Annotated in this window: 58 protein-coding genes and 1 pseudogene (2 of these 59 only partly in view); 26 read left to right on the forward strand and 33 right to left on the reverse strand. The window is 38.2% G+C overall.

Annotated features, from left to right (window positions below):
* The 4 genes from IPH66_10890 to IPH66_10905 all read right to left on the reverse strand — a co-directional run.
* Nucleotides 1-46 carry the 5' portion of a hypothetical protein gene (locus tag IPH66_10890; protein MBK7129855.1) on the reverse strand. 380 nt of this gene lie to the left of the window's left edge, so the window shows 46 of its 426 coding nt (coding positions 1-46); the start codon lies at nt 44-46; its stop codon lies beyond the left edge, outside the window.
* Nucleotides 47-343: 297 nt separating this feature from the next.
* Nucleotides 344-604 carry a hypothetical protein gene (locus tag IPH66_10895; protein ID MBK7129856.1) on the reverse strand — a complete coding sequence of 87 codons (261 nt, stop codon included), beginning with the start codon at nt 602-604 and terminating at the stop codon, nt 344-346.
* On the reverse strand, nt 604-1,116 hold the full coding sequence (locus tag IPH66_10900) for a sigma-70 family RNA polymerase sigma factor (protein MBK7129857.1): 513 nt from the start codon (nt 1,114-1,116) through the stop codon (nt 604-606). The genes IPH66_10895 and IPH66_10900 overlap by 1 nt, the downstream gene beginning before the upstream one ends.
* Before the next feature lie 543 nt (nt 1,117-1,659).
* Nucleotides 1,660-2,145, reverse strand: a complete 486-nt coding sequence (locus tag IPH66_10905) for an NUDIX domain-containing protein (protein MBK7129858.1) — start codon at nt 2,143-2,145, stop codon at nt 1,660-1,662.
* A gap of 9 nt (nt 2,146-2,154) precedes the next feature.
* Here IPH66_10905 and IPH66_10910 point away from each other — a divergent pair, with 9 nt between their 5' ends.
* Both IPH66_10910 and IPH66_10915 read left to right on the forward strand, forming a co-directional pair.
* Nucleotides 2,155-2,796 carry an orotate phosphoribosyltransferase gene (locus IPH66_10910; GenBank protein MBK7129859.1) on the forward strand — a complete coding sequence of 214 codons (642 nt, stop codon included), beginning with the start codon at nt 2,155-2,157 and terminating at the stop codon, nt 2,794-2,796.
* The gene (locus IPH66_10915; protein MBK7129860.1) at nt 2,796-3,200 is read left to right on the forward strand and encodes a hypothetical protein; all 405 of its coding nucleotides are present in this window, start codon (nt 2,796-2,798) and stop codon (nt 3,198-3,200) included. The genes IPH66_10910 and IPH66_10915 overlap by 1 nt, the downstream gene beginning before the upstream one ends.
* Here IPH66_10915 and IPH66_10920 read toward each other — a convergent pair.
* A complete protein-coding gene (locus IPH66_10920) occupies nt 3,197-3,985 on the reverse strand; it encodes a biotin--[acetyl-CoA-carboxylase] ligase (GenBank protein ID MBK7129861.1) in 789 nt (262 codons plus the stop codon). The genes IPH66_10915 and IPH66_10920 overlap by 4 nt on opposite strands.
* Nucleotides 3,986-4,101: 116 nt before the next feature.
* Between IPH66_10920 and rsfS the strand changes: the two genes are divergently transcribed.
* The 9 genes from rsfS to IPH66_10965 all read left to right on the forward strand — a co-directional run bounded on the left by rsfS (nt 4,102) and on the right by IPH66_10965 (nt 19,413).
* Nucleotides 4,102-4,485: a ribosome silencing factor gene (rsfS, locus tag IPH66_10925; GenBank protein MBK7129862.1), complete on the forward strand. Its 384-nt coding sequence runs from the start codon at nt 4,102-4,104 to the stop codon at nt 4,483-4,485.
* A 9-nt stretch (nt 4,486-4,494) separates the two neighbouring features.
* Nucleotides 4,495-6,537, forward strand: coding sequence for an ATP-dependent zinc metalloprotease FtsH (gene ftsH / locus IPH66_10930; GenBank protein MBK7129863.1), 2,043 nt, complete (start codon nt 4,495-4,497; stop codon nt 6,535-6,537).
* Between the two features lie 5 nt (nt 6,538-6,542).
* Nucleotides 6,543-6,755 (forward strand): hypothetical protein, encoded by a 213-nt coding sequence (locus tag IPH66_10935; GenBank protein ID MBK7129864.1) that lies wholly within the window; start codon nt 6,543-6,545, stop codon nt 6,753-6,755.
* Nucleotides 6,748-7,578, forward strand: coding sequence for a phosphatidate cytidylyltransferase (locus IPH66_10940; GenBank protein ID MBK7129865.1), 831 nt, complete (start codon nt 6,748-6,750; stop codon nt 7,576-7,578). Before IPH66_10935 ends, IPH66_10940 begins: the two co-directional genes overlap by 8 nt.
* A 10-nt stretch (nt 7,579-7,588) precedes the next feature.
* The gene (locus IPH66_10945; GenBank protein MBK7129866.1) at nt 7,589-8,248 is read left to right on the forward strand and encodes a phosphatidylserine decarboxylase family protein; all 660 of its coding nucleotides are present in this window, start codon (nt 7,589-7,591) and stop codon (nt 8,246-8,248) included.
* A gap of 86 nt (nt 8,249-8,334) precedes the next feature.
* Nucleotides 8,335-8,523: a hypothetical protein gene (locus IPH66_10950; protein ID MBK7129867.1), complete on the forward strand. Its 189-nt coding sequence runs from the start codon at nt 8,335-8,337 to the stop codon at nt 8,521-8,523.
* Nucleotides 8,524-8,917: 394 nt separating this feature from the next.
* The gene (locus IPH66_10955) at nt 8,918-9,418 is read left to right on the forward strand and encodes a hypothetical protein (protein ID MBK7129868.1); all 501 of its coding nucleotides are present in this window, start codon (nt 8,918-8,920) and stop codon (nt 9,416-9,418) included.
* Nucleotides 9,419-9,436: 18 nt separating this feature from the next.
* The gene (locus tag IPH66_10960) at nt 9,437-14,821 is read left to right on the forward strand and encodes a gliding motility-associated C-terminal domain-containing protein (protein ID MBK7129869.1); all 5,385 of its coding nucleotides are present in this window, start codon (nt 9,437-9,439) and stop codon (nt 14,819-14,821) included.
* A 326-nt stretch (nt 14,822-15,147) separates the two neighbouring features.
* Nucleotides 15,148-19,413: a gliding motility-associated C-terminal domain-containing protein gene (locus IPH66_10965; GenBank protein ID MBK7129870.1), complete on the forward strand. Its 4,266-nt coding sequence runs from the start codon at nt 15,148-15,150 to the stop codon at nt 19,411-19,413.
* A 17-nt stretch (nt 19,414-19,430) separates the two neighbouring features.
* Here the strand turns inward: IPH66_10965 and IPH66_10970 are convergent, their stop codons facing one another.
* Together IPH66_10970 and IPH66_10975 are read right to left on the reverse strand one after the other, a co-directional pair.
* A complete protein-coding gene (locus IPH66_10970) occupies nt 19,431-20,501 on the reverse strand; it encodes an Omp28-related outer membrane protein (protein MBK7129871.1) in 1,071 nt (356 codons plus the stop codon).
* 153 nt (nt 20,502-20,654) lie between these two features.
* Nucleotides 20,655-21,035, reverse strand: coding sequence for a hypothetical protein (locus IPH66_10975; GenBank protein ID MBK7129872.1), 381 nt, complete (start codon nt 21,033-21,035; stop codon nt 20,655-20,657).
* Between the two features lie 233 nt (nt 21,036-21,268).
* Here IPH66_10975 and IPH66_10980 point away from each other — a divergent pair, with 233 nt between their 5' ends.
* The 4 genes from IPH66_10980 to IPH66_10995 are packed head-to-tail and all read left to right on the forward strand — an operon-like array spanning nt 21,269 to nt 24,366.
* Nucleotides 21,269-22,294 (forward strand): dehydrogenase, encoded by a 1,026-nt coding sequence (locus tag IPH66_10980; GenBank protein ID MBK7129873.1) that lies wholly within the window; start codon nt 21,269-21,271, stop codon nt 22,292-22,294.
* Entirely contained in the window at nt 22,279-22,992 is a 714-nt protein-coding gene (locus tag IPH66_10985) for a nucleotidyltransferase family protein (GenBank protein ID MBK7129874.1), read from the forward strand. The genes IPH66_10980 and IPH66_10985 overlap by 16 nt, the downstream gene beginning before the upstream one ends.
* Nucleotides 22,993-23,029: 37 nt before the next feature.
* Complete coding sequence (locus tag IPH66_10990; GenBank protein MBK7129875.1) at nt 23,030-23,584, forward strand: HAD-IIIA family hydrolase; 555 nt, start codon at nt 23,030-23,032, stop codon at nt 23,582-23,584.
* Nucleotides 23,581-24,366: a toxin-antitoxin system YwqK family antitoxin gene (locus IPH66_10995; protein ID MBK7129876.1), complete on the forward strand. Its 786-nt coding sequence runs from the start codon at nt 23,581-23,583 to the stop codon at nt 24,364-24,366. The genes IPH66_10990 and IPH66_10995 overlap by 4 nt, the downstream gene beginning before the upstream one ends.
* A 71-nt stretch (nt 24,367-24,437) precedes the next feature.
* On the opposite strand, the gene IPH66_11000 is transcribed toward IPH66_10995, so the two are convergent.
* The 6 genes from IPH66_11000 to IPH66_11025 are packed head-to-tail and all read right to left on the reverse strand — an operon-like array spanning nt 24,438 to nt 30,972.
* A complete protein-coding gene (locus IPH66_11000) occupies nt 24,438-26,777 on the reverse strand; it encodes a CAP domain-containing protein (protein ID MBK7129877.1) in 2,340 nt (779 codons plus the stop codon).
* Nucleotides 26,774-27,259, reverse strand: a complete 486-nt coding sequence (locus tag IPH66_11005; protein MBK7129878.1) for a hypothetical protein — start codon at nt 27,257-27,259, stop codon at nt 26,774-26,776. Before IPH66_11005 ends, IPH66_11000 begins: the two co-directional genes overlap by 4 nt.
* 2 nt (nt 27,260-27,261) lie before the next feature.
* On the reverse strand, nt 27,262-27,792 hold the full coding sequence (locus tag IPH66_11010) for an energy transducer TonB (GenBank protein ID MBK7129879.1): 531 nt from the start codon (nt 27,790-27,792) through the stop codon (nt 27,262-27,264).
* Between the two features lie 11 nt (nt 27,793-27,803).
* A complete protein-coding gene (locus IPH66_11015) occupies nt 27,804-28,700 on the reverse strand; it encodes a hypothetical protein (GenBank protein MBK7129880.1) in 897 nt (298 codons plus the stop codon).
* Nucleotides 28,701-28,712: 12 nt separating this feature from the next.
* Entirely contained in the window at nt 28,713-30,095 is a 1,383-nt protein-coding gene (locus tag IPH66_11020; protein ID MBK7129881.1) for an ABC transporter permease, read from the reverse strand.
* Nucleotides 30,043-30,972 (reverse strand): ATP-binding cassette domain-containing protein, encoded by a 930-nt coding sequence (locus IPH66_11025; GenBank protein MBK7129882.1) that lies wholly within the window; start codon nt 30,970-30,972, stop codon nt 30,043-30,045. Before IPH66_11025 ends, IPH66_11020 begins: the two co-directional genes overlap by 53 nt.
* A 339-nt stretch (nt 30,973-31,311) precedes the next feature.
* Here IPH66_11025 and IPH66_11030 point away from each other — a divergent pair, with 339 nt between their 5' ends.
* On the forward strand, nt 31,312-31,920 hold the full coding sequence (locus tag IPH66_11030; GenBank protein ID MBK7129883.1) for a hypothetical protein: 609 nt from the start codon (nt 31,312-31,314) through the stop codon (nt 31,918-31,920).
* A 1-nt stretch (nt 31,921) separates the two neighbouring features.
* On the opposite strand, the gene IPH66_11035 is transcribed toward IPH66_11030, so the two are convergent.
* The 3 genes from IPH66_11035 to IPH66_11045 all read right to left on the reverse strand — a co-directional run bounded on the left by IPH66_11035 (nt 31,922) and on the right by IPH66_11045 (nt 32,972).
* A complete protein-coding gene (locus IPH66_11035) occupies nt 31,922-32,179 on the reverse strand; it encodes a transposase (protein MBK7129884.1) in 258 nt (85 codons plus the stop codon).
* Nucleotides 32,100-32,402, reverse strand: a complete 303-nt coding sequence (locus IPH66_11040) for a transposase (protein MBK7129885.1) — start codon at nt 32,400-32,402, stop codon at nt 32,100-32,102. Before IPH66_11040 ends, IPH66_11035 begins: the two co-directional genes overlap by 80 nt.
* 66 nt (nt 32,403-32,468) lie before the next feature.
* Nucleotides 32,469-32,972 carry a helix-turn-helix domain-containing protein gene (locus tag IPH66_11045; protein MBK7129886.1) on the reverse strand — a complete coding sequence of 168 codons (504 nt, stop codon included), beginning with the start codon at nt 32,970-32,972 and terminating at the stop codon, nt 32,469-32,471.
* A 65-nt stretch (nt 32,973-33,037) separates the two neighbouring features.
* Here IPH66_11045 and IPH66_11050 point away from each other — a divergent pair, with 65 nt between their 5' ends.
* Nucleotides 33,038-33,322, forward strand: a complete 285-nt coding sequence (locus tag IPH66_11050) for a hypothetical protein (GenBank protein MBK7129887.1) — start codon at nt 33,038-33,040, stop codon at nt 33,320-33,322.
* A 577-nt stretch (nt 33,323-33,899) separates the two neighbouring features.
* On the opposite strand, the gene IPH66_11055 is transcribed toward IPH66_11050, so the two are convergent.
* The 4 genes from IPH66_11055 to alaS all read right to left on the reverse strand — a co-directional run bounded on the left by IPH66_11055 (nt 33,900) and on the right by alaS (nt 37,647).
* Nucleotides 33,900-34,289, reverse strand: a complete 390-nt coding sequence (locus IPH66_11055) for a helix-turn-helix transcriptional regulator (protein ID MBK7129888.1) — start codon at nt 34,287-34,289, stop codon at nt 33,900-33,902.
* A gap of 4 nt (nt 34,290-34,293) precedes the next feature.
* Nucleotides 34,294-34,530 carry a type II toxin-antitoxin system HicA family toxin gene (locus IPH66_11060; GenBank protein MBK7129889.1) on the reverse strand — a complete coding sequence of 79 codons (237 nt, stop codon included), beginning with the start codon at nt 34,528-34,530 and terminating at the stop codon, nt 34,294-34,296.
* Nucleotides 34,531-34,573: 43 nt separating this feature from the next.
* The gene (locus tag IPH66_11065; GenBank protein MBK7129890.1) at nt 34,574-34,741 is read right to left on the reverse strand and encodes a hypothetical protein; all 168 of its coding nucleotides are present in this window, start codon (nt 34,739-34,741) and stop codon (nt 34,574-34,576) included.
* Nucleotides 34,742-35,031: 290 nt separating this feature from the next.
* Nucleotides 35,032-37,647 (reverse strand): alanine--tRNA ligase, encoded by a 2,616-nt coding sequence (alaS, locus tag IPH66_11070; GenBank protein MBK7129891.1) that lies wholly within the window; start codon nt 37,645-37,647, stop codon nt 35,032-35,034.
* 270 nt (nt 37,648-37,917) lie between these two features.
* Here alaS and IPH66_11075 point away from each other — a divergent pair, with 270 nt between their 5' ends.
* The gene (locus tag IPH66_11075; GenBank protein MBK7129892.1) at nt 37,918-38,889 is read left to right on the forward strand and encodes a M23 family metallopeptidase; all 972 of its coding nucleotides are present in this window, start codon (nt 37,918-37,920) and stop codon (nt 38,887-38,889) included.
* A gap of 81 nt (nt 38,890-38,970) precedes the next feature.
* Here IPH66_11075 and corA read toward each other — a convergent pair whose 3' ends face one another.
* Both corA and IPH66_11085 read right to left on the reverse strand, forming a co-directional pair.
* Nucleotides 38,971-40,032, reverse strand: coding sequence for a magnesium/cobalt transporter CorA (gene corA / locus IPH66_11080; protein ID MBK7129893.1), 1,062 nt, complete (start codon nt 40,030-40,032; stop codon nt 38,971-38,973).
* 12 nt (nt 40,033-40,044) lie between these two features.
* Nucleotides 40,045-40,935: a 3-hydroxybutyryl-CoA dehydrogenase gene (locus tag IPH66_11085; GenBank protein ID MBK7129894.1), complete on the reverse strand. Its 891-nt coding sequence runs from the start codon at nt 40,933-40,935 to the stop codon at nt 40,045-40,047.
* 1,172 nt (nt 40,936-42,107) lie between these two features.
* Between IPH66_11085 and xseB the strand changes: the two genes are divergently transcribed.
* The 4 genes from xseB (at nt 42,108) to IPH66_11105 (ending at nt 44,597) form a co-directional block, all read left to right on the forward strand.
* On the forward strand, nt 42,108-42,335 hold the full coding sequence (xseB, locus tag IPH66_11090; protein MBK7129895.1) for an exodeoxyribonuclease VII small subunit: 228 nt from the start codon (nt 42,108-42,110) through the stop codon (nt 42,333-42,335).
* Nucleotides 42,336-42,346: 11 nt separating this feature from the next.
* Complete coding sequence (locus tag IPH66_11095) at nt 42,347-42,742, forward strand: hypothetical protein (GenBank protein ID MBK7129896.1); 396 nt, start codon at nt 42,347-42,349, stop codon at nt 42,740-42,742.
* 57 nt (nt 42,743-42,799) lie between these two features.
* Complete coding sequence (gene tatC, locus IPH66_11100) at nt 42,800-43,573, forward strand: twin-arginine translocase subunit TatC (protein MBK7129897.1); 774 nt, start codon at nt 42,800-42,802, stop codon at nt 43,571-43,573.
* A 565-nt stretch (nt 43,574-44,138) separates the two neighbouring features.
* On the forward strand, nt 44,139-44,597 hold the full coding sequence (locus IPH66_11105; protein MBK7129898.1) for a tryptophan-rich sensory protein: 459 nt from the start codon (nt 44,139-44,141) through the stop codon (nt 44,595-44,597).
* A 110-nt stretch (nt 44,598-44,707) separates the two neighbouring features.
* On the opposite strand, the gene IPH66_11110 is transcribed toward IPH66_11105, so the two are convergent.
* The 3 genes from IPH66_11110 to ffh all read right to left on the reverse strand — a co-directional run bounded on the left by IPH66_11110 (nt 44,708) and on the right by ffh (nt 49,286).
* Nucleotides 44,708-46,417, reverse strand: coding sequence for a histidine kinase (locus tag IPH66_11110; GenBank protein ID MBK7129899.1), 1,710 nt, complete (start codon nt 46,415-46,417; stop codon nt 44,708-44,710).
* 211 nt (nt 46,418-46,628) lie between these two features.
* Nucleotides 46,629-47,894, reverse strand: coding sequence for a glycosyltransferase family 2 protein (locus tag IPH66_11115; protein ID MBK7129900.1), 1,266 nt, complete (start codon nt 47,892-47,894; stop codon nt 46,629-46,631).
* A 36-nt stretch (nt 47,895-47,930) separates the two neighbouring features.
* Nucleotides 47,931-49,286: a signal recognition particle protein gene (gene ffh, locus IPH66_11120; protein ID MBK7129901.1), complete on the reverse strand. Its 1,356-nt coding sequence runs from the start codon at nt 49,284-49,286 to the stop codon at nt 47,931-47,933.
* A gap of 340 nt (nt 49,287-49,626) precedes the next feature.
* On the opposite strand from ffh, the gene IPH66_11125 reads away from it, so the two are divergent.
* The 3 genes from IPH66_11125 to IPH66_11135 are packed head-to-tail and all read left to right on the forward strand — an operon-like array spanning nt 49,627 to nt 51,070.
* Complete coding sequence (locus IPH66_11125; protein MBK7129902.1) at nt 49,627-50,217, forward strand: hypothetical protein; 591 nt, start codon at nt 49,627-49,629, stop codon at nt 50,215-50,217.
* A complete protein-coding gene (locus IPH66_11130) occupies nt 50,217-50,435 on the forward strand; it encodes a DUF5071 domain-containing protein (GenBank protein ID MBK7129903.1) in 219 nt (72 codons plus the stop codon). Before IPH66_11125 ends, IPH66_11130 begins: the two co-directional genes overlap by 1 nt.
* 5 nt (nt 50,436-50,440) lie before the next feature.
* Nucleotides 50,441-51,070 (forward strand): hypothetical protein, encoded by a 630-nt coding sequence (locus IPH66_11135; GenBank protein ID MBK7129904.1) that lies wholly within the window; start codon nt 50,441-50,443, stop codon nt 51,068-51,070.
* Between the two features lie 49 nt (nt 51,071-51,119).
* Here the strand turns inward: IPH66_11135 and IPH66_11140 are convergent, their stop codons facing one another.
* Genes IPH66_11140 through IPH66_11155 form a run of 4 tightly spaced genes read right to left on the reverse strand, consistent with a single transcriptional unit; the run spans nt 51,120 to nt 52,601 of the window.
* Nucleotides 51,120-51,464, reverse strand: a complete 345-nt coding sequence (locus tag IPH66_11140) for a hypothetical protein (protein ID MBK7129905.1) — start codon at nt 51,462-51,464, stop codon at nt 51,120-51,122.
* Nucleotides 51,465-51,478: 14 nt separating this feature from the next.
* Entirely contained in the window at nt 51,479-52,039 is a 561-nt protein-coding gene (locus IPH66_11145; protein ID MBK7129906.1) for an IS3 family transposase, read from the reverse strand.
* Entirely contained in the window at nt 51,996-52,319 is a 324-nt protein-coding gene (locus IPH66_11150; protein ID MBK7129907.1) for a transposase, read from the reverse strand. Before IPH66_11150 ends, IPH66_11145 begins: the two co-directional genes overlap by 44 nt.
* Before the next feature lie 18 nt (nt 52,320-52,337).
* Nucleotides 52,338-52,601: a transposase gene (locus tag IPH66_11155; GenBank protein MBK7129908.1), complete on the reverse strand. Its 264-nt coding sequence runs from the start codon at nt 52,599-52,601 to the stop codon at nt 52,338-52,340.
* A 209-nt stretch (nt 52,602-52,810) separates the two neighbouring features.
* Here IPH66_11155 and IPH66_11160 point away from each other — a divergent pair, with 209 nt between their 5' ends.
* Nucleotides 52,811-53,539 (forward strand): hypothetical protein, encoded by a 729-nt coding sequence (locus tag IPH66_11160; GenBank protein MBK7129909.1) that lies wholly within the window; start codon nt 52,811-52,813, stop codon nt 53,537-53,539.
* Between the two features lie 65 nt (nt 53,540-53,604).
* Here the strand turns inward: IPH66_11160 and IPH66_11165 are convergent, their stop codons facing one another.
* The 4 genes and pseudogenes from IPH66_11165 to IPH66_11180 form a co-directional block, all read right to left on the reverse strand.
* The gene (locus tag IPH66_11165; protein MBK7129910.1) at nt 53,605-53,895 is read right to left on the reverse strand and encodes a hypothetical protein; all 291 of its coding nucleotides are present in this window, start codon (nt 53,893-53,895) and stop codon (nt 53,605-53,607) included.
* 14 nt (nt 53,896-53,909) lie between these two features.
* Nucleotides 53,910-55,418: pseudogene (locus IPH66_11170) on the reverse strand (IS1634 family transposase).
* A gap of 177 nt (nt 55,419-55,595) precedes the next feature.
* The gene (locus tag IPH66_11175) at nt 55,596-56,498 is read right to left on the reverse strand and encodes a geranylgeranylglycerol-phosphate geranylgeranyltransferase (protein MBK7129911.1); all 903 of its coding nucleotides are present in this window, start codon (nt 56,496-56,498) and stop codon (nt 55,596-55,598) included.
* A gap of 41 nt (nt 56,499-56,539) precedes the next feature.
* Nucleotides 56,540-57,671, reverse strand: the 3' portion of a protein-coding gene (locus IPH66_11180; GenBank protein MBK7129912.1) for a PD40 domain-containing protein. The gene runs 905 nt beyond the window's last position; the window shows 1,132 of its 2,037 coding nt (coding positions 906-2,037); its start codon lies beyond the right edge, outside the window; the stop codon is at nt 56,540-56,542.

The raw sequence follows: 57,671 nt of genomic DNA on the forward strand, positions 1-57,671 counted from the left end.
CTAACATAGCGCCAACAATTAGCGCCAAAGAGAAAAGGTATTTCATAATTAAAAGGTTTAAATTAGCACGTAACGAATGTACTAAAATCGTGCCTGAATTTTCAAAAAAATTTTAACTGACTTTCATCAAGCCAAACTCAACCCTTCGTTAATCTGTTTAAAATTGGAAATATTATGCGTATTTTTTTTTTTTGATATACAAGTCAACCAAAGTTTCCCATGTCAATGATTTAGAAAAAGTATGATCTCCATTTTATTCCAGCACCTTATTATTTCATTAAGATACCCGCACGTTTAGACGCAGGTCGCGACCTGCGCCTAAACGTGCGGGGAAAATTTTGCGTTAAATATTTTTTGGTTGCTCGGTATTTTGTTCTTGCTTATCCTTTTCTTCCTTATCAAAAACCTCGGTCAGCAAATAAGCCATAAGGGCAATCAACAAAATAAACAAAAACATGCGTTTGTCTTTGTACAGTGGTTTTTTAGGTCGTTTGGTGTAATGGTCATAGGCATGAGTCAGCCGTGAAAAGTCTTTATACTTCTCAATGGTTTCTTTGGTTGGCACCTTTTGATCCCCTTTTCTATTTATTTTATACTGTCTCATTACTTCCAGTCCTCCTTCATTTTTTCAAGGATTCTGTACAGTCTCATTTTCGCATTAGCCTCTGTGATACCGTAAAAATCGGCAATTTCTTTGAATGAATACTGCATAAAAAAACGCAGCTCAATAATTTCAGCATGTTCAGGTTTTAGCTTAGCCAACATGCGTATTAATTTTTCCTGATCCTCTTCACTTTCAATTTTTCCCAACTCACCTTCTTGCATCACATCTTTCACGTGTCGTTCTGAAATTTCAACCGTGGTATTTTTTTTCTTTGACCTGAACCACAAATTCACTTCGTTTGATGCAATGCGATACAACCAGGCTGAAAACGGAACGCCCCTATCTTCATATTTACCAATATTAAACATCACTTTCAGCATCGTTTCCTGACAAATATCGCCTGCTAAATCTTCATCCCCCACCCGTTTGAATATAAACAAATAAATGCGTTCAAAATATTTATCATAAATGGCGGCAAAGGCATTTTTATTTTGCTTCGCAGCCTCTACCAAAATTCGGTCGTCGGTTTGATATGTCTCTTTCTTAGCCTTCAGAGGTATTGGTTTTGTATCATTAATGCAATTGTTTTATAAAAGTAACAAAGTATTTTACCCAATAATCAAAATAAATAATTGCGTTGTCGTTCCCGTAGGGATGCCGATTCATCGCATCCCTACGGGAATATCCTATCCGAAACAAAACCTAATTCATCGTACCCCCCCCAATAACAATCATGAACCAATACCTTCGGGGCGCGGTAAATCGGTGCGGTGCGATAAATCGCGGTGCCGTAAATCGGGGCGCGATAAATCGGGGCGCGATAAATTGCGTCCCTACGGGAATATCCTATCCGAAACAAAACCTAATTCATCATACCCCCCCCAATAACAATCATGAACCAATACCTTCGGGGCGCGGTAAATCGGGGCGCGATAAATCGCGTCCCTACGTTTTTTATTCGTGAATTACGTATCGGAGAATGAAATCTCCATGATATTATTTCACCTTTAACATTCACGTTAGGGCGAATGCGATTCGCCCCTAAATTTATTCAATCATTCTTGTTCCATCAACTCAATTACCAGTTTGATAGATTCGAATGTTTCGTTCTTTATTCTTTGGAAATCTTCTTTTTTAAAAAATTTCACTTCGGTTATTCCTTCGTCCGTTTGCGGAACGGGATCAGTGTTCAAAATTTCTAGTTTCAGCAAATACCACCAAGTTTTTTTTAGCACGTGTTTACCCTTGTGTTCGTATGTATGCCAGGTGTTGGTAATGTGTTTTACAATAACGGGTTTTGGTATCCCACATTCTTCTACAATTTCTCTAACAGCACCTGCCTCAGGCGTTTCGCCTTTGTCAAGCTTACCTTTTGGAATGTCCCAAACGCCGTTTCGTTTAATAAATAAATAGGTATCTTTTAATCTTACCAAACCTCCGGCTGCCTGAATAAATTTATGGTTTGAAAAGTTTTGCATCAGTTCTGCTTCACTGTTTGCTTTGAATGTCACCGGTTTATTATCAACAAATACTTTGTACATTTGTGGTCTATGATTTTAGATAAAGATAAGGCATTAAAAATAGCTGATTTTTTATTACAGATAAAAGCAGTTCGTCTGCAACCAACAGAACCTTTCACCTGGGCAAGCGGATGGAAGTCTCCCATTTATTGTGATAACCGCAAAACGCTTTCATATCCTCGTATACGCACAGCAATTAGACAAACATTCAGTGAACAAATTGCTGAGGCTTTTGGTCCGGTTGAAGTGATTGCCGGCGTAGCCACAGGCGGTATTGCCATTGGCGCACTGGTAGCTGAAGAAATGGGATTACCTTTTGTCTATGTGCGGTCAGAATCAAAAGGGCATGGATTGGAGAATCAAATTGAAGGAGAAGTTCAACCCGGCCAACGCGTAGTGGTGGTTGAAGATTTAATCTCTACCGGAGGCAGCAGTCTCAAAGCTGTTGAAGCATTGCGCAAAGCAGGTTGTCAGGTAGTAGGTCTGGCAGCCATCTTCTCTTATGGATTTGAGAAAGCTCACCGCAGTTTCACTGAAGCAGAATGTCCTTTTTTCACCTTGTCAGATTATCATCATCTCATAGAGCAGGCCTTGACAACCAATTATATTTCTGATAAAGAAGTAGACTCGCTGCAAGCTTGGCGAGCAAACCCTGAAACCTGGAACCGCTGATGGCAACTACCATAGAAAGTGAGAAAGTAAAAATCAATAAAAATCCACAAGTGGTTTTTGACTATTTGTGTGATTTTAATAACGTGATTCATCTTTTGCCACAAGACAAAATTTCAGATTGGAAATCAACCACTGAAGAATGTTCATTTAAAATTCAGAACGCGGCCGTGATCCCGCTGGTAAAAAAAGATACGCATCCAATAACAAAAATTAATATTGTATCCGGTGACAAAGCCCCATTCCCTTTTACCTTGGTGGTACATATTAAACAGCAGGAAAGTGGCTGCGAATGTCATTTACATTTTTCCGGTGAAATCAATGCCTTTTTGAAAATGATGGTAATGAAACCACTCACCAATTTATTCAACTACATGGCACAACGCTTGCAAGAAATTCACACCTAATCTTCAGCGTGCATTAGGGCAATTTCTTTTAAGTCATAATGCACAATTTTTTCTTCAACGCGCACTTTTAATTTGCCGTATGGGTCAACACCGGTAATCACTCCCTTAAAAACACCGGCTTCATCACGGAATAATTTTTCCTCATTCAAACCGTACAATTGCTCATGATATTTTTTACTGATCAGTGCATAATTATGCGCCAATAGTAAATCAATCATAAAATCAAGAGCATCATAAATGCGTTCAAAAACTTCGTTTAGATCAATCTCTTTTCCTGTTTGCAATAAAACAGATGTTGGCGTTGGCTGCAATTGTTTGAATTCTGATTGATTGCAGTTGATGCCAATTCCTGCCACAGATGCTTGAATGATATTATTGCGCACTTGATTTTCAATGAGAATTCCGCCAATTTTTCTATTGGAACAAAAAATATCATTGGGCCATTTTATTTTTACGTCAGTTAAAAAAATTTGCAATGCATCACGCACGGCCAGAGATGTTGCCATGTTGAGAAAAAACATTTTTTCAGCAGCAATTCTCGGATAAATAATAATTGAAAAAGTTAAATTTTTACCTGCTTCGCTTATCCAGGTATTTCCACGTTGCCCCTTCCCTGCTGTTTGATTATCTGCAATGATCACCGTTCCCTGCGCAGGTTTTTGGCTATCCAGCAATTGCATAGCGGTTGCATTGGTACTTTGCAAACTTGGGTAGCGGTTAACTATGTGAGATAGCTGCTTGTAGTGCATATTTACCGGTTCAATTTCTTCAACACTGAAGCGCAAAGATAATTTTATTGGTGCTGATTAAATAACTTCCAATGGCTGCAAGCAGAACAAATGTGACACAGGATACTGCCAACTTAAACAAAAACCGTAGTTTTGCTCATATTTTTTTCATAATGCCAAAAGCACTTAAAATAAAAGACAAGGCTAATCGTCAACTAATAGAAACCATCATTGACGGATTGCAGGATGTAAAAGCAAAGGATGTTGTTGTATTAGACCTCACTTCACTGAAACACGCGGTAACAGATTATTTCATTATTGCAAGCGGTGATTCAAGCACACAGGTAGAAGGTATGGCAAGTTCTGTTGTTCGCAAGACAAGGAAAGAACTCAAAGAAAAACCCTGGCATGAAGAGGGGGTTGGCAATTCTGAGTGGATACTGCTGGATTACGTCAATGTTGTGGTACATATCTTTTTCAGAGAAACCAGAGAGTTTTATAATCTGGAAGATTTATGGGCAGATGCCAAACGAACAGAAATTGAAAACGTGCAATAGTACAAGCTTATGTCAGACGATTCGAATGCTAAAAAAAATGCGCCCCGCGGAGGCTTCAATGCTTACTGGATTTATGTAATCATCGCCGTATTACTAATCAGTTTTAATCTATTCCATTTTAACAGCCGTGATATTGAAATTCAAGAAAGTGATTTCTATACCCTGGCTGAGCGCGGATACATTGAAAAAATGACCGTGGTAAAAAATCAGGAAATTGCAGAGATTTATCTGAAACAAGAAAAGATTGATTCAGTAAAACTTTTGGATGAAAAATACAAAACACTAACAAAAAAAGATGGTTTGGGTGGGCGTTCAGCCGACTTGAAATTTGAAACAAAAGACTTAGAATCACTGAACCGTGATTTAGATGAATTAGAGAAACATTTGGCTGCCAAAGGACCCAATTACATGTTCAGTACCAAATATGAAAAACGCACTGATTGGTTTGGTGATATATTAAGCTGGTTGCTCTTTCCGGTTATCCTGATTATTTTCTGGATATTTTTGATGCGCCGCATGACCGGTGGTGGAGGACAAGGCGGGGCAGGTAATATTTTCTCTATTGGAAAATCACGTGCAAAGGTTTTTGAAAAAGGGAAAGGCACTAATACCACCTTCAAAGATGTTGCAGGCTTGCAAGGTGCAAAAGAAGAAATTGAGGAGATTGTAGATTTTTTAAAGAATCCGAAAAAGTATACCGAATTAGGGGCAAAAATTCCAAAGGGAGCATTGCTTGTAGGGCCTCCGGGCACGGGTAAAACCTTGCTGGCAAAGGCAGTTGCAGGTGAAGCTAAAGTACCGTTCTTTTCTCTTTCAGGATCTGATTTTGTTGAAATGTTTGTGGGTGTAGGTGCTTCACGGGTGCGTGATTTATTTAGACAAGCAAAAGAAAAAGCACCTTCCATTATTTTTATTGATGAGATTGACGCCATTGGTCGGGCACGTGGAAAAAACCTCAACATGGGGTCCAATGATGAGCGTGAAAACACCTTGAATCAATTGCTCACTGAAATGGATGGATTTGGCACCAACAGTGGAGTTATTATTCTTGCAGCAACTAACCGAGCTGATGTATTGGATTCTGCCTTGATGCGTGCAGGTCGTTTTGACCGACAGATTTATGTTGATATGCCTGACATGAACGAGCGCAAAGAAATTTTTATGGTCCACTTAAAACCACTCAAGTTAGAGAATGATTTGGACATTGATTTTCTTGCAAAACAAACTCCGGGGTTCTCAGGTGCTGATATAGCAAATATTTGTAATGAAGCCGCCTTGATTGCTGCGCGTAAAAAGAAAAAAGCAGTTTCAAAACAAGATTTTCTTGATGCAGTTGATCGCATTGTAGGTGGACTTGAAAAGAAAAATAAAATCATTACACCCGAAGAGAAAAAAACCATAGCATATCATGAAGCCGGTCATGCTACTACTTCATGGTTACTTGAACATGCCTCTCCACTTGTGAAGGTTACAATAGTTCCACGCGGGCGCTCGTTAGGTGCTGCATGGTACTTACCTGAAGAACGGCAAATCACTACAACAGAGCAGTTACTTGATGAAATGTGTTATGCACTGGGCGGACGAGCTGCTGAAGAAATTATTTTTGGCAAAATTTCAACGGGCGCATTAAGTGATCTTGAAAAAGTCACCAAGCAAGCATACGCAATGGTATCCATTTACGGCTTGAGTGATAAACTTGGTAATATCAGTTATTATGATCCGCAGGGACAATCTGCTTTCATGCGGCCATACTCTGAAGAGCGCGCCCAATTGATTGATAAAGAAGTGTCGCAAATGATTGAAGAGCAATATCAACGCGCTAAAAAGATTCTGCTTGAGAACAAAGACAAACTATCTGCCTTGGCTGAAAAATTACTTGAACAAGAAGTTATTTTTAAAGATGATTTGATTGCAATTTTCGGTAAAAGGATGTGGGAAAAAGAAGAGGCCAGACCGGCTGATACTATTCACCCGTCTGATGAACAAAAGGACAATGCTGCAGGTGAAAATGCTGCAGATACTAGTACTGAAACAAAACCTCTTCCGCATTAATTCGCATGAGTTTTGCAAAAGGTCAGACATGCATTTATTCAACCAATTCAGAGCATGATGCACTGATCAAACAGCATCGGCTCATTGAAGCGGGACTTGACGTTGTTCTATTGAATAAAAAAGATTCAAGCTACGGAACATTTGGTCAAATTGAATTGTATGTTCCGGTTTTACAAGTTGAAAAAGCAAAATTAATTCTGAGCAAACTGAATGAGTAATTTTTTGCAACGAGCTATAACAGGTACCCTGTTTGTTATTGTTCTCATTGGAGCAATATTACTTGGCGGTTGGTATATGCATGGGCTCTTCGGCTTGATTGTTGTGCTTGGCTTGTGGGAATTTTTTTCTCTCTTCAAAGCAACAGACATTAAACCGCAAAAAATATTAGGTACATTCATTGGTACAGCAATTTATTTTTTGGTATTGCTCTCATGGTATTTTGGTGAAATCATGATGGTTCCGCTAATCGGTTTATTGTTCTTATTTTTTATGGTTACAGCCATCTCAGAATTGTTCAGAAAAACTACCCGACCATTTGAAAACGTAAGCATCACATTAGTGGCTACACTTTACATCGTGCTTCCTTTTGTGTTGCTTAATGTATACAGTTTTGAACATGTTTTGGAAGTAGAAACACTCATTTGGCCACCATTGAGCATTTTTATTTTAATCTGGTGCAATGATACGTTCGCTTATCTCACAGGAAGATTGCTAGGCAAACACAAATTATTTGAACGTATCTCACCTAAAAAAACCTGGGAAGGATTTATTGGTGGCGTCGCATTTGCCGTGCTGGCAGGTATTCTTCTGGCTTATTTTCTTGAATGGTCATATAGCAAAATGATCACCTACGGAATTGTGGTTGGCGTAATTGGCACCGCAGGAGATTTGGTTGAGTCCATGTTGAAAAGAAATGTTGGAGTAAAAGATTCAGGAACCATTTTACCCGGTCACGGGGGTATTTTAGACAGGTTTGATGCGGTGCTTTTTGTTGTGCCTGTTATCTTTTTTTTAGAGAAGTTTATTTTTGTAATTCATTGATTAATCTACCATGAAAATTCACAAAGAGGGTTATGTTATAATACTTGTTACTACACTGATTTGTGGCGGTATTTTTATTGTCAATCATTTTTTGCTGCGCGATATTCAAATTCTGTACTGGCTGATTAATCTTTTTTTATTGGTGATGTACTATCTGGTAGTTCAGTTTTTCAGAGTGCCGCACCGAAATGCACCTCAAGGAGAAAATATTATCATTTGCCCTGCTGATGGAAAAGTTGTTGTCATTGAAGAAACTGAAGAGACAGAATATTTTAAAGATAAACGTATACAAATTTCCATATTCATGTCGCCTATGAATGTGCATGCAAACTGGAATCCAATTCACGGGATTACACAATATGTAAAATATCATCCCGGAAAATATCTTGTGGCATGGCATCCAAAATCATCTATTGAAAATGAACGTACAACCGTGGTGGTAAAACACGCTAATGGATCAGAAGTTTTATTCAGACAAATTGCCGGTGCGGTTGCGCGTCGCATTGTCTGTTATGCAAAAGAAAATGAAAAAGTAACCGCCGGAACAGAATTTGGTTTTATCAAATTTGGATCTCGCATCGATGTTTTTGTTCCGCTTGGAACTCCACTCAATATTAAAATTGGAGATGTGGTGCAAGGCAAAACAACCATAATTGGTCAATTGCCATAAATCGTTTAATTTAATTTTTAGCAAAATTTTAACAGCAAGCTTCACATGAAGTCAGTATTTTTACATCACATTAAAACGATGTTATTATGAAAAAAATCTTTTTAGCCGCTGCATTATTGGCTTTCACAGGAGTTTCAATGAACTCATTTGCACAAGATGGTAAAAAAACAAATACCACTACAACTAAAAAAACTGACAAAAAGAAATCATCTTCTTGTTGCTCAGGTCACGGAACTACCACTTCATGTGACAAAAAGAAAACTGAAACAAAATAATTGAATTTCTTTCCGTTGAAAAACTACCTTCAGATTTGGAGGTAGTTTTTTTTTCTCTGAATCGTCCAAATGGGTTTCTTGAACTCTCTTTTCAAGAGAACCAAATTGTAAAAAATCAAACACCACCTCAATTCACCTCCTTTCATCACACTATTCATCCATTCATAAGGATATTAACCGATTGTGAAAGGAATTGATGAAAATCATTGATGCTTAAGCAATTCCGCTTGGCAACTTTTCCTATTTTTGATCGTCTTAAAAACCATTCTGGTCTTTTTTTTTGACAGATTGATCGATCAGAATTCAATAATTAATAATGAGTTACTTGAGCAACATGGCTGTCATTAATTTACTAGACAAGCGATGCGCCAATGAAGCTGTTTAATGTATTACTATGAAAAAATTATTTCTCATTCTGCCTTTTATTGTGTTTGCCAATATGATGCATGCACAAGAACAAGCTAATCCTGCACCGGTTTTATCAAAAGCATTTGAAAAACCAGATCCCTATGCAGAAATAACTCGGTTAGATGGGAAACGCAACAATCTTGTCATTCGTTTACAAGAACTAAAAGCAGATCCAAATTCAGATCCTGCTGAAATTGCGCGAGTTGAAGGACTCATCAAATACATTGACGGTAAACTAGAGACCTTGCATAATTATGTTGAATCAGTTGAATATGCTGATGAGCAAGGCAAACCTGAACAAGGTAATTTGACTGATGAGGAGTATAAAGTGAAGCTGGAAGAGTGGAAAAAAGAGCAAGTAGAAAAACAAGAAACTGGAGCAGATCCGGTGAAGACAACCCTTACAAGAGAAGAGTTCAATCGTCTGCCTAAAGAGCGGCAAGATATTATTCTTTCCATGCCAGAACGATATACCATTGTAGACTAATTTAATCTGAACAGAACCATGAAAAAAACAGCAATCATACTACTGGCCGGATTAACCAATCTTGTAAGCTGGTCACAATGCGCATTCAACAACTCATTCTATATTGACGCTACACCACCAGCTTGTCCCGGCACTATGAACATAGGCTGCATGATGCCCGGTGATTATGTAACCGTAAGCGTAGTTGCAGGAAATGACTACACATTCACCACCTGTGGAGGAACATTATTTACAGATACTGAATTAACACTATACAATGCAGCCGGTACAACCGTACTTGGATATAACGATGATGATTGTGGAACACAGTCTACCATTACATGGAATGCAACCTATACTGGTGTTGTGAATTTACTTCTTGACGAATATCCATGCTCATCCTCCGGTTCTTGCGTTGATGTAGAAATTACTTGTACACCACCCATTCAATCAGGCAATGGATGTAATACGGATATTACCATTTGCACCCCCGGTATTGCAGGGCCATTTGGATTCAACACGCCGGGTGCTCCGGTAAGTTCATGTCTTGACTTTTTTGGTCCTGATTACGCATATATTGTTTTATACATTACACAGAGTGGTCCGCTTGAATTATTGATTGATGGTGATGCTGCTACCGGCTTTCTTGATGTTGCCATTTTTGATGTACCACCTTCAACTGACCCTTGCGTTGCCATTGATAACGTTGGTAATGAAATTGGTTGTAACTATGCTGATTTTTCTAATGGTTGTAATCAGTTTGGTACCGCATTTCCTTGTACATCATCAGTACCTTCGCCTAACGTAGTTGCAGGTGATGTTTTAATGATTGTAGTAGAAAACTGGAGCGGCGCTTCAACATCATTCACTATGGATCTAGCAAACCCACCTGCTGCGCAAACAGGGCCTCCTGATCCTACCATAAACCCAGTCGGCGTTATGTGTACAACTGATCCTGCTTTTCAGGTTACTGCTGTGAATATGGGTGGCGATTGGACCGGCCCGGGAATTTCCATTGATGGAATTTTTAATCCGGCTGCCGCGGGAGTTGGAACACATACTATCAATTACTCTATTGGACAACCTCCGTGTCAAGCAGTATCTTCAACAACTATTCAAGTAATTGACTGCAGTGCTCCATGCAGCATAGACAACTTCACTGCCAACGTGGGTGCATGCGTTGTTGGCCCAAACACTTACACAACAACCGGTCAAGTATTCTTCACTAATCCTCCGGCAGGTGGACAATTGATTGTTGAAGATTGCAATGGAGTGCAACATGTTTTTAATGCACCTTTTTTATCACCTGCCAATTACACGCTCTCTAATCAAACAGCAAATGGCGCAGCGTGTGATGTCACCGTCTATTTCACGGCAGACCCTGCATGTACACAAACCATCAACTACACAGCACCTGTTTGTTTGTGCAATATTGACAACTTTACTGCTAACATTGGAGCTTGCTTATCTAACAATACTTTTGAAATTACTGGAACAGTAACCTATTCGTCTCCACCAGCCGGTGGTACTTTGGTTGTTGAAGTTGACAATGGAACTTCAACTTACACTACTACTATTCCTGCCCCTTTCACAAGTCCTGATAACTACACTATCGCCGGTATTCCGGCAGATGGATCAGCATTTACGATCACAACTTTTTTCAGTAATGATCCATCATGCAGCAGCTCCATCAATTCAACTGCTCCCCCATCATGTGCATGCGGAGTAGATATAGGAACATTCACTACAACCATTACCGGATCAAGTACCAATAATTATGTTCTGTGTTATGGTGATGAAATTGATATCACATCCAATAATGATTATACTCCACCGGCAGAACAATTTGCACCTCCCGGACCACCTTATGATCCAGGTGTTTCTTGGTTAATTTATTCTTGCCCGCCAACCGTTGCGCTGGTACCTGACCCAATTGACAATGTACCGGACGATCCTTGCTTTTTAGGATTAGTAAGTGATTTTGATTTGTACGATTTGAATGATATGGGAATGATTAATGCATTTCCTCCCGGAACATTCACTGACAATATTATTTATTATGTTCCTATCACCATGTATTCCATATCTAGTGGAACATACAGTTACGTAAATACCACCATGCCATGTTATGAATTAGGAGCACCGTATGCAGTTCAATACTTACCTGAATTCAATTTCAACATCACAGAAGATTGTAATACCGGCAATGCGACAATCACAGTTTCCGGCGGACTTCCTGAAGTGGATGGATCCAATTTTACGGCAAGCAATTTATTGCCGGGCACCGCAAGTTTTGCTAATACCACAACTCCAAATAACGGAACATTTGTGATCAACAACCTCAATGGAGGAGATAATTGGTCGTTCACAGTTACAGATGGAAATGGATGTCCATATACCATTTCAGGTGGACCATTTCCTCCACTTCAAGATCCGTCATTCACTTATCCATCTGCATCATATTGTACTGCGGAAGGTCCATCAAACCCACTAATTACAGGAGTGCCAGGCGGAACCTTTTCATCATCACCGGCGGGATTAACCATTAACGCAGGAACAGGACAAATTACACCAGCAACTTCAACACCGGGTACCTATACAATCACTTATACTACACCTGGACCTTGTGCAGACAATACCACTTTTGTTGTGAATATAGCTTCAACTCCAAGTGTGAATCCTGTTTCCAATCAAACCGTTTGTCAAAATGATGCATTCACGGCTATTACATTTACTGGCAGCGCAGGTTCAGTATTCAATTGGGCAAACTCAAATACCAGCATTGGTCTTGGCGCTTCAGGTATCGGCAATATTGCTGCATTTAATAGTACAGGTACAACAGTTGGTGGTGCAGCCATTTCAGGAACCATCACAGTAACACCAACAGCAGGTTCATGTGTTGGAACGCCTATCAATTTTACTTTAACGGTGAACCCACTACCAAATATCAATGCCGGACCTGATCAAACAATTTGTGACGGAGATCCGGTTACACTTTCAGGTTCAGGTGCAGGTGTAGGTGGAAATTATGCATGGGATAACGGGGTGACCAATGGCGTAGCCTTCAATCCATCTTCCACATTAACTTATACAGTGATAGGAACGGATGTAAATTTATGTGAAAATACGGATCAAGTCGTTGTCACGGTAAATCCACTTCCAATAATTAATGCGGGCGTTGATATGAATATTTGCGCCGGTGAATTAGTAACACTTACCGGTACAGGTGGAACATCATACAGCTGGGATAATGGAGTAACTAACGGAGTTCCTTTTACTCCTGCGGGAACAACAACTTATACTGTAACCGGTACAGATGCTAACCTTTGTCAAAATACAGATCAGGTTACGGTAACTGTGAACCCAATTCCACTAGTGAACGCAGGTCCTGATCAAACCATTTGTCTTGGTGATCCAGTCACGTTGAGCGGGTCAGGAGCAGGTGTTGGTGGAGTATATGCATGGGATAATGGAGTTGTTGACGGGGTATCTTTTAACCCTGCTGCAACAACAACATATACTGTGACGGGCACTGACGCAAATTTGTGCACAGCTACTGATCAGGTTACGGTTACAGTAAATCCATTAGATGATCCTGCTTTTGTCTATCCAAGTGGTTTAACATATTGTCAGACTTCAACTGATCCAACTCCAAACGTTACCGGATTAGCGGGAGGTACCTTTTCATACTCGGTAGTTTCCGGTGGTCCATTCCTTGATATTAACACCACAACCGGTTTTATTGATTTGAGCACGAGTGATCTTGGAACTTTTGCTATTACCTATAATACTACAGGTGCACCCGGTTCTTTGTGTCCTCAGACTTCAACATTGAATCTTACCATCACTGATGCGCCAGTTGCAGATTTTACATTAGATGTTTATTGTGCCAACGATATAGATCCTTCACCAACATTTATTAACGGAGGCAGTGGTGGAATATTCTCAGCATCTCCGGGAGGATTATCAATCAACCCCGCAACCGGTCTTGTTGATTTGAGTGCAACTACACCTGGTACGTATACCGTGACAAACACAATTAATATTGCAGGCTGTGCACTTGCAACGTATGATGACGATATCACCGTAAACGGATTACCAAACGCAAATATCACAGGTAACGCCACAATATGTCCCGGCGCTGCATTGCCTGATGTTACAATCAATCTAACAGCAGGTGTTGCTAACTGGGATCTAACTTATAATTTTAATGGCGCTCCGGTAAACGTTACCGCTACTTCAAGTCCATACACCATTTCAAGTGCTGCTGTTGGAACCTATTCATTAGTATCAGTCACTGATGGAAACGGATGCACCAATACCGCATCGGGAAGTGTAACTATTGGTACCTATCCGGTTCCCGTAATGAATTCACTGAATGATCAGGAAATTTGTGAAGGATTAAATCTTGCTGTACAAAGCTTTGGTGCTGACATTGCAGGGTCAACATTTGATTGGGTAAATGTTACTGGAACAGACGTTGGATTTGGATTGAGCGGAACAGGAAATATTCCAAACTTCTTGGCAACAAACGGAACCGGTTCAGACATTTCTGTCACCATTTCTGTTACACCAACATCACCAAATGGATGCGTTGGATTACCTGAAACTTTTGTGATTACCATTCACGCAAATCCTATCGTATCATTCATGGCAGATACGTTGACCGGCTGCTCACCATTTGCAGTTAATTTCACGAATACATCTAGTATACTTGGTCAAAACTGCACCTGGGATTTAGGTAATGGAATTACTGCTGCCGGTTGCGGCGGAGCATCTGTTGTATATAATTCCGGCACTTATTCTGTCACGTTAAATGTTACTACTGCAGATGGATGTTTTGGATCATTCACCGAAACAAATTACATCACCGTGTATGACACGCCGGAAGCGGCTTTCACGTTCTCTCCTCAAATTTTAGATATTGGTGATACTGAGGTAGAATTCACAAATTTATCAAGTAATGCAGATTTGTATGAATGGGATTTTGGTGATACAACACCGGCGGTTTTTATATTAAATCCAACACACATTTATCCTGAAGTTCCAAACTCATATCTTGCAACATTGATTGCATCTAATAATAATGGATTGTGCGCAGATACAGCTCAACAGCTTATCATCATACAAGATGTAATTATTTTCTACGTACCCAATGTGTTCACGCCAGATCATGATGAATTCAATGAAGTTTTCAAACCTATTTTCACATCAGGTTATGATCCGTTTGATTATCACTTAACCATTTTCAACCGTTGGGGAGAAATTGTGTTTGAATCATACGATGCACAGTATGGTTGGGACGGCACATATTCTGACCAGGGTTTAGTACAAGACGGAGTTTATGTTTGGCAGATTGAGTTCAAAGAAACCATGTCAGACAGGCGGCATACTCACCGAGGACACGTTACTGTTTTGAAATAAATTAAGCATTTAGTTTTTTCAAAAACGCACGATCAAAAAATGGTCGTGCGTTTTTTTTTAACATGATATGTTCAAACTGTTGGAAGCCTCATGAATACTGTAAGTACAACGTGATGTCATAAGTAAAAAAACACAGCTATTCAGATTCAGTTAATCACCTAAAGCAACCCGAACCACAAAATTTCGTTAACTTGGTGAAGTTCAGACAGGGTATCTAAACGTATCAGGCGAACAATAAATTCCTTTTTAAAAGAATAACAAGAACGAAATTTGAAATAAAATTCTGTGAGTTATCATGAGAAGGAGAAATGAAAAAAACCGATCCAATGAAAAAATTAGTCTTTAGCTTACTTGGAATTTTGGTGCTAAGTGCATCATACGGACAAACTTCACCAAACGACTGCGGCAATTATACAACAACCGGTAGTGTATTGATTTCAGGGTATACAGATCCTGATCCAGGTTGTGGAGCCAATGTTCCGGGAACACTTGGTGCAGGACCTGCATACTGGGATGGAGCATCCTGCGGTGGACAATTGATTTCAACAGTTGTTGGAGCACCCGTAACATGTCTATCACTTGCCTATACAGCAGTTAACACCGATGACTATGCAACCATCACAACTAATACCGGAGGAGTACTTACCATTACCGGTGTTAATTGCGGTGTAAGCGGAACAGTTATTGGACCGTACAATTGCGGTACAGGTTGGTATGGTACATGTGGAATTACGGTTTGTTCTACTATTCCATTCACACAAGTAATTCTTACAAACACCGGATGTAGTTCAGGTTGGGTTATAGACTGCGGTTCACCAACAACGTGTTCTATCACCAACCTTACCGCTACTGTTGGAGCATGCGTTGCGGGTTTAAACACTTATACAACTACCGGTCAGGTTACTTTTTCTGGTGCACCCGTATCAGGACAACTTATCGTTGAAGATTGTAATGGAGTTCAACAAGTATTTAATGCACCATTCACCTCACCCATCAACTATACCTTAACCGGACAAAATGCAAACGGTGCAGCCTGTGATATCACGGCCTATTTTACTGCTGATCCTTCATGCACTCAAACAATAAATTATACCGCACCCATTTGCGTGTGCAACATTGATAACTTCACCGCAAATCTTGGTGCATGTGAACCGGACAATACGTTTGATGTTACCGGAACAGTGACATACACATCGCCTCCGGCAGGTGGAAATTTAGTAGTGCAAGTAGATAACGGTGGAACACTTTACACAACGGTGATTCCTCCTCCATTCACAAGTCCTGACAACTATACCATCAATGGAATTCCTTCCAACGGAAATCCAATTACAATTACCACCTTCTTTTCATCAAATCCGGCGTGTACCAGTACAATTAATTCAACTGCTCCACCTTCATGTGCTTGCAACGTTGACATAGGAACTTTTACGGCAAATATTACCGGTTCAAGTACGAACAATTATGTTTTGTGTTATGGAGATCAGATTGACATCAACTCAAACAATGATTATGATGCACCGGATGAAATGTTTGCCCCCCCGGGACCACCTTATGACCCTGGCGTTTCATGGTTAATTTATTCTTGTCCACCAACCGTTGCACTTGTACCTGATCTTGTAAATAATGTACCTGATGATCCATGTTTTTTAGGATTGGTGAGTGATTTTAATTTATCAGATTTGAATGATATGGGCATGATTAATTCATTCCCTGCCGGAACATTTACAAACAATACAATTTATTACGTACCTATCACCATGTACAGCATGAGCAACGGTACATACAGTTATGTAAATACCAGCATGCCATGTTATGAATTAGGTGCGCCGTATGCAGTACAATATCTTCCAGAATTCACTTATACAATAACTGAAGATTGCGCAACAACATCAGCTACTGTAACCTTAAACGGAGGCTTACCTGCGGTGAATGGTTCAAATTTTACGGTAAGTAATTTACTTCCATTAACTGCATCCTTTTCAAACACCACTGCACCGGATGGGGGTACTATCACAATCACAGGATTAAATTTCAATGATAATTATTCATTCACCGTGAATGACGGAAACGGATGTCCTTACACTGTAACAGGCGGACCATTTTTTGCAGCACCACCAATCAACGCAGGCGCTGATCAAACTGTTTGCGCAGGCACCAGTGTAACATTGAACGCAACCGGTGCAGGAGTTGGAGGAACTTATGTTTGGGACAACGGAGTAACAAATGGAGTTGCATTTACGCCAGCTTCAACACTCACCTATACCGTTACCGGAACAGATATAAACGGCTGCAGTGGAACTGACCAAGTTGTAGTTACAGTAAACCCTTTACCAAACGTTGGCGCAGGACCTGACCAAGCAGTTTGCGCCGGAGATCCTGTGACATTGAACGGAACAGGTGCTGTAACTTATAACTGGGATAACGGCGCAGTAAACGGAGTATCTTTTGTACCTGCGGCTACAACCACTTATACCGTAACAGGTATTGATGCCAACAACTGTCAGAATACTGATCAGGCAGTTGTAACTGTGTTCCCTTTACCGACTGTCAATGCAGGAGCAGATCAAACCATTTGCACCGGTGACCCTGTCACGCTGAATGGAAGCGGTGCCGGAGTTGGCGGAGTTTACAGTTGGGACAATGGAGTAACAGATGGCGTACCTTTCAATCCAACCTCCACAACTACCTATACAGTTACCGGGACAGATGCAAACCTTTGCGTAAATAGTGATCAAGTAATTGTTACAGTTAATCCATTAGATGATCCATCTTATGTTTACCCAATGGGACTTACGTATTGTCAAACAGGTACTGATCCAACCGCCAGCGTTACAGGTATGGCGGGCGGAACTTTTTCTTACACCGTTATCAGCGGAGGACCTACGTTAAATTTGAATACAAGCACAGGAGGAATTACCTTGCTAACAAGTGATTTAGGAACCTATGCGATCACATATAATACGGCAGGTGCACCCGGTTCATTGTGTCCACAAACAAGCACCTTGAATTTAACTATCACAGATAACCCCATCGCAGATTTCACTTTTGCAACCTATTGTGCAAACGCCATTGATCCATCACCAACATTTGTTGGCGGAGGTACGGGCGGAGTATTTACATCAGCCCCGGTTGGGTTAAGTATCAATGCGGGAACAGGCGTAGTTGATGTGAGTGCAAGTACTCCGGGCACATATACCGTAACCAACACCGTGAATGTTACAGGATGTGCATTGGCAACATACAATGATGACATCACGATTTTTGAATTGCCAACAGCGAGTATTTCAGGAACAACTTCGATTTGTCCGGGAGCTGCATTGCCAGATATCACGATGAATTTAAATTCAGGAATTGCCAACTGGGATATCACGTATAATTACAATGGTAATCCAACTACAGTTACAGCAACAACTACACCGTACATTATATCAGGTGCTGCAGTTGGATCTTATGATTTGGTTAGCGTTACTGATGGAAACGGATGTACAAATCTGGTAACAGGTAATGCTACAATTTCTAATTATCCGGTGCCGGTGATGAACACATTAGTAGATCAAGAAATTTGTGATGGAGTTAATTTGAGTGTACAAGGATTTGGTGCAGACATTGCTGGTTCAACATTCAACTGGACAAACGTAACAGGCATTGATGTTGGATTTGGATTAAGCGGAAGTGGAAATATTCCAATTTTCCTTGCACAAAATTCTTCCGGCGCTGATATTGATGTGACCGTTTCAGTTACACCAACATCTCCAAACGGATGCGTGGGTAATCCGGCAACATTTGTCATTAGCATTCATCCAAATCCTATCGTTTCATTTTATGCAGATTCACTTTCAGGATGTTCACCTTTCACCACTAATTTCATCAACACTACCAATATACCCGGACAAAACTGTGTATGGGATTTTGGTAACGGACTTGGTGCTTATGGCTGCGGAACGGTTACATCCATTTTCCCGGCAGGAGTATTTGATGTAACGCTAGAGGTTACCACTGCAGACGGATGCTATGGCACAGCAACTATCAGTGATTATATCACCGTTTATGAACAAGCAGAAGCAGCATTTACCTTTGCGCCGCAAATCATAGATATTGATGATACAGATGTAGAATTCATCAACATGTCAGACAACGCAGATGGGTATATGTGGGATTTTGGTGATACCACACCGGCGGTTTATTTAATTAATCCTACTCATATTTATCCGGTTGCACCTAATCAATATTTGGTAACATTAGTTGCTTACAATGGTGGTATGTGTCCTGATACTGCACAACAATTAGTCATCATTCAGGATGTAATTATTTTCTACGTACCAAACGTATTCACGCCTGATCATGATGATTTCAATGAAGTGTTTAAACCCGTATTCACATCAGGTTATGATCCGTTTGATTATCACTTAACCATCTTCAATCGTTGGGGTGAAATTGTTTTTGAATCATACAATGCTGAGTATGGATGGGATGGAACTTATTCTGACCAAGGATTAGTACAAGACGGAGTATATATTTGGCAAATTGAATTCAAAGAAAATATGTCAGACAAACGACACACACACAGAGGACATGTCACGGTATTGAAATAATAATCTGGTCACTGACTTTATTTGTGTACTTTGATAAAGTGGCGGAACGCCGAGCCGCATCTGATGATGTAGGAGCCGGGTTCAAGATCATGAATCGAAAAGGTGAATTCTAAATTTGAATCCGGTTCAATACTGATTGACAGGACTAACTTTCCGTCTGCAGAAAAAATGGTCATTTCTTGTACAGTGGTTAGTTCATTCAAACGAACGGTGAGAAAGGTATTACACGGATTCGGAAAAAGAATAAAATCTACTACTTTTTCATTTTCAATACTGAGATCATTAATAACTGCATTGTCAATATCAAAAGTTTCCGCGTTGATAATGTAACGTGAAGTGACACTGCTACCATCAAATTTTGAAACAATACCGACAAGCGAAATCTGGTTTTCATCAAATTCCGCAGGGATGATGTACGTGTAGTGATATTGGTACGAATTACCTGCGCTGACTGAAGTTGGTATGATGCCGGGTGTTCCCCAAGCACCGCCCAAATAGGCACGGGCTACAAATCTGTGCGTATAGTTGATAATTGGGTTACCTGCCGCGTAGTAAGGGTGACCAACCGTACCGTTATCATAATTTACCTGATTATATCCAAATCCACTACCATTGACACTGTCTTCAACAACGATGCAATTCAATCGCATGGCACCCGATTCGTTTCCTGTGAAATCCACTTTGACAATTACATCCAATTGTCTGGTTGATGGCTGATACCACACTGAATCAAAACTAACTGTTGCCGAACTGACACCAGACAAAACAGCATCAACTTCAGTTTCCCAATTTTCTCTGGTAATTGCGGCGTCAAGCCTATTCATGGTTGCTCTTGGATAGCCACTCGTGTAGAAATTCTGCAAAATCACACCATCAGTTATCTGTAAATCATCATCATAGTGAACAGCTACCGGAATTGCGTTTGGATAAGTCTGCAAAATATCTTCCAGGATGACTGAAGCATCAGGTTCCCAGCCAACCCACGCACCCGTGAATCTTTCTATCACGCATTTCTGATCTGAAGTTTGGGCATACGACTGAACATAGCAGATGCTAAATGCCACCAAGAGATAAAGTTTATTTTTCATTATAACCACTTAAAATTATTGCTTCGTCATTACGTTATTCAAACCATGATTGAATAAAAATTTTGATCATTTAGAAAGCACCCTCTATAGCCATTTCACGAGCATTATAGTATGCAGTAAGCTGACTAAAAAGTATTTGCAAATTACTAAACTTCATACGCCAAAGTGTTTTTTCACAAAAGCTACTTGTTGTTTGTCTGTCAATTTATCTGAATTTTTTGTTTCAAATTTGATACCGTTAAAATTTTTCTTTTCTCTTATAGTATGAAGAAATTCAATTTTAGCATCTGTGGGACCAAAGAGCAAAACATCACTAAACTCTTTGAGTTCAGATGCAATCATTTCAAAATATTTTTTTTGGTGAGCTTGCTCTTTTTTCATGAGTTGATCAGCCGGTTTAATTGTGCTGCGATTGGGAGATTCATCCATCACTTCTCTATGGATAACAAAATCTTTCAATTCACTTTTTTCAAAGCTGATGAAATGGGCATGGGAATGATCCATATAAATCCCTATTTTTTTTTCAGTTTTCATACCGTTCAATATTATAATTGCCTTGGTAAGATTCGTAAAATATTATCATGATAACTATGCTAAATCGCATTCATAGGCTTGACAGAAGTCATGCTCAATCCATATAAGTTGGCAGCTATAACCTGCTTAATGGATTGAGACCAGGCCAAGAGGAAATCGTTATAAACAGGCATCGTTAATTAAACCCCATGCAAAATCAGCAACAACTTGCTCAATATTTTTACCTTTACCTTATGATAATCCGAAGTAAAGCACCCTTCAGACTCGGTCTTGCAGGAGGAGGTACAGATGTCAGCCCATACTCTGACTTGTACGGCGGCGCCATTTTGAATATCACGGTCAATCTATATGCCCGCACTACAATTATTCCGCGCAATGATGGAAAAATTATTATTCACTCTGTTGATAAAGGAAAAACTTTTGAATTTGATGCTGCACAAGTCTTACCGCTAAATGGTGAAGTTGATTTACAATTAGGTGTGTACAACAGGGTGATACGTGATTTTGTTCAAAAGCCTTTATCATTTGACATGACCACTTCCATGGATGTTCCATCAGGAAGCGGGCTAGGAACCTCATCAACACTCGCAGTGTCAATTCTGGGTGCTTTTGTTGAATGGTTGGAATTGCCACTTGGTGAATATGACATTGCACATCTTGCTTACGAAATAGAGCGGAATGATTTGAAAATGGCCGGTGGAAAACAAGATCAATATGCTGCAACGTTTGGCGGAGTAAATTTCATGGAATTTCTGAAAGAAGATAAGGTCATTGTAAATCCGCTGCGCACGAAAAAAAGCTTTCTGAACGAAATCAATTTTAATCTCATTTTATATTATACCAATACAAACCGAGAATCAGCCAAAATTATTGAGAAACAGATTGAAAATGTAAAGGCATCTACGTCAAAACCCATATCTGCTATGCATCAACTCAAAGAGCAGGCCTTTGGAATGAAAGAAGCATTTTTAAGAAGTGATGTCAATGCAATTGGAAAGTTGTTGCATGAAAGTTGGTTGAATAAAAAAGAGATGGCTGACGGAATATCCAATTCAAGCATTGATGAAATTTATCAAACGGCATTAAATGCCGGTGCAACCGGAGGAAAAATTTCTGGCGCAGGCGGTGGCGGTTTCATGATGTTTTTTGCTGAAAGTACAAATCGTTATCAGGTAACAAAAGCATTGGAGCAACTTGGAGGAAAAGTGGTGAATTATGAATTTACACAAAAAGGACTAGATTCATGGACAATCCGGTAAAAGAAGCAATTGTTTTAGCCGGAGGTCTTGGAACCAGGCTGCGTGACGCCATTGGCGAATTTCCAAAATGTATGGCACCAGTGAATGGAAAACCATTTTTAGATTACGTGCTTGACTACTTGCAAAAACAAAAAATTCAGCGCGTCATTCTTTCTGTTGGATACAAACACGAATTGATTTGTGAAAAATACGGCAATCAATTTGGATCACTTGAATTGGTTTACGCCATTGAAAAAGAACCCATGGGCACCGGTGGAGCAATAAAACTGGCGCTTGAAAAAGCTCAATCTGAAATTTTATTTGTACTCAACGGAGATACTTATTTTGATATTGACTTGCAGGATTTACAAAAGTTTCATTTTGAAAAAAATGCGAATTGCACTATTGCTCTTAAAAAATTATTTAAGGTTGACCGTTATGGCATGGTTGATTTGAATGACGAAGGAAAAATAACCGCATTCAGAGAAAAAGAATACCGTGAAGAAACAATTATTAACGGAGGAATCTATTGTATCAATAAAGGAATACTGATACACTACCCTGTTAACACGCCTTTTTCATTTGAAAAAAATTATCTTGAAAATAATCCCAAGGCAAAAAAAATATCGGGTAAATTATTTGACAATTATTTTATAGACATTGGAATACCTGAAGATTACAGGCAGTTTGAAGCAGACATGTCAAATAGAAATGTATGACGCGGCTCAACTTGCATTCCGAAAAAATAAATGCTCAATGAAAATAAGCGAACTTGGCATAGACAAAACCTGGACACTTTTCCTTGACCGCGATGGTGTTATTAATCATCAACTACCCAACAATTACGTAAAAACACTCGAAGAATTTAAACTAGTAGAAGGCGTGCCTGAAGCTGTTGCCCATTTCAGTTCAATGTTTGGCAAAATATTTATAGTAACCAATCAACAAGGAATTAACCGTGGCATTATGACGGTTGAGCAACTGCAAATTTTACATGATTATCTGACAGATATAATTAAAATGAATGGGGGGCGAATTGATAAAATCTATTTTGCACCCCAATTGGCAACAGAGAGTGGATATTATCGTAAACCGGGCATTGGCATGGGTTTACATGCCAAAAGAGATTACCCTGAAATTGAATTTGAAAAATCACTCATGATTGGCGATTCAGAGACCGATATAGAATTTGGCACAAAACTGGGAATGAAAACCGTAATGTTGACAAAGGGGCGTAACATTTCGTCAAAAGCTGATTATATTTTTGAAAATTTGCGAGACGTCTCCAATGCATTTAATGAGAATTTATGAAGCTACTTTTTAATTATCCGAAATCAGGCAGAAGTATAAGACACATACTTTTCATGTTTACTATGCTCATTGTTGCACCGGTATTTTCACAAGTGAATCAAGTAGATGCCAATGGGCTGAAACAAGGTGAATGGCGCAAGATGACAGACGATGGTACTGCACTGAAATATATCGGCCAATTTAAAGATGATAAACCTTACGGAAAATTTGTTTACTACTACCCTACCGGTGAAGTGCAAGCAGTGATTGAATTTTCTTCAGATGGTTCAGTCGGATATAGTAAAATGTATCACGAGTCAGGTTACATGATGGCACGTGGAAAATACCTTGACAACCTCAAAGACAGCACCTGGATTTATTTTGACGACCGCGGAATTGTGAGTTATCAGGAAGACTATAATAACGGAAAACTGGATGGTACCAAAATCATTTATTACGAACCGGTAAATGGACAATATCTGGTTGCACGATATTACACTTACCGTGAAGGATTATTACATGGTGAATTCAAAACATATCACCCTAATACCAATCTTGAAAGTGAGGGATCATACGACAATGACCATCTTAACGGTACGGTAAAGCGTTATCACAACAACGGAAAACTCATGCAAATTGAGCGATATAACTATGGAGTTAAACAAGGATATTGGATATTTTATGATGAAGAAGGAAAACAAGTAGGTTACAAGTTATATTGGGAAGGCGTTGAACTGAAAGGTGCAGCATTGGCTAAAAAAGAAGAAGAATTGAGACAGCAGAAAGAGAATTCCGGGAATTAGAGGTTGAGATATTTTTGCTTTTGCTGCAGATATTACATTGGTTTACTTGACGAAATTGCAGTGAAACTCTCTCACTGATTCTCTCTACAAGTTTCACAAAAAAGGGCCGCAATTTCTTTGTATTCCAGTGCACGGATACCCATTTGATTCCATTTAAATAAATCACAAAATTCAGCCGGATGTGCTTTGGACAAATTCGTCATAACAAGCAAGAGTTTTTTCCATTCTTTTTTATTGTCAAACATACCTAAGTAATACCCCAGTTTGATATACTGTTTATACAACTTAGGAATCTGCCCCGGCATTTTAGCGTATTTAGACAAAAGAATATACGGCTCAGTTGTATATCCCCAGGCAATGAGATATTGACAAACAAAATACGTTTGCTTCACATTAAATTTCATTTTGAGGACAGAATTCAACAACAAGGGCACCGCCATTTTATCAGAATATCGCCCGTTTTGAACACCGCTTATTAAATCAAGACATTCAATCCACGCTTTTTGTTTTTTTGATTTTGTATCGGCAATGATTACACCAAAATCACTTACATCAATATCTTCATTGCCATTGAAAATATTGAATAAAATGCGATACTCTAAAAAGTCTGCCGTAGTTGGTATAGCATGAATATCATGTAGGTAATTTAATTTTTCTGCCGTCACGGGTTCATGCGTGATGTTGAGTTCAAGAATAAATTTATACCAATGTAAAATAGCAAATGATGATGATTCAGGAAAGTTAATGTTTAGCAGTGAGTCAGCCAATACATCATCTCCGTTAATGGCACGATTAGCCAGCACTTCATAGAGCGGTACCAATTCACGAAAATTCTTTTCATCAGATAAATCCATCAATCTTTTTACTGAAAACCCATACGCCTCATTATTGATTTCAACTCGGTCACTGTATATAATCTGTACAAATGAATAGCGTGTTTCATCCAATAAATTTTCCACCGCGGGTTCATTGCTGTGTTGGTTTGCCCACATTCTCAAAGAGTCGTCTGAATAGTTGACAATATCAGTATGGCCAAGCGTTACAAGACCTGATCTAAAGTCATCAAAATTTTCATAGAAATCACTTTTCATAGGCAAAGCCGGATAATATTTTTTCAGATAATTTGAGATAATTGCCCCGCGTTTTTTGAATAGTTTTTCATTCCCATCTTCAGAACCTTCAATAGATGCCACGCCTGTAAAATGAATTGATTCAATGTTGTGATTCACCTGAAATAAACTATCCAAGGCAACAATGAGCGGATGAAAAATCGTAGTGTCTTCATTGGTTTGCCCACGCTGGTAATTGATGCGCACCTCAACAGAATCCTGAATTACAATAGTACGACCCGATTCAACCACCGGATTAGGAATGGTAAAATATTCTTCAGGCAAAAGAAAATCAGGTTCAACATAAATGGTTTTGCTATGCATGCAATATTTCTTGCGAAGCACATAATTAAAATCAACTTCAAAAAAAGTATCCTTGAATTCGGGTTTTTGCCCAACGTAAATTTGCACCACATTTGGATTGGGATGCAAATCAGATTGCAAAGAATTTTTATCTACGTATCCAATATAATATCCATCAAAATAAAATGAATTATGAAAACTGGTATTACCTGAACAATCAAACTGATTGCTGTGTAGGACATCAAGCGCTATTTTTCCCCCTGCTTTAAAAATGCGTCGCAGATTATTTTTTACCGGCTTTCCTCCGCTCATATAATTATCAATATTCCAGTAATAAACAGAATCATTGGAAACAGTGTACCAACCCAGCATAGCCTTGTCACGATCCAATTTCTTTTTAGTGCGTTTGCAAACGCCGGGTTGTTTCAAACTCTTTACCAATAGGGGCTTTCCTTTATCATAGCGATATTCTTCAACAAAAGGTTTTGAAGCCATCAACTGGCAACAATATATTTTTCCATCCTTGATATAAAACGCATAATTTACCACGCTGTAATCAGGATTCATGAAATTTTCATAATGCTCTTTGCTTCCTTTCCATGCGTCAACAATTTCTTTTGCCAATTTTTGGTAAGTCAGTTTTCCGTTGGCATCATCCATTAATTGGGCAATAGGCAAAACAAGAATATTTTCACCCACGTTGTTGTGCGTGCCACCATAATATACCACGCGGTCATAGGGTGATCGTTTTTCTCTGCTTTTCTGTGCATGCGTGAGCTGGTTATTGTCACCCATATACTGCGCATGATCATCAGCAGCAGATTTCAGTGAAGGATCTTCAGTAAGTGAGTCAAGACGTTTGCGAGTGCGCAAATTATTTACTTCATCAAATACCAATTGTTCAAGCAAATCATAATTGAAATTTTTTGGATCAATTTTATCTTGCGCAGATAAACTGAAAACAAACAAGGTTAATATGTTCAGCAGAACAATTCTCACAAGATTTCAATTAAATTTTTATGCCATGAATTTTTAACGGTAGTTTTCCATTTGGTTTCAAGATCAGCTTTTGATTCAATTAAATTATTGTAAACATATGTTGAACCGGTTACTTCATCTTTTTTCATCAGCGCTTTGAATTCAAACATAGGAAGATGCTTCAATTCACCTGATTTATCATGAAACGCCACACGAAGCCGGTCAAAAAACTCAGCTTGAATCATTTTTCCAATTTGCTTAATCACCCGGTTTAATTCATCAACTGAACAACCACTGGTCAGCGCTTTTTTCTCATCAACACCAACAATAAGAAATAAATTTTCAGCCACTGCGTAATCACCGTATAAATCATTACCATGCGATGCCCACTGCGGCAAAAACTCTTTCATTACGGCTGCAATGGTGTGTATATCTTGCTCAGCTAAAAAACGGTCAGATTGAAAAATCCATACTCGGCTATGGGGGGCTAATTTGTCAAGCATAATTATTGAATTGTAAATTTTATTGGCAATGTAAATCGTACACTGACATTTTCATCGTTTTGTTTTGCCGGAATCCATTTAGGCATTTTGCGAATCACTCTTTTAACTTCTGCATCTAAACCAACCGAACCCGGAACAGATTTAACAATTTTCACATTTTTAATATATCCGTCAGCATCTACAACAAATGATGAGTACACCGTACCTTCATTGCCCATCTCACGATCAATTTCAGGATATTGAATATTCTCCTGAATAAACTCTACCATTGCCTGTTCACCTCCCGGAAATTGTGGTTCAACCTCAGCATAATCTAATACCTCTTGTTCAAGTTCATCTTCTACAATTTCCTCCGGCGCATCATTCATATAATCTGCTGCCGCAGTTTGTTCATTCTCTTGCGCATCATCAACCTGAATGAATGGTTTGTCTTCAGTTACTTGATCATCATTCATGAAAATTGTCACTTCAATGATAACAAATAATAATACAATTAACCCAAGAATTAAATATGGTATATGTTTTGTTTTCATTCAGTCAACCATCATAATTCAGACATCACTCCTTCTTTCAATGCGTAGGGAGATATCAGCAATTCTTCAATGTTCAATTTGTCAACAATCCATTTAGTTTTTACTGCGGCAATGGGCGCCATTTTTTTTCTGATGGGTATAATTAAATCATTCAAATCTCTTTCAGCCTGAGTTGATTTGATAATGAGATCAAGGCTTCTCATGAGATCTTGTTTATTCATCAGCAAAAATTCTTCTTCAGGACAACCGGTGTCATGCGCCAACTTGTAAAAAGTTTCAAAAGATCCACTTGCCCCCACTAAACGTTTGCATTGTATGGTATTGAAAAAGTTTTCGGTAGTTTGCTCAAGGTACGAAATTATTTTTTGACAATCTTCAGCAGATAGCGGATCAGAAAATTCAAACATTTGATAGATGCGTGAAACACCAATTTCAAAACTCTTTGCCACTTGAATTCCGTTTACATCTGCCAGAATAAATTCAGTGCTGCCTCCACCAATATCCATGATGAGCGAAGGAACAGAAAAGTCATATCCGCATTGAACCCCCTTATAAATCAATTCAGCCTCTCTCAAACCTGAGATTACCTGTATGTGCAAATTCAATTCTTGCTTTGCCAGATCAATTAATTCATGTGCATTGGTTGCATTTCTGAGTGCAGATGTTCCAAAGGCAACCACATTATCACAGTGAAATTCTTTAGCAAGTGAGTTAAAATTTCTTAATGAAATCATGGCTCTGTGAATGGCTTCAGGCGAAAGTATATTTTTATTGATACCACCCATACCCAGCGCCACACCTTCTTTTGTATTGAGCAGACGCTTAACTTGCCGGTTGTTTATTTCAGCTACCAGCAGATTGAAGGTGTTAGTACCTAAATCAATAACGGCTATTTTTTTTGTTGTCAATACAAACTTTGTTTAGGCTTGACGCATCCATTTTATCAATTCTTTCCAAGTAGTTTTTTTACCGTACATCAAAATACCAATCCGATAAATTTTTCCGGCAAAATACGTTGAGGCAATGAATGTACCTGTGAGAATAACTAAGGATAAAATCACTTCCCATATATTTACCGTGCCCGCCGCAATACGCTGTAACATGATAATAGGCGATGAGAACGGAATTTGCGAAAGCCACACTGCAGCCGTGCCGTCAGAGTTACCTTGAATCAACACAGATACCAGGTATGAAAACATGAGCGGCAACATCACCGGCACCATCAATTGTTGTGTATCAGCTTCAGAATCTACGGCAGAACCGATCATGGCAAATAGACTTCCGTACAATAAATATCCACCAATAAAATAAAGTAAAAACATGATGATGAGAGGAGGCCATTGCACGTATTGAAAAAATACCTCAGCCCATTCACTGCGCATGGCTGTAGTTTCAATGCCGGTTGAAATTTGATTTAAAGCTTGCGTTTGATCCGCTACTCCCTGCCAATTTTCAGGAGTAAGAATATCTTTGAAAACAAATGTTTGCAAACCAATGAGCAGCACGGTAATTAAAATAACCCATATCAGAAATTGAGTCAAACCAACTAAACCAATGGCCAGAATTTTACCCATCATCAACTCCATGGGTTTAACTGATGACACAATGATTTCAACCACTCTGCTTGTTTTTTCTTCAATAACGCCGCGCATTACTTGAGCAGCGTAAACGGTGATGAAGAGAAAAATAAAAATAGAAAACATCAAACCAATCATCTGTGCTTTGTCTCTGACTTTACTTTTAGGCGTTTCATTAAAACTGGTAAGTTCTAATTTTGTGCGTTGTCTTATTTGCCTGTATTCATCTAATGACATGCCTTTGTCTAAGGCAAAATATTCTTCAAGCCGGAGTTCAATTTTATCGTGAATATAATCTACCGCATTTGCTGATGGTTCTTCACGATACCAGCCTAAGATAGTTTTATTTGTAATGACATTTTCATTCAATGCAATTAAAACATCAAATTTTTGCATATCCTCACGTGAAGCAAAGGCAGTGGAATCCACATAATCCTGATAGAAATAAAAAGTGGCCGGAGGATTTTTTTCATCAGTACCGATAAAAATATTTTCCTGACAAATATTGCGCGGATCAGCAATCAAAACATGTACATGCTTTTCCTTTTCAATGCTCAGCCACATGGCTAAAAACATCAGACCAACTACTAAGAGCGGAACCAGAATAGTTAGTACAATAAAAGATTTTTTGCGCACGCGAGTACTATACTCACGTTGAATGATGATACCAATTTTACTCATGTTGATCTCCTTTCTCACCTTGAACGGCGCGAATAAAAATATCATTCATGGTAGGAATGACTTCATTGACTGCTTGAATTTCAACTTCAGGTATCACCCTATCCAATAAATTATTGAGCGTATTTCCTTTTAACAATTTCACATGCGCCACGGCATGATGTTCATCTAACTGATATTTATGTTCCAAAGAAAAATCAGCCCACAAGGCGTTGGCAAAACCAAACATCAACCCTTTGAACTGAATGGCGTAAGTATGCGTTCTGAATTGTTCCTTCACATCACGTAAACTGCCATACAGCAATAGTTTTGCTTTATCAATCAAGGCAATGGAATCACAAATTTCTTCAACACTCGTCATGTTATGAGTAGACAACATGATGGAAACGCCTTTTTCTTTCAGAGCCAAAATTTCTTTGCGCAAGATATCTGTATTGATAGGGTCAAAACCTGAAAAAGGTTCATCTAAAATCAACAGTTTAGGTTGATGCATCACCGTGATGATGAACTGAATTTTTTGAGCCATTCCTTTACTCAGTTCTTCCACTTTTTTATCATACCATGAGGTGATATCAAATTTTTCAAACCAATAATCCAATTGTTTTTTAGCGTCAGTTTTGGTCATGCCTTTGAGGCGAGCAAAGTACAAGGCTTGCTCACGTACTTTCATTTTTTTGTAGAGACCCCGCTCTTCAGGCAAATACCCAATTGCGGCAATATCATCTCTTCGGATTTCACGACCTTCTAAAAAAACTTTACCTGAATCAGGTCCGGTGATTTGATTGATGATACGGATGAGCGTGGTTTTGCCGGCGCCATTAGGACCAAGCAAACCAAAAATTTCACCTTTTTTAGTCGTGATAGAAATATCATCCAGTGCCCTGTGTCCGGCGTATTGTTTGACAATATTTTCTACCCTTAGCATTTCCATACGGCTTACAATCTGGGGTTTATACCGTTCTATCAGTTGAATAATTGATGAATTCAACTGGCATAATAACCAAAGGTAAGTATGATGACAACTGAAAACGAGACAGACACCGGATGGTTTTGAACAAGCCAATATGAATTACCTTGATTTTTGTTTGATGTTGGTGAGGGATTGGCGTGGTTATTTCCCCGTTACATGTAGGCGCAGGTCGCGACCTGCGCCTACATGTAACGATTAGAAAATTCTTATGAAAATACTAATGAGGGGTGAGGAACTTTATATTTGTTTGGTGATGTTTGTGCGCATCCATCCTATGCAATAATGTAATTTTGAATGAAGTTGAATGACAATTATAAAATTTTACTTGCATTATGCTTGATTATTTTGTCCAATATTCTTGGTCATAAATTCCCTCCGTCATCCATCGCTCTTTCGCCAATTACTATGGGCCTACTAACCGGTATTCTGGCGACAACGAAACTAAAATGGATATACAGGATTCTGCTCATCATGTTCAGCATTGCCCTGCATGACCTATTTATTAAAACATATTCCGGTGGTAAATACGATGCTGAGGGCGCAGGTTTTATTCAATTTTTTTTCATTATTGGATTGATTATTTCCTTTCTAATAATTTGTATAAAAACATTATTAGATCGTGGATTGAAAGCCTTACATAAAGTAGGTTTAATTCTTTTATTATCTGCGGTTATGATTCTTTATGCACTCTATTTCGGTTCATACGGGCTCACTTTTACCCTGCCTATGAGCGCAACAAAACAGGAGGCAATTGAGAAAAATACGTTTCTTTCAGAACTAGATTTTTCACCCCGTGAAATAGTCTACAAGGAAGACAGCATTCAATTTATTTCAGGCTGGGCAGAACAAGAAGTTATTGTAAATCATCAAAAGCTGTTTATACCATTAGCCAATATAATTTAGTCTAAAAAGAGCATAATAAATATTTGAAGGAACAAATTTTCTTTACTGTTTTTGTTGTAATTATTCTCCTCACAACCTTGGCTAAGTGTTTGCCCAATTGATCGATGGTATTAAAGGATTTGCAAACGAACTCTTGTTTGAGTTGCCACCAAATTTTCTCGGCGGGGTTTAGTTCTGGACTATAAGGCGGCAGAAAAATTAAAATGATATTCTCGGGTATGATTAGTTTCTTTTGCCTTATGGAAGGCTCCGTTGTCAAGCACGATTAGTTTAAGTTCTTTTGGATTCTGCTTTGATAATTCTTGAATAAAATATTGAAAGCAATCTGTATTACAATAAGGCAGTTCCAACAAAAAGCTATCTCCATTTATTGGTGAGAATGCTCCATATAGGTATGTGTTTTCGAATTTGTGTTGATAAGTACAAACGGGTTTTACCCCTTTGCTGTTAGAACCCGCCCTGTTCTTGTGAGTAGTCCAAATCGACTCTCATCCTGGCAATAAATATTAATGCTTTTATAGCATCCCAATAGTGGTTTTACTTTGTCTTTACAGATTCGTTTGAAGTTTTTTTAAAAGTAGCAACCGCTTCTTTATCCTTTTAATATGACTCTTGCGGGGTACTTTTAACGATGCGCCAAAGTGCCTTTTAACATAATGACGCAAGCTGTTGTAATTAACTCCTTTAATAAAATTATTTTCCACCCACGCATGTAATTGTTTGTAGCTTGAAAATGCGGCATCCTCTGAACAAAGCTTCAATTTAATTTTCTTATGCACAGACTTACTTATTATGGAGGGCTTAAATCCAATTCTACCATCCTTTAATAATTCGGATATACCGCCCTTTTGATATTTAGTCCGCCATGTCTGAATACTGTTGTGATTTACACCTATCAGTTCCGCTAATTCATTCTTGCCTAATGCTCGATCAGAACGCTTGATCTCAATAAGCATTTTTATTTTCGGACCGTGGTGGTCTGCAGATTTTTTTAAGAGACTTCTTAAGTCCTTAAGCGATTCTTTCACCGTAATAGAGAGTGCATTTGCCATACCTCAAATATATAGCATATATACATTAGTCTAATATAGTTCAAGAAAAGATATTGACAATTTACTTGTTAATATCAGACTATTCTATAATAGCTAATGGTATTAGAAAAAAAGTACAAACAGATTATGTCAAATACAAAATTTTAATCCTACATAATTTCAAAGCAGATTTTGATGCACTTTATTTTCAAATCAATTCTACTAATGTGAATGGTTCACATCCTATTGACACAGTCATTGAATTTTGTGAGCATCATTCAAGCCCAATTGAGATGAACATTTTCACGTTGCGCGATGATTCATTAAAAAATGAAAAGTTGATTGGAAAAGTTTCTATTACACATAAATAATATTGGACGCTTGGCCAGTTGTAGTTGTGATTGCGCCGTAGTTAAAGGTAGAATTTTTCCTGTTAAGGCGAACACACAAAATATTTTTGTAATTTTTTTTCCACTACTGTCCGATAAAAACATTTGATGGCATCCGTTATCTCAATAATATCAGGTGATGCCAACACATTATCACGTTTGGGGCTTACTTATGGTTACCGCTTTTCAATTTAGTTTCTTTCTTCTTTTGGCTTGACCCAAAAGAAGCAAAAAGTCAAGGCCCGCAAAAAAGACAGGCAATACTTCTTGCAAATTCTAAGTGCGGACGGGTGATCTCCGGAACATTTGTAATTGAAGGAACGTTATCTGCACGGAGCTTCCCGTCCTTACTAAGAATTCGCCGCGAATTATCACCTATCTTTTTTGATGGCCGGGGAAGCTTTATCTGAATATTTTACTTTTTCCCCGGACAATAGTGTTTTTTTTCATTTACTAAAATTTTTGTTTGCGTTTTTTCTACGGAGCGTAAATTTTTCCTGTTAGGAGTGCAACACAATACATTTTAGCTTTTATTATGCTACGTTTTTTGCAATGGGTTTTACACGAATCTAATATCAGATAATTCTTTTCCGATTGTATGTATTCCCTGAATGATTTTGTCTGTTTGTTTTGCGGATGGATTTTTTCGTCCTTGCACATATTGTGAAAGTAAAGTAGGATTCATTCCAATTCGCTTTGCTAGGAAATTTGCATTCAGTACACGATAATATTGAAAGAACTGTTGTAAGTCAAGATTCAATTTGATGTTTTTTGCGTCGACAAAGTAACCACTTTCTTCATATGCAAGATTCAATGCGTCAATTAAATTGTCGTATAAAGACGTAATGTCCTTTGCCGTCGAAAAGACAGCCATATCTTCGGCATAAGCAGAGTAACCAGTTTTAGTTTTTTCAACTGTTACATTAATTTTTTTTGTCAACTTCTTCATAATCCTACTTCTTAATTCCGGCTTGTTTGAACAATTTTTTTTCTAACCCACGACCAAGTTTGCTACTTCCATGATTCGGAAAAATTATAATTCCTTCCTTGGTGTCATGAATTAGTTTCAGATGTGATCCGCTTTGAGATATGCCGTACCATCCGTCTTTCTTCAAAATTCTTAAAGCTTCGGAACATTTCACATGCAGAGGTAAATAATAATTTACTTTATTGCAAGGATTTCGCCAAATTTAAATGTAGCATAACGGCAGTCTGTCTAACACATTCCTAAATTCACTTCTTCTTCTTCCCGCGTGAATATCCAAAGTAGAATCCAAATCCGAAACCAATCATAAGTGTAAGAATGGCTACCCAGAATTTGAAAATGACATACCCTGCCAGCGCAAGTAAGATGGTTCCGGCAACAAGTATCCAAATGGTTTTTGATGATTTTGATTCCATAGTATGAGAGATTGATTCATGCGAATGTACGTTTTCTTTGCGTGATGATGAATGAAAACTGAAACTCATCGCAATACACTTCTAAGGTTGACTGAAAGATGAAATTTGGTGTTTCATTGGTTAATCTTGCATTGAAATAGTAAAGTTATATATTGACTTAATATTTGCATTTATAAAGTAATTACTTTACGTTTACTTAAAAGAGTAAATCATGCGTTGATTATTGACTTAAAACAGAACTGTTCAAAGCATTCTCACAATGATGTATCGTCTACTAATCACTTAAATCTCTATACCAACTGAGATTTCACAAACTCAATAGCTTTAGGTAAACTATCCGGATCTTTCCCTCCTGCTGTTGCAAAGAAAGGTTGACCGCCGCCGCCGCCGCCAATTAGTTTCGCTGATTCACGCACTAAATTTCCGGCGTGCCAGTTTTTTGATTTAGCTAATTCATCTGAAATTGCAATTGAAATAGTTGCTTTTCCATCTGCTTTTCCACCTACAACTATAACAAGATTTTGCACTTCACCTTTTAATTGAAAACACAAATCTTTAATGAGATTTGCATCCAGATCAAGAATAGCTGAAGCATAATTTACTCCACCTAAATCTGTGATTTGTTTTTTCAAATCTTCTTTGATACTCACTAATTGACCGCGTTGCAATTTTTCAATTTCTTTAGTAAGTGAAATATTTTTCTTGTATAAATCTTCAATGGTTTTTGATAGATCAGCCGGTTTATTGAACATGGCGGAAATTAGGTCATATTGTTTTGCGCGCTCTTTATAATACTGCTCAGCTTTATCAGCAGTAATGGCTTCAATACGACGAACACCGGCTGCAACAGATCCTTCAGACACAATTTTAAACATACCAATTTCACTGGTTGAGCGCACGTGACATCCGCCACATAATTCAATTGAATCACCAAATTTTATAACGCGTACAAAATCACCGTACTTTTCACCAAATAGTGCCATGGCTCCCATTTTCTGTGCTTCATCAATGGGCAGTGAACGCTTCTCATCCAAATGAATGCCTTCTTTGATTTTATCGTTTACTCTTTTCTCAATTTCTTCCAATTCTTCATCGGTCACTTTTGCAAAATGAGAGAAATCAAAACGCAGGTTTTCATCATTTACCAAAGATCCTTTTTGTTCAACATGTTTACCAAGCACTGCACGCAAAGCATGATGCAATAAATGGGTTGCACTATGATTTGCTTGCGTGAGACGTCGTTTAGAAGCAGTGACTGTTGCCTTAAATGTAGACGTTAAATTTTCAGGTAATTTTTCTGCAAGATGAATGATCAGATTGTTTTCTTTTTTTGTATCAAAAATTTCAATAGTTTCTGTTCCGTTTGAAATTGTTCCCTGATCACCAACTTGTCCTCCACCTTCAGCATAAAAAGGAGTCACGTTAAACACCAATTGATAGAATGATTTATTTTTTTGTTTGACTTTACGATATTTTACCAGATACAAATCAGTCTTCAAAAAATCATAGCCTATAAATTCTTGTTCATCATCATTCATGAGAATCACCCAATCATCAGACTCAACTTGAGTAGCTGCGCGAGAGCGGTCTTTTTGTTTGGCTAATTCTACTTCATACCCGCGCTCATCAACCAGCATTTCACGCTCCCTGGCAATCAATGAAGTTAAGTCAAACGGGAATCCGTAGGTGTCATATAACTCAAAAACATCTTCCCCTGCCAATTCATTTTTACCACTTGATTTTGCTTTGGTAATTACATCATTGATCCGTTTGATCCCTGTTTCAAGTGTTCTGAAAAAACTTGCTTCTTCTTCACGAATTACCTTTTGAATAAGCTCAGCCTGACTTTTAAGTTCAGGAAAAGCATCACCCATTGCCACGCCAAGTTTCACTGACAGATCACACAGAAAAGGTTCTTTCAAATCAAGCGTTTGATAGCCATACCGCACCGCACGACGAAGAATACGGCGAATCACGTAACCAGCGCCGGTATTAGATGGTAATTGCCCGTCTGCAATAGAAAATGAAATTGCGCGAATGTGATCTACAATTACACGCATGGCTATATTCACTTTTTCATCTTGTCCATATTTTTTACCGGTGAGCTCAACCAGATATCCAATTAAAAACTGGAACATATCTGTGTCATAATTTGATTGCTTGCCTTGCAATACCATAGCCAAGCGCTCTAATCCCATTCCGGTATCTACATGCGTTGACGGTAATTTTTCCAATTCACCATTTGCTTTGCGGTTGAACTGCATAAACACCAAATTCCAGATTTCAATTACCTGCGGATGATCATTATTCACCAAAGTTTTTCCATCAATTTTTTTGCGTTCATCTTCTAAACGCATGTCGACATGAATTTCAGTACATGGCCCGCAAGGACCAGTATCACCCATTTCCCAAAAATTATCTTTTTTACTAGCCTTTAAAATTCGCTCAGCAGGCATGTATTGTTTCCATAAATTTTCTGATTCAGTATCTGCAGGCACGCCGTCTTTTTCATCTCCTTCAAAAACGGTGACATAGATTCTGTCTTTGTCAATCTTATAAACCTGAGTTAAAAGTTCCCATGCCCAATCAATAGATTCTTTTTTAAAATAATCACCAAATGACCAATTACCTAACATTTCAAACATGGTGTGGTGATAGGTATCAACGCCTACTTCTTCCAAGTCGTTGTGTTTTCCTGAAACGCGCAAACATTTTTGTGTATTGGCAATACGCTTATCCTCTGCTTCACGATATCCCAGAAAAAAATCTTTAAACTGGTTCATGCCTGCATTGGTAAACATGAGGGTTGGATCATTTTTTACCACCATGGGTGCAGATGGAACAATTTTATGACCTTTGGATGCAAAAAAATCCTGAAAAGCCTTACGTATGTCGTTGATTTTCATTTGATACTCTGTTAACTATTGTTAATTGGAATTGCAAAGTTAGACTTATCCGGTAAATTTGCACCCGAATTGGGTTGGGGATTTTTTTTAGGGATTAGGGATTAGGGATTAGGACATAGGCATTGGGGTGGGTGTAGGGGTGAATCGCATTCGCCCTAACGTAGAAGGTGAAAAATTATTGACGACTGCAATCATACAAATTTAATACGCAATACATGTAAGGCGAGTTGCATTCGCGATATCGTAGAATAAGATAAAAAATAAAAGAAAATGAAAAAACAAAAATTCAGATATAACCCGGATACCTTGTCTTATGTGCCGGTAGAGGTGACTTGGCAGGAGCGTATCTTGAAAGCGTTGCTAGTTATTGCACCGGCAGTTGTGCTTGGGTTTGTTTTTCAATTAATTTTTTCAGCATTATTTCCTTCAGCAGCAGAGTCTGATTTAGAGCGTGAAAATAATTTTTTGACTGAACAAATGGCTACCATGCAAGAAGAGATGGATTTGATGTCAGCCGTATTAGAAGATATTGAAAAAAGAGACAACGAAATTTACAGAGTAGTATTCAATGCAGATCGTTTTCCGGATGAAATGCGTCAACTTGGAACCGGTGGAACAGATGAGTATGATCACCTGAAAGGATTTGATATTTCAGAACAGGTTATTGCCAATTCAAAAAAAATTAAAGAATTACAGAAGAGAATTTATGCGCAGTCACTTTCATTTGATGAAGTAATTAAACTGGCGAACGAAAAAGAAAAAATGCTATCCTGCATCCCTGCCATTCAACCTATTTCAAATGAAGATTTAACTCGTATGTCATCAGGTTATGGCTGGCGCATTGATCCAATTTACAAAACACAACGAATGCACTGGGGAATTGACTTCACTGCAGAAACAGGTACACCGGTTTATGCCACTGGAGACGGTGTTGTAAAACTAGTTGAAGAAAAAATGTGGGGTTATGGTATTTCTGTCATCATTGATCACGGTTTTGGGTACACTACCCGTTATGCTCACTTGAGCGGTTATACCGTAAAAGCCGGTGATAAAATTACCCGCGGTCAGCACATAGGTTACGTTGGATCAACCGGAAAATCTACCTCTCCGCACTTGCATTATGAAGTAGAAAAGAACGGAGTAAAAATTAATCCTATTCACTTTTTCCATTCTGACGTTGCGAGTGAAGATTACGAGCGCTTACTTCAGATGGCTAATAGCCCCAACCAGACTTTTGATTAGTGAATTGAATATTTTCTTTCATTCCTGAATAGGATAACTGGAACTGTCAGATGATGTGTATTTAGTTGGGACCAAGGTAAATCAAAACCACCTCTTCCTTCTGAAATAAATAACCATGGCAATAAAAATGGCAAACATGATTCCAATGATAATGAAGTAACCATACTTCCATGAAAGTTCGGGCATGTTGGCAAAATTCATTCCGTAAACGCCGGCGATAAACGTGAGGGGAATGAAAATGGTTGAAATTACAGTGAGCACTTTCATCACTTCATTCATTTTATTGCTGGTGCCTGACAGATATAAATCTTGAATACTGGCAATAACCTCTCGCTGTGAATCAATGCTGTCGTTAACCTGAATGACATGTTCATACAAGTCTCTCAGGTATCGTCTGGTTTCCTGTTCAATTAGATATCCTCCGTCTTTTTCCAGACCAGCAGCAACTTCACGCAATGGCATGACAACGCGTTTAAAGTTCAGAATCTGTCTTTTTATTTTTTGGATTTGCTTTAACGCTTCAGGAGTTGGATTTTTAAAAATATCCTGTTCAATATCTGCATTTTTATCGCTGAAATATTCAGTAACAAAAAAGTAATTATCCACCACAGTATCAATTAAACGATAGAGTAAAAAATCAACTTTTTTATCTTGTAAATCCCCTTGACCTTTTCTGAGACGCTCACGTATTTTTTCAAATACATCTCCCCCTACTTCCTGAAAAGAGAGTAGCCAACCATTACCCATCACAAAGCTGACCTGCTCATGGGTGATACCACTTTTATCAGGCAGCAAATCAATCATTTTAAGCGTGACAAAAATATAGTTGGCAAAAATTTCTGTTTTGGGGCGGTGATTGGTATTTAAAATATCCTCAAGCAATAATTTATCCAGATGAAATATTTCACCAATTTTTTGGAGCAATACGACATCGTGTAATCCTTCAATATTAATCCAAGTAATAGTATCCGGATTGCAATATTGACACAACTCATCTACTTCACACTCTTTTTCTTTGAAGTGATCTTTTTTATAATCAATGACAGAAATGTGGACACGATCAGTTTTCACGGAACCAATGTGCACAAGTGTTCCGGGTGGTTCACCTGCTTTGGCTGATTTACGCGTGATGTGTCGTGACATGCTGAGGTAAATTTATTTTTTAAAATACGAAGAAATAACCAGGTCTTTAGTTCCGTGTGTCCATGAATAAAATCCTTCACCTGATTTCACGCCCAATTTGCCGGCAGTAACCATATTTACTAATAAAGGACATGGTGCATATTTATCATTTCCAAGCCCGGTGTACAATACATTCATAATGGCAAGACAAACATCCAAACCAATAAAATCAGCTAACTGCAATGGCCCCATTGGATGAGCCATACCCAATTTCATCACGGTATCAATTTCATCAACACCGGCAACGCCTTCATTGAGGGTAATGATTGCTTCGTTAATCATTGGCATTAAAATTCTGTTAGCTACAAAACCGGGATAGTCATTCACCTCAACCGGAACTTTCTCTAACGATTTGCTGAGATCCATGATGGTTTTTGTCACCTCTGAAGAAGTAGAATATCCGCGAATAATTTCCACCAATTTCATCACCGGCACCGGATTCATAAAGTGCATACCAATTACTTTATCGGCTCTTTTTGTTACTGAGGCAATCTTAGTTATAGAAATAGATGATGTATTGGTAGCCAGTATGCAATCAGGATTTGTGAATGCATCCATATCGCGGAATATTTTCAGTTTTAATTCTTGATTTTCAGTTGCCGCTTCAACTACTAATTCAGCATTTTGAATACCTGTTTTCAGATCAGAAAACGTAGTGATGTTAGCCAAAGTTTTATTTTTTTCATCGGCGCTCAATTTGCCCTTTTCAACCATTCGGTCAAGATTTTTTGCAATGGTAGCGAGGGCTTTTTTTAATGCTTCTTCTGATACGTCAACCAAATTTACGGTGTAACCATACTGCGCAAATACGTGAGCAATTCCGTTACCCATGGTTCCTGCTCCAATAACTGAGATGTTTTTCATGATGCTATTTTATTTTTAATACGTTAATCTTGTATACTGATGAACTAAAAACTTTTACCTGATAATGGTAGAAAGCGTCTATTCATTCATACCGCTAAAGATAAGCTGAATTCAAAAAGATTGATGCCTGAGGCTTCAATAATTCTTGAAAGTTTAGTGTTAGGCATGAATAATGGAACTTCTAAGACATTGATTTAGCCCACATTTCTAAGTCGTTACAAAAATTATCCAACCCTTTGATTGACATATCCGTCATACTATCCAAAGCTGGTTCATCCGCTTTTGAAATGAAAAAAACCAAGCCCGGGTAACGTTGTTATTCGGGCTTGTGTTTTTTTAACTCTCCTGTGCCTTAGCTACAGTGTAAGCGATCTGTCCTCTCCGAAGGAGAAGAACACCAAAGTGGGAGTGAATGCCAGTGTGAGAGCCAGTGTGAGAGCGAGTGCTAATGTGAGAGCGAGTGCCAGTGTGAGAGCGAGAGCCAGTGTGAGAGCGAGTGCTAATGTGAGAGCGAGTGCCAGTGTGAGAGCGAGAGCCAGTGTGAGAGCGAGAGCCAGTGTGAGAGCGGGTGCCAGTGTGAGAGCGGGTGCCAGTGTGAGAGCGAGTGCCAGTGTGAGAGCGGGTGCCAGTGTGAGAGCGGGTGCCAGTGTGAGAGCGAGTGCCAGTGTGAGAGCGGGTGCTAATGTGAGAGCGGGTGCTAATGTGGGAGCGAGTGCCAGTGTGAGAGCGAGTGCCAGTGTGAGAGCGGGAGCTAATGTGAGAGCGGGTGCTAATGTGAGAGCGAGTGCCAGTGTGAGAGCGGGTGCTAATGTGGGAGCGAGTGCCAGTGTGAGAGCGGGAGCTAATGTGAGAGCGGGTGCCAGTGTGAGAGCGAGTGCTAATGTGAGAGCGAGTGCCAGTGTGAGAGCGGGTGCTAATGTGGGAGCGAGTGCCAGTGTGAGAGCGGGAGCTAATGTGAGAGCGGGTGCTAATGTGAGAGCGAGTGCCAGTGTGAGAGCGAAAATAAATTCGTTTGAACATGGTTGCATGGTTTACGCATGGTGTACGTTAGGGCGAATGCAATTCGCCCTAACGCACACCCTAATGCCTATGTCCTAATCCCTCTGCCCTACCCCCCCCCCTATTGACCCTTACCCAATTACCACTATCTTTATCAATTCAAAACAAGATTTATGTCAAAAGAAGGAACGTATGCGAAGTCATTTGAAGAGCTGCAAGACATTGTTCAAGATATAGAGAACGGAGAAATTAGCGTGGATATTCTTTCAGAGAAAGTGAAACGCGCAGCCGAACTAATTAAGGTCTGCCGCAAAAAACTGACAGAGACGGAGGAGGATGTTGCACGTATTTTGAAAGATTTGTCCGGGGCTGATGATCCTAATGCTGAGGTGGAAATGTAAATAAACAAGGCATGAAATATTTGAAAATAAAACCACCTGTCTTTTTCACGTTGATGCTGCTTCTCACAGCATGTATGCCCGCACTGGAAGTGAATGATTTTGATTCATCATCCGCAAGACGCCTTGATCCGTTGGTTTCTAATTATGAACTCAAGAAAAATCAACTTTTGGTTTTTACAGGCAGATATACCCTTGATGGCAATGTTCACACTGAAATTTCCAGCTCCGATTCAACGGTTGCAGAACTCATACTCACTGATCGTGTTCCGCCTGTCAACGACGAGAATGAAGGTCTCACAAATTTCTATTTCGAAACTAAAAAAAGAGGTTCTTGTGTTATAACCGCAAAAGAATTTGACAAGACAAATCAAACGGCTGAGTATATTTTTCATGTCAGGGTACAGTAATGAGTTTGAATAATCGTATTTTTGCGGGCAACTACCGTGGCCAAAGACTCTAAAAATATGCCGTTTTTGCACCATCTTGAGGAATTAAGATGGCGTTTGGTGAAATCTGCCGCAGCCATTCTTGTTTTTGCAATTCTTATTTTTATTTTCACTGAATGGATTGTAGAAACAGTTTTTCTTTCTTTAGCACAACCTGATTTTCCGCTTTTTGTTTTATTCTGCAAGGCGTTTGGTATGTGCGCCAATGAAATTAAAATTGATTTGCAAAGCGTTGAATTTACAGGTCAGTTTGGCATTAATATGATGCTTGCCATTATTGGAGGAATCATCATTGCATTTCCTTTCATTTTTTATCAACTCTGGTCGTTTGTAAAACCTGGCCTCAGACAAAATGAATTAAATATGGCGCGTGGCATTGTTTGGTTTGTGTCTGCCTTGTTTTTTATTGGAATTGCGTTTGGATATTTTGTGATTGCACCACTCACCGTGCAATTTTTTGGCAATTGGCAATTGGACGAAACCATTGAAAATAACATCACGATCAGTTCGTACATCAAAACAATTGTGTCAACAGTTTTTTATACAGGACTACTTTTTTTATTGCCTGTCATCATTTACATTTTCTCAAAACTTGGTATCATGACACCGGAGTTCTTGAAAAAATATCGCAAACATGCCTTGGTGATTATTTTAATTTTGGCGGCTATTATCACGCCGCCTGATATTTTCTCGCAAATCATCGTGAGCGTTCCAATTTATGGGTTGTATGAAATTGGAATTTTAATTTCAAAACGCGTTGATAAGAAACGTCAGAAAAGTATGATGGTGTAAGTTTTTTGCACTTGATCTTCGCTTAATTTTATTATTTACTTTCATGGTTGGATGTTTCTCTAGTTGCAGTTGTTGATAGGACACCAGCGGGACAATCACGCCAGAAAAGTTTCCATTTTACATTTAGCGTTTATCATTTATTATTCAGATGCACGCATCAGCGAGGGTTTGAGTTGTCGGGTATCGATAAGACATTAACTGATCAGTAACCGGGACATTATGTCATCCCTTCGGGATTCGAGAGTGATCTATTCTATGGAATTAGTAATATGTCATCCCTTCGGGATTTAGGAGTTATCTATTATTCAGTGGTAGTATTATGTCATCCCTTCGGGATTTAGGAGTCGCACATTCTTCGGTGGTAGTATCATGTCATCCCTTCGGGATTTAGGAGTTATCTATTATTCAGTGGTAGTATTATGTCATCCCTTCGGGATTTAGGCAATATTTGGTTCTCTTGATATTCCATCCCTTCGGGATTGTTTATAAAATAGCATATCTGGCAGACAAGGCTGAACAATTTAATGGATGGTTTGTTCTATTGAGAAAATCTTTAGGCAGTATCATGATCATACAACTCATCATTTTTTTACTACTCAACTTTGGTGCGTTGGCATTAGGTGGATTGTTTACCGGCAGTGGTGTATCATCTGACTGGTACAATGGATTAAACAAAGCTCCCTGGACACCTCCGGGTTGGATGTTCGGCTTGGCATGGACAACGATAATGATTTGCTTTTCAGTTTATATGGCAAAGGTTTGGAACACCGGTGAGAATAAAAATTTTCTCATAATTCTCTTTGTTATTCAGTGGATATTAAATGTATCGTGGAATCCAGTTTTTTTCTATTTCAATTTTAGCGGTCTCGCGCTTGTACTCATCGTGTTGTTGGCTATTCTGGTTGGACTCATATTATATCTGAACGCATCACAGGCAAAGTGGTTTTCTCTTTTGATTTTACCTTATTTCGTCTGGTTGTTGATTGCAACTTCTTTAAACGCTTACATCGTTTTTAAAAACTAAACGGTAACATCAATTCAAGCTCTGTACGCATCTTTCCATAACAAGCGAAAGGAAATTAAAACCTAACGTCTGTTTCGTCTTAGCGGAATGAGATGGAGGAATAGTCTGCCTTAAAAACTGCTTAGCATCGGGAATTTTACGCGCACTTTCGTTCCTACACTTTGCGCTTGTTCATTATACTTATCAATCACCTCCACAATATAATCACTACTGTTCAACTCATTCAAAACTTCTAATCGGGTGCGTGTTAGTTTCATTCCGTGCGAAATTCCGGCAAATCCTTTTCTGTCTTTTTTTAATTCCATTGCCTTTTCTCTACCTACTCCATTATCATCAATCTCACAACAGATGGCATCATTTTCAATGCAAAATGTGATGGTAAGTTCACCCGGATAATTAATCAATCCCAATCCATGAATAATTGCATTTTCTACATAGGGCTGCAGTAACATGGGAGGAATCTCAAATTCTTCAGTATCCAAATCAGGACAAACTTTTACCTCATAGCTGAATTTATTGCGATGTCGTTTTAATTCCAAGTTCAGGTATGCTTCCAAAAATTGGATCTCTTCTGTAATAGTGATAGTTTCACGCAAAGAATTATTCAGTACAAGGCGCATCAGTTTAGAAAATTCTGAAACATAATCCAAGGCCGGCTCCGGTGTTTGTTCCAGAATGTAAAACTGAATTGAATTCATGGAATTATAAATAAAATGCGGGTTGATTTGTGAGCTCAACAACATGGATTGATATCTGAGTGCACGCTTCTTTTCCTCTTCTGATCTTTCTTTTGACAAAATAATTTCAGTTACATCAGACACCAAATAGATAGTTCCTGTTTGAATACCACTTTGATCATAATAAGGAGCCTCATTATACAATACCACTCGTTGTTTTCCGTCTTTGCTATAAATAGTCTTTTCAACACGACCATCAACAATTTCGTTCTCATCTCTGTTCAAACGTTCATCAAAATCAAATTCACTTTTGTATGACTCAAGCGCATTAATATTTTCACCCAATAAAGATTTTTTTGAATGTCCACTCAGATTTAAAAAGCCCTTGTTTACATATCGTATTTTATTAGTCATATCTGCAATGATGACTCCTTCATGCATCATTTCAAGAATACGATTAGATGCATAAGAAGTACTGAATGCAAAAAGTTTATATTTTTTTTGCGCAATGAAAGAAGCCAATACAAAAGTGAAAATTGAAGGTGCAGTTAAAGGCACTTCACCTATACCCGGTAAAATAGGCATGATGACTTGGGTAATGATACCAATTGCCGCCGGAATTAAATATCCAAAAAATAACCAACGTGCGCGTAAAACATCATCTTTTTCCATCAACGATGAAAGAGCCATGTACCTTGCCAATACAAACAGAATTGTAAACGCCACACAACCCAGCCAGATTAATTCAACGGTATGAAACCAAGAAGGATCAGGTGAAGATACCCAACCCCAAGCTTCGTGAGGAACAAATTCCTGATCAATATTAAAAAGTACGTGAGCTGGTAAAAATATTGTCATCGGTAATAGTGCTCCAATTCTAAAATACCATGACTGCACCATTTTTTTATTTCCAGATAACATGAGGGCAAACACCAATCCGAAAATAAGCATTGGCGCCAGTACTATTGCTACGGCATGATTAAAAATAAATACAAACTCAGTGTTTGAACTCAACCGCATCAGACCATCACATACCTGCCAAATAAAACAACCGGAGATAAACCAGAGATAATTGCGGGTAATAGCACTATTCGGGAATCGGTTACGCACATACACCGCTAACGCCAGCGAAAAAACGCCCACGATTAGCGACAAAAAACCTAACCCATTAAATTGAAAATTGAATCCCGACAAAGTACAGCGTTTTACTAAATGTAGCTAAAAATTGAAAATTGGACGCACATAGTTTCCCTTTGCTGATTTTTTTATTCCAATCGTTTAGAATATCGTGGGGGACACGAGCAAGATTCTCGCACCAACGGTTTTTTTTATGTGATAAAATTCTAAATACAACTCAAGATCGCATGCGCTCGTGGTCACGCAATATTTTCAGTTGGATGATTGGATCCGAATCAAAGGAAAATTGACTCTCATCTGCTGCGTGAAGATTTGAAATTTCTTGCATCACAGGTGAATTATCTTTTCCGTGATCTCTCAGAAAATGCAACAACTTAAGAACTCTGAAAGCATCAAACCACGCAAAAAATCTTTTATAAAATGAAGAATCTGATGCTGAATTATTGCGCATTGAATGCAATGCATCATCAAATTTTTCTTGCTTCAACCAATCTAATAGTAAAACTGAATCTGCTGAATTTTGAAATAAATTCATGATCAATTCTGCGCCATTAGGGCGTAATTGCGGAACAAGTTTTACGATAGACGAAATCAACTGAAATGAATTGAAATTATAGGTGTAATACTGTTTCTGATTCTGCGCCAAAAAATCTGTGACTGATTTACCCGTTCCAAATGGCACGCGATCAGAAACACGAGGAGAAGGAATAACACGGGTAGAATTCAATTCTGAAAAATTACCCAGAGCAATAATTTTATGAAGAAAATAAAAATCTTCTCCTGCCTTTCTACGATTCATTCCTCCTTGTTTCTGATAGGCCGACGAGCGAACAGCCATGCTTGAACCAATGGTATGAAATGCATACGGCAATCTGCAATAACGCATACATAAATTATAGTATCGCAGATGCAATTCATATTGTGTAATGGCATGCATAATTTCTTCACCGTACTCATCACTATTCAAGGGATGTTCAAAATAAACTGAACAACCGGGTGATGTCGGATGAAGCTCAAAAAAATGGCGATGCACCGCTGTCAGATAATTTTTATCACACAAACTATCTGCATCAAAACAAAGAATAATGCCATCTGCACCAATCATTTCAAAACGGGCTACGGCTTCGTCCATTCCAATTTTTCTGGCTAAACCTACGCCTGCATGTTTTGTTGGCAAATTAGCAACATGAATTAAATGCCAGGTTATATTTTGCTGCGTATTATTTTTTTTCCATTGCAAAAACTCATTCTGTGTTTTCATGTTTTGATCAAGAATTGCTTGTTCATGATGAAGCCCGGAATTCAAAACAACAATTACCTCAACATGGCAGATTGGCTGATCACACAAGGCCAAGGCGCAAAGTGTATCCAATAATTTTTCTTCATTAAAACAGGGAATTACCACAATCACCTGCGTATTAAAATGGGCAGGTTCACTGATTTGTGGTTTGCAGAAAGCGTGTTTTTTTAGGTAAAGACTCATGTGGTAGGTGCCTATTATGAACTAGCACTCATCAACCTACATTCCGGGCATACCGGGCATTCCACGCATGCCTTTCATCTGACGCATCATGTTAGCCATGTTCTTTTTATTGCTCATCATGTGCATCACTTTTTTAGTTTCATGGAATTGCTTGAGCAGTTTATTCACCTCGTTGACATTGGTTCCGCTTCCAGTTGCAATTCGGTTTTTGCGAGATACGTTAATGATATCAGGATTGGCTCTTTCTTTGGGTGTCATGGATTGAATAATAGCTTCAATGCCTTTGAATGCATCATCATCAACATTTACATCTTTCATAGCTTTACTCATGCCCGGAATCATACCCATCAAATCTTTGACATTACCCATTTTTTTGATTTGCTGAATTTGTGCGTAGAAATCATCAAAATCAAATTTATTCTGGGCAATTTTCTTCTGCAGTTTTTTTGCCTCAGCCTCATCATATTGTTCCTGCGCCTTTTCAACGAGAGACACAACATCTCCCATTCCCAAAATACGATCAGCCATACGAGCCGGATAGAACACATCCAAGGCATCCATTTTTTCACCGGTACCAACAAACTTGATAGGCTTGTCAACAACAGATTTTATTGATAGCGCAGCACCACCTCGTGTATCACCATCTAATTTGGTGAGAATAACGCCGTCAAAATTGATACGATCATTAAATGCTTTAGCTGTGTTGACAGCATCCTGACCGGTCATGGCGTCAACAACAAATAAAGTTTCAGAAGGATTGATTGCTTTTTTTATTTCAGCAATTTCAGTCATCATCTCTTCATCAACAGCCAAACGACCGGCGGTATCTACAATGACAACATTGAAACTTTTTGTTTTGGCATAAGCAATCGCATCTTTTGCAATTTTTACCGGATTTTTCTCTTCTTTGTTTGAGTACACTTCAATACCCAACTGTTCACCCAGTACATGCAACTGATCAATAGCGGCAGGACGATAAACGTCACAAGCAACAAGCAGCGGATTTTTACCTTTTTTGTTTTTTAAAAAACTTGCCAGTTTACCGGTATGCGTTGTTTTACCAGAACCCTGTAGACCTGACATCAGAATGATACCGGGATTACCTTTGATATTGAGTTCAGCTTGCGTGCCGCCCATCAATTCAATCAACTCTTCATGACAAATTTTGGTGAGCAATTGCCCGGGAGAAATTGCAGTAAGTACATTTCTACCCAATGCTTTTTCTTTTACCTGTTGTGTAAAATCACGTGCGGTATTAAAACTAACATCGGCATCAAGCAAAGCGCGGCGAACTTCTTTCAGTGTTTCAGCCACGTTAATTTCAGTGATTTGTCCCTGACCTTTTAATACCTTGAGCGCTCGGTCAAACTTCTCTGATAAACTTTCAAACATACCCGTATCCTTTTATTTGCGTGACAAAGATAGCAAAATTGGGGGGATGAGAAACGAGAAAATATTTCTCACCTTGGTGCCAATCATTACAACATATCCATACGCTTTAGATTGAACTCAATCGAACTTTATTTCTGGTGCCTAAAAAATATTTCGACCTGAATTCGTATTTTTATAGCAAGACAAACCGGAGTCGTACCTAACAAATTACCAACGAAAAAACACATGCAAGGAAGATGCTTAATGATTGGAAAAAAATTCATAGGTTTGGCTAAAACACAACTATTTAGCGACTTATTCCTTTTTTGTTCAGTTTACATTCGTCAGACATAGGTTATTTATGAGATATAAAATCGAACTAAGAAATATTAGCAAAATAATAGTATTAATATATCTAATGGCTTTGTTCAATATCAACGGTTTAGCAGAAGAAAATATCTTTAATTCAAGAATTAAACAAAGTATCAAACCCCACCTATATATGGGTTTAGCACTCGGTAGGGAGACGTTTATTAGTATGTTTCTACCTAAAATTGGGGTGATGGGAACAGTATCATTTGGAAAGCAAAAAAAGAATAGCTCTTTTGGAGTTGACTTTCCCAAGTATGGAATGTATGGCGCTGCTGATCTAACTATATTTGGACTATTTCAAGTTGCTTTAAGTATGACAACTTGGGTAGGTTTTAAAATAGGTCCTTTGACAATTGATAATTCCATTGCATTTGTCCGTGGATTTCCTGATGGAAAAAAAGTTAACGATGATTTTTATTTACGTACGATAAATCCAAAAATTGGCTTAAAAATAGGAATCGTTTGGTTGAAATTTGGACCATCATACACGATAAGTGGGAAATGGGATCAGCTGGATAATTGGTTCAAAATAAAAAATAATTTCTTCAATTTTGATCTTAATTTTGTCATGGACATTTAATAAAGAGATTTATTACAAACCTTTACTCTTACAATTGGCAAGTCAAAGAAATACTACATGGGAACAATGCAATATGGAAATATTGGATAATTTCACGTATTGGTCGTTTGGTAAAAGATTCTGGAGTACTTCATGAACTTCAAAGAATAGCTTTTCACCCAACGAAACGAGAGATTGTTGAATACGTTGACCAATTAACCAGAGAAATTCTATCATAAAGAAAGTGAAATACCTTTTTATCTTATCCTTGTTTGGGTTGTTTGGCTGTAAATCAAAGAGCAAGGAAATTGCATTCTGGAATTGGTTTTCATCAATCGAAAAAGAGTTCTATTCTGATTATATCAATGGTGTAAATATTGACCAGCACAATCAAGAAATATTGACTGAGCTTCATCAGGTAAACCCTCAGATATTTTTTGAAATTAGTTATGGCGATAACAATACGCTAAATTTAACTTTCACTGCAGATGGAATGATTGAAATATTTCCAGCTGTTTCAAAATTAGTTGAAGTAGCTCCTAATTATGATTCATGGAATGTTTTTGCGTTTAGACAACGTATTCCGGGAGATGGCTTTGTTATTGAGTATGGCAAATATATCATCTCATATTCTGATATTTATTTTCAATATTCAACTCAAAACAACCAATTTGGTGTTCAACTTAACATATTAAACTATGACAGCACTGGAGAAATGCAGGAAGCGACTTTTGTATTACTCGATAATCTTCTTGGAGAAGAAGACGTTGTTAAAGAAATAGATTGGATAGAATGGACCCCACTCAATTTAGAAATGAGAGACTCTCTCATGCCCTTCATTGAATTACGAAATCTTGTGGATATGCAAAAATAATGATGTAAATAGGCGCACTTAGTACCTGACATCAACTCCCCTCACTCCGTTAAATCTTTTTCCCCGCATACGTGTAAGATGCATTGCCTCCAAGTCCGCCTGAACTCAGATATACGTAAATGCTATCATCAATAAATTGTAAAGTGAATTGATCATGTAGTTCAAATTCTTTGTACTCGTTCTCTTTTCTGACTGAGTCAACCGGAATTGATCTATTAAATAAGTATAGGTTTACCCCGTCTCTCTGCACTTCAAGGGTGTCAATATAAGTAGTGTCAACGATCATGGGAGTAATATCAAAATAATAGTAATCCACCTGACACTGATATAAACCAGCAAACTTTTCTGCCTTATGCTTATAGTTTACCCACTTCTTAGAACAGAGGTCGTTCAAAATTAATTGTTTTTTTAAGCTGCATCATTTTTGGAATAAATATTTGCTGGCCTTTTGTAATCAAGTGAGCTATGCATCCTATCAAAATTGTAATCGTTCATAAATTCCTCGATCACCTTGTAAAGTTCAATACCGTTGTGGTAATCTTTGAACTTTAAGTGCTCGTATTTGAGCGTTCTCCAAAAGCGTTCGATAAAAATATTGTCAATGGCTCTTCCCGTTCCATCCATTGAAATTTTGATGTCATTTTGTTTTAAAAGTTCAGTGTGTTCTGAAGAAGTGTATTGCGATCCCTGATCAGTATTTACAATTTGAGGTTTACCATGACGCGCGATCGCATCTTTCATCACTGCCGTGCACCATGACGCTTCCATTGTGTTTGACAAGCTCCAGCCAACTATAAAACGACTGTGCAAATCCATAATTGCCGACAGATATAGGTAGCCGGTTTTCATTGGAATACAGGTAATGTCAGTGGCCCAAACCTGATTCGATTTTTCGATTTTTAAATTTCTGAGCAGATAAGGATATTTAAAATGATGTGGATGGGATTTTGATGTGTGGCCCAGGAACAATGGCTTTCAAATCCAATAATTTATAAAGTCTGCCGATTCTTTTTTTGTCCACTCGGTAGCCGTGCTCTCTCAACCAACGTGTCATTCGTGGAACTCCCCAAAAAGGTTTATTCAGGTATTGTTCATCAATTTTTTTCATTAAAAACAAGTTTAATTGTGATTCGCCTTTTGGTTTGTAATACAAACTCGATGGCGATATTTCTAAAAGTTGGCACTGCCTTCTGATTGAAAGTTTTGGATGTGACTTTTCAACTATCATCCTGCGTTGATCAATACTCATTTCTAGGAGAGACTTTTTTTAAAAAGTCATTTTCCCTGAAGTTGTCCAATGCGCTAACAGATTTTCGCGATCTTTATCACTCATCGCTGTATCTTTTTGGTCAGATGAAAAAATACACGCCGCATTTTTTACAAATTCTTGTTTCCAGGCAGTAATCTGATTTGGATGAATTTCATACTTCTGAGCGAGTTGCTGAATTGATTCTCGTTCTTTCAGAGCTTCCAGAACTACTTTTACTTTGAACTCCGGGTTGAAGTTCCTTCTCTTTCTTCTTGAGGTCATAGATTTGAATTTAGTTATTTTTTCAAATTAGACCAGTGTTCTTAAATTTGGGGTGAACTATAGCTTATCACATGATAAACAAATCGCACTCAAAATAAAGGAGAAGAAAATGGAGGAAATTTTACTTGTTGACATATGGTTTGATAATTTCGTATTTAACCAAAACTTAAATATAATAAATCTCTTATCTTCAACTCAAATATGTGACTATGAGATATTATAAATCGTATATCCTACTTTTATTTTCATTAGCTTTTTGTTGTGTTGGATGTAAGACGGATGTCCCGGTTGATGAGACACCGGTTGATATAACGAGCATTTTGGATACAACAAAAACTGAAGAGGCCATAAACAACTTGCCGATTGAAGACGATTACAGCGCAGATACCGTTGTACGTATCCGATTCAACGAAATTGATATAATTCTCAGCGGCACCATGATTTATGATGAGCAAGAGACTTTGAAACATATTCAACCTGATACCGTGAGTATGTTTGTTGAACTTGGGTGGGATGTTGAAGGCATTCAAATCAGTTATCAAACTGAAAACATCACGGATATTAAAATTTCTCAACGCTATGAAACAAGTGTATCAATTAGTGATGAAGGTCCGCATTGCGATATGATTAACTGGAAACATTACACTTCACCATGGCATCAATTAACCCCTGACACCAATGGAATATACATTACAGATGATTATGATTCGGATGATAACAGTAAGTTCCCAGATGTGTCTATGGCAGAATTTAAGCAAGCTGTGCGGGAACATTGTGATGAATTTTATGAAGGATTGATTGCAAATAATCAAAGTGTGAATGAACTACCATCTCATTCTTCAATCAGCAGAGTTTTTTTCAGCGTAACCGGAAAAGATAAAAAAACAGGCAAGAAAATTTCTAAACTCCTCATCTTTGAAATTGCAATGGGGTGTTAAGCTTTAGATAAACAAGGGAATCAACAAGCCGAATAACATGGCAAGCTTTAGCAAATTGGCCGCCATTAAATACTTCCGTCTGTTTGGAAATGAAGGCAGAAAAAGAGAGAACAAAAAGTCACCAACACCGCCAGACTAATAAGAATGAGTGCAACAATTTGTTGTGGCGCATGCAAAATCATTTCAGGTAAAAATTGAAATAGAATCACCATGACTCCTATCATTCCGACAAGTAATAAAATGGTTAGCGCAAATAAAAGATATCGCGTATTATCTAAACCCCATTTTATTGGAATTGATTTGCTTCCAAGTAATAAGTCACCTTTGATATCAGCCACATCTCCTGACTTCCGCACTGGGACACCCAAACTTAAAAGGAAAATAATTCAGCGAGGTATTTTTGTTCATTGGTTAACAAAAGTAGTCTTTTGATTTTGTCGTTATAACCATCTAAAACGACGGATATTTCTGTAATATTTTCAGCGATCTCAATCGCTTTGTTTGCGCTTATTTCCGCGCCTTTCTCGTTGAGTTGCCTTTCAAGTTCTTTGTAAATTTTATAAGCGACAAAAGAAATACAAATATGAGCTTCAATTCGGCGCTGCAAGCGGTGATAGATTGGTCTTATTTTCAAATCTGATTTTGATATTCTAAATGCTTTTTCAATCTGCCACAGATGATGGTAGTTTTCAATGATTTGTTTTTTATTGAGTTTAGCATTCGTGAGATACCCTTTAAGTCCATCCCATTTGCAGTCTTGTGCAATTTTTCTTGATTAAGAGCAACGAGTATTTCACCATCCATCTTTAGAAATTTATTATATCCGCGGTTGTTTATGTTTGATTTGGTCAGGCGTCCGGTTCGTATTTGTTTGGCTATTTTTCTCAAGCCTTTTTCACGATTATAGCTGTCTTTCTTGGCTCGATCATCAGAATAAGTAATAATGAGTTTTAAATTCCCTTTTCTTATAACCGTACTTTGTCCGTTTTTAAGTTTTAGAGAAAGAATTTTTTCTTTGACAGATGCAGTTTCATTTTTTATTCGCGCTCCTAAAATAAACTCGTGATTTTTGCTTTGAAGTTCATCTATATTTGATTTTGAAAGTAGTCCGCTATCTGCTATTATTACTAATTGCTTGAGGTTGTATTTTTCTTTAAAAGCATTAACCACGGGGAGCATTGTATGTCCTTCAAACTTGTTTCCTTCAAAAATTTCATACGCCAGCGGATAGCCATTTTTACTCACTAACAAGCCAAGCACTATTTGAGGATTTTGATGTTTACCTTCTTTAGAAAAACCCGTTTTCCGAAGTTCATCTTCCTGATCAATTTCAAAGTAAAGTGTTGTTACATCATAAAAGACAACACTGATTTGATTGTTCAAAATCTTAAGCGTATGATCATAGCTGATTTGTTGTACAAATTTTTTGTGTCTATTGTAAAGCTTATCAAGATAACGATAAAGCTGATCTTCACTCCAATCAATTTGTTTGTAACGCAGAAGATATTCTGTGGTCTTTAATTTGCTTTTGGGATATGCGATACGACCTAAAACAAGTTCCCTGAAAAATTCATCTTTGATTTTATCAAATCCTATCTCGTCAAAAATTCGACCTAACAATAAATCATAACCAACACGTTTAAGGGTTTCTATTCCGTCTAAAAAACTTAACGGCTTGTTCTAGTACATTTGAAAAATCGAGTTCCTGAGCACCTGAAAAGTTTCTTATCCAGGCATGACCTCTTTTAACCAAATCAGATATTTCCTCCTGATCTGAACCAACTCCAACGGTATGTAATACCTTATAACTACCAGAACTTTTATCTATAATCTGAACTGAAATTTTCCCGCTTTTATTTTTCTTTTTGCGAATAAACATGAAGTAAAAGTAATAAACGAGACTCTGGGACACCCAAAAGCTGTTGTTTTTAGCGTCTATATACTTGATTTACTTATAGATAATATTTGAGCTTAGAAAAAGTGCGGAAGTCAGGAAAAAACAGGCAAGAAAATTTCTAAACTCCTCATCTTTGAAATTGCAATGGGGTGTTAAGCTTTAGATAAACAAGGGAATCAACAAGCCGAATAACATGGCAAGCTTTAGCAAATTGGCCGCCATTAAATACTTCCGTCTGTTTGGAAATGAAGGCAGAAAAAAGAGAGAACAAAAAGTCACCAACACCGCCAGACTAATAAGAATGAGTGCAACAATTTGTTGTGGCGCATGCAAAATCATTTCAGGTAAAAATTGAAATAGAATCACCATGACTCCTATCATTCCGACAAGTAATAAAATGGTTAGCGCAAATAAAAGATATCGCGTATTATCTAAACCCCATTTTATTGGAATTGATTTGCTTCCAAGTAATAAGTCACCTTTGATATCAGCCACATCTTTCACAATTTCACGCACCAAATTGGTGCCAAAAGCAAAACTTGCAAAAAGCCATGTATTGGTGACAAACACCGGTGAAAGTGGATCATTAAAAATCAAAACATAAACCGGAACGAGACCGGTTAGTATAGCCACTAAAAAATTACCTGCAAAAAATGTTCGCTTAAAATACATGGAATAAAACCACAACACATTGATGCAAATAAAAGGAATGAGAGGAATCATCCAATCTTGATATTTCCATCCAAGATAAAGTGCAATGCAAAGACCAATGGAATTGAAAACCCAATTAAACAAAATAGCCCAACGTCTTTTAATATACTTGTCAATGATCAACAACTCAGGTTTATTCACCCTGTCAGCTTTCACATCAAAATAATCATTGATGATATTACCCGCAGCCGCAATAAGCAAAGTAGAAAGTACCAATAATAAAAAATCTGCCTGCAATAAGTCAATATATGTTCCTCGTGTGATGAATTTTTGAAATACCCCCATAGTCACAGCAATGACAACCAAATTCATGGTTCTGATCAATCTCAAAAAATGATACAGCTTCATCATGAGTTTACTTGTTTTTATTGCTGAGCATTTGGTGCAACATATTAAATAGCGACAATTTTATAGACTGTGCGTCTGTTTTTCTGATGCGCTGCTTTTATTTCTTTATCGGTAGTAAGTTTTGCAATTTCTTCATCCGTAATTACAGGTTGTGTTTCTCCAAATCCTTTGTAGGTTAAACGCTCTTTTGCAATTCCTTTTGAAATAAGATAATCGTAAACTGCCTTGGCTCTGTTTTGGCTGAGTTCTAAATTATGTTTATCATCACCTTGCGTATCGGTGTGACCTTGCAATTCAATTTTTAATCCCGGATTATCTGTCAAGTATTGCGCCAATTTATCTAATTCAATGTATGATTCAGGTCGCAAATTATAAGAATCCAAATCAAAGAAAACATTTTCAAGCGTAATTTCATCACCAACAGAATTCAAGGCTACCAGCGGAATATCACGATGATAAGGTTCATCAGAATTTTCAGGAACCGTTAGCGTAAAATTGACACTGTAAGGCAAATATCCATCGCGTTCAACAAAGAGAGCATAATCTTTATTCACGGGCAGGGTAACTAAAAAAGATCCGGTTTTAGAATCAGAATACGAGTATACCACTTCTTCTTTTGTTTCAAGATCAATGAGGCGAAAATCAGCACGCAGTTTTTGATTTGTTTTTGAATCAAAGACAGTTCCGGTCATGTAAATAGTTTTTGTCGGGCGAATTTCTTCAGGCATTTCAAATTCATACAAATCAAGTTCACCCATTCCGCCCGGACGATCAGAAGCAAACACGGCTACTTTGCCATCAGCATAAACAAGCAATGAATTTTCATCATGTTGTGTATTGATAGGATAGCCTAGATTTTTTGGATCACTCCAAGTGCCATCAGGTTGTAAAGTAGTCATGTATAAATCATAACCACCCATTCCAATATGTCCGTTAGACGCAAAGTACAATGTTTTGCCGTCAGGGTGAATGAGCACTGACGATTCAGATTTTGGTGTATTGATATTATCAGGCAATTTTTTTGCTTCACTCCATGATCCGTCATCTTGCAAATAAGAAACATAAATATCTCCGTTGCGAATATTTTTAGCACCACTTCCACGAATAGGTCCTCTGATAAAATAAAGTGTTTTTCCATCAGCAGACAGTGAAGGTTGAGTTTCCCAATTTTGTGTA

Source organism: Crocinitomicaceae bacterium (assembly GCA_016708105.1).
Classification (GTDB): Bacteria; Bacteroidota; Bacteroidia; order Flavobacteriales_D; family Crocinitomicaceae; genus JADJGJ01.

Coding starts and splice junctions, on each gene's coding strand:
- IPH66_11065 (MBK7129890.1), bottom strand. CDS start 34,741: ATGGAATCAAAATCATCAAAAACCATTTGGATACTTGTTGCCGGAACC.
- IPH66_10980 (MBK7129873.1), top strand. CDS start 21,269: ATGATAATCCGAAGTAAAGCACCCTTCAGACTCGGTCTTGCAGGAGGA.
- IPH66_11020 (MBK7129881.1), bottom strand. CDS start 30,095: ATGATATTTTTATTCGCGCCGTTCAAGGTGAGAAAGGAGATCAACATG.
- IPH66_11085 (MBK7129894.1), bottom strand. CDS start 40,935: ATGAAAAACATCTCAGTTATTGGAGCAGGAACCATGGGTAACGGAATT.
- alaS (MBK7129891.1), bottom strand. CDS start 37,647: ATGAAAATCAACGACATACGTAAGGCTTTTCAGGATTTTTTTGCATCC.
- tatC (MBK7129897.1), top strand. CDS start 42,800: ATGCCGTTTTTGCACCATCTTGAGGAATTAAGATGGCGTTTGGTGAAA.
- IPH66_10965 (MBK7129870.1), top strand. CDS start 15,148: ATGAAAAAATTAGTCTTTAGCTTACTTGGAATTTTGGTGCTAAGTGCA.
- xseB (MBK7129895.1), top strand. CDS start 42,108: ATGTCAAAAGAAGGAACGTATGCGAAGTCATTTGAAGAGCTGCAAGAC.
- IPH66_11175 (MBK7129911.1), bottom strand. CDS start 56,498: ATGATGAAGCTGTATCATTTTTTGAGATTGATCAGAACCATGAATTTG.
- IPH66_10990 (MBK7129875.1), top strand. CDS start 23,030: ATGAAAATAAGCGAACTTGGCATAGACAAAACCTGGACACTTTTCCTT.
- IPH66_10895 (MBK7129856.1), bottom strand. CDS start 604: ATGAGACAGTATAAAATAAATAGAAAAGGGGATCAAAAGGTGCCAACC.
- IPH66_10960 (MBK7129869.1), top strand. CDS start 9,437: ATGAAAAAAACAGCAATCATACTACTGGCCGGATTAACCAATCTTGTA.
- IPH66_10915 (MBK7129860.1), top strand. CDS start 2,796: ATGGCAACTACCATAGAAAGTGAGAAAGTAAAAATCAATAAAAATCCA.
- IPH66_10970 (MBK7129871.1), bottom strand. CDS start 20,501: ATGAAAAATAAACTTTATCTCTTGGTGGCATTTAGCATCTGCTATGTT.
- IPH66_10975 (MBK7129872.1), bottom strand. CDS start 21,035: ATGAAAACTGAAAAAAAAATAGGGATTTATATGGATCATTCCCATGCC.
- IPH66_10940 (MBK7129865.1), top strand. CDS start 6,748: ATGAGTAATTTTTTGCAACGAGCTATAACAGGTACCCTGTTTGTTATT.
- IPH66_10945 (MBK7129866.1), top strand. CDS start 7,589: ATGAAAATTCACAAAGAGGGTTATGTTATAATACTTGTTACTACACTG.
- IPH66_11075 (MBK7129892.1), top strand. CDS start 37,918: ATGAAAAAACAAAAATTCAGATATAACCCGGATACCTTGTCTTATGTG.
- ffh (MBK7129901.1), bottom strand. CDS start 49,286: ATGTTTGAAAGTTTATCAGAGAAGTTTGACCGAGCGCTCAAGGTATTA.
- IPH66_10950 (MBK7129867.1), top strand. CDS start 8,335: ATGAAAAAAATCTTTTTAGCCGCTGCATTATTGGCTTTCACAGGAGTT.
- IPH66_10995 (MBK7129876.1), top strand. CDS start 23,581: ATGAAGCTACTTTTTAATTATCCGAAATCAGGCAGAAGTATAAGACAC.
- IPH66_11105 (MBK7129898.1), top strand. CDS start 44,139: ATGATCATACAACTCATCATTTTTTTACTACTCAACTTTGGTGCGTTG.
- IPH66_10935 (MBK7129864.1), top strand. CDS start 6,543: ATGAGTTTTGCAAAAGGTCAGACATGCATTTATTCAACCAATTCAGAG.
- IPH66_11010 (MBK7129879.1), bottom strand. CDS start 27,792: ATGAAAACAAAACATATACCATATTTAATTCTTGGGTTAATTGTATTA.
- corA (MBK7129893.1), bottom strand. CDS start 40,032: ATGTCACGACACATCACGCGTAAATCAGCCAAAGCAGGTGAACCACCC.
- IPH66_11095 (MBK7129896.1), top strand. CDS start 42,347: ATGAAATATTTGAAAATAAAACCACCTGTCTTTTTCACGTTGATGCTG.
- IPH66_10955 (MBK7129868.1), top strand. CDS start 8,918: ATGAAAAAATTATTTCTCATTCTGCCTTTTATTGTGTTTGCCAATATG.
- rsfS (MBK7129862.1), top strand. CDS start 4,102: ATGCCAAAAGCACTTAAAATAAAAGACAAGGCTAATCGTCAACTAATA.
- IPH66_11030 (MBK7129883.1), top strand. CDS start 31,312: ATGAAGTTGAATGACAATTATAAAATTTTACTTGCATTATGCTTGATT.
- IPH66_11045 (MBK7129886.1), bottom strand. CDS start 32,972: ATGGCAAATGCACTCTCTATTACGGTGAAAGAATCGCTTAAGGACTTA.
- ftsH (MBK7129863.1), top strand. CDS start 4,495: ATGTCAGACGATTCGAATGCTAAAAAAAATGCGCCCCGCGGAGGCTTC.
- IPH66_10985 (MBK7129874.1), top strand. CDS start 22,279: ATGGACAATCCGGTAAAAGAAGCAATTGTTTTAGCCGGAGGTCTTGGA.
- IPH66_11160 (MBK7129909.1), top strand. CDS start 52,811: ATGAGATATTATAAATCGTATATCCTACTTTTATTTTCATTAGCTTTT.
- IPH66_11055 (MBK7129888.1), bottom strand. CDS start 34,289: ATGAAGAAGTTGACAAAAAAAATTAATGTAACAGTTGAAAAAACTAAA.
- IPH66_10910 (MBK7129859.1), top strand. CDS start 2,155: ATGATTTTAGATAAAGATAAGGCATTAAAAATAGCTGATTTTTTATTA.
- IPH66_11115 (MBK7129900.1), bottom strand. CDS start 47,894: ATGAGTCTTTACCTAAAAAAACACGCTTTCTGCAAACCACAAATCAGT.
- IPH66_11025 (MBK7129882.1), bottom strand. CDS start 30,972: ATGCTAAGGGTAGAAAATATTGTCAAACAATACGCCGGACACAGGGCA.
- IPH66_11155 (MBK7129908.1), bottom strand. CDS start 52,601: ATGACCTCAAGAAGAAAGAGAAGGAACTTCAACCCGGAGTTCAAAGTA.
- IPH66_11150 (MBK7129907.1), bottom strand. CDS start 52,319: ATGAGTATTGATCAACGCAGGATGATAGTTGAAAAGTCACATCCAAAA.
- IPH66_10905 (MBK7129858.1), bottom strand. CDS start 2,145: ATGTACAAAGTATTTGTTGATAATAAACCGGTGACATTCAAAGCAAAC.
- IPH66_11005 (MBK7129878.1), bottom strand. CDS start 27,259: ATGCTTGACAAATTAGCCCCCCATAGCCGAGTATGGATTTTTCAATCT.
- IPH66_11125 (MBK7129902.1), top strand. CDS start 49,627: ATGAGATATAAAATCGAACTAAGAAATATTAGCAAAATAATAGTATTA.